Origin of the sequence: Streptococcus sp. A11 (genome assembly GCF_043674225.1) — a bacterium.
In the GTDB taxonomy this organism is placed as follows: Bacteria; Bacillota; Bacilli; order Lactobacillales; family Streptococcaceae; genus Streptococcus; species Streptococcus suis_V.
Genome location: NZ_JBIMJS010000002.1, coordinates 1 through 57671, shown reverse-complemented (window position 1 = coordinate 57671; position 57671 = coordinate 1). Strand labels below are relative to the sequence as shown.

The window sequence follows — 57671 nt, the reverse complement described above, 5'->3', positions numbered from 1 at the left end:
CAATATGCAGAAACAGAAGTTATGAATCTGTTAACACGACTTCCAATTTCTACATATTGGACAACTAATTATGATAAGGTAATTGAAAATGGCTTAAAAAATAATAATCGCAGAGGAGATATAAAAAGGAAGACAGATGATTTAGCAATCAGTATTCGAGATAGCGATGCGATTGTTTATAAGATGCACGGTGATGTAGATTCACCTAATGATGCAGTTATTTCAAAGGATGATTATGAAAGATATAGCGAGAAAAACTCCCTATTTGTAACAGCTTTACGAGGTGACTTAGTTTCCAAAACATTTTTGTTTGTGGGGTTTGGTTTTGAAGATCCTAATTTAGAATCCATCTTGGGAAAGATAAAAAATTTACTTGGGGAGCGTACTAGAGATCATTATTGTATTCAAAAGAAGGTATTAGAGCAAGATTATAAAAATCGAGAGGAGTATAGCTATGCTAAAATCAAACAAGAATTAAAAATAGAAGATTTGAAAAGGTACGGTATAGATACAGTTCTAGTTGATGATTATTCTGAAATACCTAAGTTGATATTAAAAATAGAGGAAGAGTATTTTAAAAATACAATTTTTATTTCAGGTAGTATCTCCGATTACAATGAAAATTGGAGTCAAGAAAAGGTAAATCAATTCTGTTATAATTTATCGCGTTCACTTGTTTCAAAAAATTATAAAATTATATCAGGGTTTGGACTTGGAGTAGGTAGTAGTGTTATTAATGGAGCTCTTGATGAAATTTATAAAACTAAGTATAGGCATGTCAGTGAGCATCTTGGATTATTTCCTTTTCCTCAACATGATGATGGGGAAAAGTCTCTAGCTAAACGTTGGAGTGAAAATCGTGAACAAATGATCAGTGAGTCTGGGATCTGTATTTTTATATTTGGTAATAAATTAGTTAATGGTGAGGTAGTACTTGCATCTGGAATGATGGAGGAATTTCGGATTGCTAAAGAAAGAGGAAAAGTAATAATTCCAATTGGTTCTACGGGGTTTGCTGCAAAAGAAATTTTTGATGAAATGAAAGAGTCAGGGGACTATTCATATATAAACGATTATTGGAATGATTTAGAGGACGAAGAAGATGTTATAAAAGTTTTTAATACAATAAATGAAATTATTGAAGGAGTTAGATAATGGCAACAAAAGTATTTATTTCATTTCGTTTTAGTGATGGAAAAGAGATTAAAGATGAACTGGTTGATTTATTTGATGAATCTACTGAGGTAATTAATAGATCAGAAGATGTTGATAGAAGTCAAATGAGTGAGGACACTATTCAGGAATATCTATATGAGAAGTTAAAAGATACATCGGTTACAATTGTATTATTAACTCCAGAGGCCGTTTCTTATAGAAAGAATTGGATTGGAAATTACGATGATTGGCTTTATGATGAACTTAGATACTCCTTGGAAGATAGAAATAACAACAGAACAAATGGCGTAGTAGCAGTATATACAGATGATGCTAAAGATATGATACTAGAAAGTAGTTCACACTATTGTGCACATTGTCAAGAAACTAAATCATGTAGAACTTTGAAATCTTTTGACAATTTAGCACGAAAGAATATGTTGAATATAAAGCAAAGCTATAAGAAAAATCCATGTAATGATCTTTATGATGATAGTCATGACTCTTATATTTCTTTAGTAAGTTTGGAGGAGTTTAAACAGGATTATACTAAATATATTGATAATGCAAAAGATAAAAGAGATAGGCTACATGAATTTAATATATATAAAAGAATGTGAAGAGCATTGATTTAGCATAAATTGTCTTTAGAATAAATTATTATGTTAATTTTTAGAGAGTATTAAGCTCTCTTTTTTCTTACCTCCATTTCTACGATGTGATACCTTTTCCAAATCATTTCTATTATCCTAATACCATTCCTAAGAAAATCAAATGTTGATTTTCTACTGGGGGTTTGGGGGCGGAGCCACCAAGTTATTTTATCGTTGGCTGTCAAAACTGGAAGGTTTCCGTCAGCTGGCGATATGATTTTTGGGATATTGTGTCCACAATATCTGAGCTCGCAAAGACCGAACAAGAAGAGAGTGATGTCTTTAGGAAGCGTGCTGACAATGTGAGGCAGTCTCACACTGTCAGACAAGAATAATATTGAAAGGATAGTAGGATGGGACAAGAAATTAAGTTGATTCGTAAGCAATTTAGAATTACGAGACAAGAAGAAAAACAGATAAAAGAAATGATGAGGGAACAAAAACTGGATAGTTTCTCAGAATTTCTTCGTCAAAATTTGTTGAAAAAGAATTATCACGATAGAATTTTTGAAAGTTGGTTCTCCCTTTGGCAGTCTCAAAAGTTTGAGCAGATTAGTCAAGATGTGCATGAAGTTCTAGTTGTGGCAAGAGAAAATCACCAAGTGACTCAAGAGCATGTATCCATCTTATTGACCTGCATTCAAGAACTGATTGCAGAAGTAAATCAAGCACAGCCGCTCAGTCGTGGGTTTCGTGAAAAATACATGAGATAGGAGGCTACTATGGTTTATCGTTATCGTACCAATCTCAAAAAAGTATTTTTAACAGATTCAGAGTTACATCAATTGAATAAACGGATTGCTAAGAGTCACTGTCAAAATTTCTCAGTATATGCTAGAAAAGTTCTGCTTAATCCCAATATGTCCTTTGTCATGATTAACACTGATACCTATGAGCAGTTAGTGTTTGAATTGAGACGGATTGGAAATAACATTAATCAAATTGCGCGTGCGATTAATCAAAGCCATCTGATTTCTCAGGATCAGTTACAAGAATTGAGTAAAGGAGTCGGAGAGTTAATTAAGGAAGTGGATAGAGAATTTCAAGTGGAAGTGAAAAGACTGAAGGAGTTTCATGGTAGTCACTAAGCATTTTGCAACTCATGGTAAAAAATATCGTAGGCGACTGATTAAGTATATCCTCAATCCTGATAAAACGAACAATTTGAAATTGGTATCTGATTTTGGCATGAGCAATTACTTAGACTTTCCTAGCTATGAAGAAATGGTAGAAATGTACAATGTCAACTTTACCAATAACGACAAGTTGTACGAATCTAGAAATGACCGACAAGAAAAACATCAACAGAATATTCATGCCCATCACCTCATCCAATCATTTTCTCCCGAGGATAATCTGACACCTGAAGAAATTAACTGCATTGGTTATGAGACCATGATGGAATTAACAGGAGGCTGTTTTCGATTTATCGTGGCAACTCATACAGACAAAAATCATGTTCATAATCACATCCTAATCAACGCCATTGATCGTAATTCAGATAAAAAGTTGATATGGAATTATGCCTTGGAACGAAACCTTCGTATGATTTCAGACCGTATTTCTAAAGTGGCTGGGGCGAAGATTATTGAGAAGCGTTTTTCTTACCGTGACTATCAAAAATATAGACAGTCTAGTCATAAATTTGAATTGAAGCAACGTCTTTATTTTTTGATGCAGCAGTCAAAGTCCTTTGAGGATTTTTGGGAAAAAGCAGAGCAGTTACATGTTCATATTGATTTTAGTCAGAAGTATAGCCGATTCATGATGACAGATAGATCCATGACAAAGCCAATTCGAGGACGCCAACTCAGCAAACGAGATTTATATGATGAAGAATTTTTTCGCACACATTTTGCTAAGCAAGAGATTGAAAGTCGTTTAGAATTTTTGTTGAACCGTGTCAATTCTTTAGAAGAGTTACTAACAAAAGCAAAAGAATTGAATCTAACCATTGACTTAAAACAAAAAAATGTAATCTTTATACTTGAAGAAAATGGAAAGCAATTCAGTTTGAGTCATAAAAAAATAAGTGATAAGAAATTATATGATGTCAATTTTTTTCAAGATTATTTTAAAAATAAGGAAGTTGGTGATTCAGAAGGATTAGAGAATTTGCAGGAGCAGTACCATGCTTTTCGAGAAGAACGAGATAGGGACAAGGTATCCACTGAAGAGATTGAGGAAGCCTTTGAGACATTTAAGAAAAATCGAGATGCCATTCATGAATTTGAAGTGGAACTTGCAGACCACCAAATTGAGAATTTAGTTGATGAGGGCGTTTATATCAAGGTGTCTTTTGGTGTAAAGCAGAGTGGTCTTATTTTCATTCCCAACTATCAATTAGATATTCTTGAAGAAAAGAATCAGAAAAAATATAAAGTCTATATTCGTGAGACAACCTCATACTTTGTCTATAACAAAGAATATTCGGACAAAAATCGGTACATCAAAGGTAGAACTCTGATTAGACAGCTAACTAATGATAGTAAGATGATGCCTTACAGAAGACCAACTGTTGAAAGACTTCAGGAAAAAATCTCTGAAATTAACCTTTTGATTAAGTTAACCGAAACAGGTAAGAAATATCAGGACATCAAAGACAATCTGGTTGAAGAAATAGCAGAGCTAGATATAAAAATGATTCAAACCAATGAAAAAATCACCACCATAAACAAGATGGCGGAAGTACTTATCAACCTAAAGAGTGAAGAACTGAGTAGTAGAAGACTAGCTAGGTATGAATTTTCAAAACTGAACTTAACAGAATCAAGCACATTAGAACAACTGACTGAAGAAAAATATATGTTACAACAGGAACTTGAGGATTGTCTTGATAAGTATGAGGGTTTAGTTAGAAAGTTGGAGAGATTTGTAAAAGTATTGAATACTAATAAAGGAATCCATCAAACATATTCAGGTATTTTATTAGAGTAATAATATATAAGTATGATTCAAAGGTGCATTGGAGAAGAAAAATATGGTCGATTGAAGTGTGCGTACTGAAACAGATACAAATTATTGTTATAGTGTCAAATTAGGTTAAAGGGGCATTAATGGGCTGTTTTAAAAATATGAAATAATAATCATAAATAACTTGTAAAAATATAAATTTTATGGTAGAATAAATGCATTAAAGTTAAAGGAGACAAAACTATGTCTGGACAAATTCGTGTATCCCCAGAAACGCTACAATCTCGTGCTCGTGAATACGGAAAAGCGTCAAATGATATTAATACTATTTTGAACAATCTTCAACGTCTTCAAGACACACTTCGTACTGAGTGGGAAGGTGCAGCATTCCAAGGTTTTGACAACCAGTTTAATGAATTAAAACCTAAAGTTCAAAACTTTGCAGAATTGATGCAACAAATCAATACACAGCTCGACAAAACAGCTCAAGCAATGCAACAAAATGACCAAGATTTGTCTCGTAATTTCGGTCTTCAATAATAAAACATCTGGTAAGGTTGGGGTGGAGTCCTCAACCTTTTTATTTTGGAATTAAGGAGATAATATGAATCGTAAAACATTGATGGCAAGTGGAATTGTCTTATTAGTAATGGCGGCACTAATAACATTCTTTGCGGTTATTAAGCCAAATTCATTAAGTACAACCTCGTCGGATAATGTTGTTCAAAATACTACGCTTAAAATTGCAGCAGTAAATGAGGATACAGGTACAACCTATAATGGACAAGTGCTCAATATGGGGACTATCCTTCTACACTCCTTTGATTTAAATACAAACTACGAAGTAGAAGTTGTATCAAGAGCGATTGCTGAAAGAGGATTAGAAAATGATGCATATCAATTGATGATTGTTCTACCAAGCAAATTCTCAGAAGAGGCTCTCGCCTTGGAACAGTCTGCTCCAAAGCAAGCAAATTTTCAATATCAAATAACATCAGATGAACAGCTAACTGTAAAGCAAGCCGAGCAAGCTGTAGTAGATTTCAAAAGTTTATTCAATAAAGATTTAATAAATATCTATTTTGCAAGCATCATTGGAAATTTACAAACAGCTCAAGCTCAGGTTAATGAAGTTGTTTCAAATGAAGGGAAAGCTTTAAACTCATACAATACGCTATTGGTTGATCCGCTGGTTCGTTATTCTAAACAGTTTACGGGCTTGGCGACTTCTCCTACAGATTTATTATCAACCTTCTCTGCATTTAACAAGGATTTATCAAACTCAAATGATGCATTTACTTCTATCATCAATGTAGACAAATCATATGAGACTGAATTAGAACAGATTAAATCGTTCCAAGAAGCTTGGCAAACGTCCATTCTTACAAGAGAGGAAAATCTTCATGCTTTTGAAGAGCAAATCTCAAAGTTAAATGTTGATGAAAATTTAACAAGTCTCAATCAAATTAATGATCATATTGCGACAAACCTTAATGAACCAGCTGTATGGAAAGAAACCTCTGATAGAGTAAATGCCTATAATGAGGATATTACAACACTTTTGACTCAATTGAAAGAGTTAAATACTACAATTGATACTACCTTATCAAACTACGATTCCAAAATATCTGAAGCTGTTGAGAGTTCTCTAGCTGACAACAGTTCTGCTTTATCTAGTGCCAATCAAACATTAGGGAGCTACATTACAGCTCTGAATAAAAGTATGTCTGAACAGATCATTGCCAAGTGGCCGAGCAGAATGTATAGTGATGAGTCACTCGATGGATTGTCCTTATCGAATTCAGATAAACAGCACTTGAAGAATGTTAATTCTTTTATGGTTTGGTATGCGAACAAAGAAAAGTTACCATTACCAGAAAGTGTCTCAGCGACATATGAATCTGAGGCGTTGAATCATATAAGAAATCAGATTGTATCACAGGTTGAACAACGTCGTGATCTGGCTTTGCCAACTCTAGAAGGAACGCTAAAGACTGTTGATATTCACGTTCCAAGTGGTTTTCAATTATTTGTAGAAGGGTTCAATCCCGTAAAAGTTAGTGATACCCACTATCAATTATCTTTTTCAAGTACGAACGATACACCAGCGAAGTTTTTCTATTCTCTAGCTGTCACAGATCAAAGTAAACTTTCAATACTAACACCTGCCATTGTTTCCTTCTCGTTCACAACAGAAGAGGAAGTAGAGGTTGTCAAACCAGGAGAACCAAAAGAAATTAGTAGAGAAACACAGGTAGAATCTACACCAGTACCAGCAACAGAAACGACATCTGCAACTACAACTAGTGAGACAGAGGCGACGGAAACAGAGGTGACTGAAACAGAGACGACAGAAACCACCGCTCCAACAACTGCTTCAAATACAACAAAAACTGTCACTATCACGTTGGTGAATGAGACTGAAAAGAAAATGGTACAGCGACGTTATGAAGTGACAGACTCGATATCAAATTGGAGTTATGACCCGACTTCAATGTCGAGCGAAATTTACAAAGACATTCAAGAGTATCTGCAACTTTCAGGGGTCGTAACAGCTTATTATGGAATAAATTTAACCCAAGGTAGTTATTTATCAACAACATTTACACCACTAGAAGGGTCCCTGGCTTCTTTGGCTAACAGTGATGATTTGAAGTCTATCGTTACTAATCTCATAAAAACCACAACTGTTGAGGCATTTAGGGATGATTTAAAAATTTCTGACGAAGAATTGAATGAGATTGAAAGTCGCTTAGCGGAGGTTGACTCCTTATTGGCATCAATTGAAGGGCTTCGAACATCAACTACGGATTTAATATCACAAACGGGTAGTTTGATTGAAGAAACGTCAATTATCCAGAAAACACTTCAAGATAAGCCGGCATTTACTGATACAGAAAAACGAGAGAATACGGATATCGTCACTGTAAGTATGGATATGAATTCTGACCTGACGGAATTGATGGCTGCAAGCCAAAGTCTCATGGAAAAAACAAAGTCCAATCAGGTAGTTGCCGAGACAATTGAAAGCAGCATGCAACAACTCTCAACGGACGTGACAACACTAGAGACTGATGGTGAATCATTGAACACTCGTGTTAATGAATTACAAGAAATTATGGCAGGTCAGTATGGGACCAATGAAGAGTTTCTCCAACAATTTTCAACTGTATTAAGCAATACAAAGACAGGCAATCAGAAAAATCAAGCTGTTTATGACTACCTCTCAAATCCTGTAGATGCCTCCAAAATTGAAAATGTATTGACGGTTGCATCTAGTTCAACAAGCGGGGAAACACGTCAGGATGATCGAACCAGCTTAATGCTCATTCTGATTGGGTATCTGATTAGTCTAGCCATTGCATATCTTTTACAACATTCGGATATCCAAGGATTGCAGGAACGATTTAAGTTGACTCAACGTCTGTCTTGGAAAAATGCGACAGGTCCCGTTCTATTCCTCTCAATATCATCTTTCTTGTCAGGTGCTATTCTTGCTCTGGTTACAGGCTATAAATTAGATTTTTCAATCGGTCAGACAAGCCTCTTTATCTTTTTAATGACTCTTATTGTCATAAATATGACTTATGGTGTCAATTTGTTATTAGCGAAATTGAAAAGTTTTGGCTTCTTAATCGGCGTCGCACTGATAATGCTTTACCTGAGTACAGCAACTCAACTATTTGATACATATTATGTATATTCAACAAAGTTACTTGCGTCATTCTCCCCATTAAATTACCTGGAATTAATGATACGTAATTATATTAATCAACAAGGGGAACTTTCTATATCTGTTAGTCTTTTGGTTGCTTTAGCATTAGGCTTAACCGGGGTGACAGTTTTGCTTTATCGAACAGTTTCAAAGGAGTCTTAAGATGATAAAAAGGCTAGTTTGTGGGTTGGTTTACCTGTCATTTCTTGGAGGGCAGCTGGTTTATGCAAATGATGGTTCATTGCAAATAGATGCTAATTTAACGACTACTGGTGAAAAATCTGAAATTAGTTATATCGAACAGGAGAGCGACTTGGCAAAATTGTTTCAATCAGAAACAGAAAAATCTATTTCTGAAGTGCAAGAGGAAGCTGAGCAGTCTTATCGATCAGATAAGGAGGGTCTCTTTTTACATGATATCCAGACAGATAGTGTCATTGAGACCTACCAGCCCCTATTGTTTACTTCTAAGACGATGGTACATCGCAATGATAGCTATGGAGTGTCACTGACCGAGAAAAAAACTGGATTATCTTTGCAAACGCTTCTAATAATTGTCTTGGGAATGACTGTGACTATGTACTCATTGTTTCGTAACAAGTTGAAAGGAAAGCAGTAATATGAAAAAGTATCGATTATTTATAGGTATTTTAGCAACAATTACGATTTTAATTTTAGGAGGGTGTGGCATGACTTCGCAGAAAGAAACATTGACCAGAGAGCAACAGGATAATGTGGTTAGATGGATTGCTAGGGGGTATGAGATAGAATCGGTGGAATTTACAAACTTTGGGAAAAACGAAGCAACTGGAACATATATGTTAAGCATAAAAATTAATAATAATGACAATTTGGGTACTGTATATTCTACATCTAGTTTAATAAAATTTGATAAAAATACTGGTTCTATTGGATTAGATCCTATTGATGAATTTGCTTCTTTGGAGAAAAAAAATCCTATTAATGATAATGATGAAGTAAATATAAGTTCAATAAAAATTAAATATTTGGGAGAATAGTTATGTCATTGGAAGATATAAAATATCGATATTTGTCAGATCAATCTTATTGGTTAGATAAAAGCAGAACAGATGTTGATTACCGCCCAAAAGAAGATGAAAAATATTATTTTGATAAAGAGGATAAGTCCTTAGGTCAATTCAAAGTCCTCAAAGTTGAAGACAACCCCAAAAACGGCATGCAGGCTATGGCTGTAGCGCCAGTGGTAGATGGCAAAGTAGATACCACACAGATCACCATCGCCTATGCGGGGACGAATTTTGGAGATGGAAAAGACCTCCAAACAGATCTTAATAGTGTCATAGGTGGTCAGAACTATTTCGAGACAGCTCCTCAACTTCCTTCCGATAGTCAGGTTGATAGCGCGCTTGCCTTTGCTGCTGAGATTCGTCGAAGATACCCTCAAGCAACGATAGACACCACAGGGCATTCACTAGGTGGTTATCTAGGTCAGATGGTTGCCATTAAAAATCAATGGGCTGCGACAACCTTTAATGCCCCAAACCCTTCGAATATGCTAACTAAGGATGAAATAGCCTGGGCTAAAGCAAATACTGACATATTGGTTAGCTATCGCAACGAAAAAGATTGGATAGGAAACTATGGTGGTGATCCACTTGGAATTGCACGAGCTATTGCCGCTTACAAGGAAAATGATATTGAGGGCCTTGATTCTTTGCATCATCATGGGCTCTCTACTTGGCAGTTTGATAAGCATGGTAACTTGGTGGACAAGTACGGTCTAGTAGTGGATAAGAAAAATTATTATGCAGAGGTGGATATTAATTCTGATGGGGTAGAAGATATTACTTTGTCAGCGACTAATACGACGGCTCGTAATCTCTTTCTATCAAGTGGCAGTATTGGCTTAGCTGGAAGTCAAAAGATTGAGATTAGTCCTGACACACTAAGGATGTTATCAAGCAATCTCAATCTGTTAGCTCTGACAGAAATTCCAGCTATGATTAAAGCTTGCCAACTTTGCCAAGAGAAAAACGAAAAAATAAAAGGTGACTTTGAAACTCGTAAGCAAAAAGTGGAGGAAAGCATTGTCCAACGCTTCAAAGAGACCCGGTTAACAGAGGTGTTTTATAGGATGCATGAGTCGGTGGGTCAACTGGTTTCAAAACGCTCGATTTTTGAACAGCTAGCCTCTCCAAAAATGTTGCGCAATACTATTCCATACCCGGCATATTTTAGTTCAGGGGCTTATTTGGAGTTATCCCCTTATAATAGTACTTTGAGTCACCTTAGCTCTTATAGTCAGACATTGTCCCAACAAGCTTCTTCGGAACAGTCTAGTGGTTTTATCTTGATTAACCCAACACCAAGTGTTTTGAAATCATCAGATATTCTAGAAGAAACGGCTAAGAACCTCAAAAAGAAAAGTGAAATAATCTTTGAAGGAACAGGTCTTCGTGAAGGGAAAAAAGATGGGATTAGTGAATCCTTAACGGAGGTTTTGAACATCGAACAAGCCAATCTGGCCCAGTTAAGCTTGGCTGTAGAGAACGTTGCCCAAATGACGTTGGGGCTTGCTGACCATTTCCAAACTATGGATGACTGGCTAGGTAGTCAGATACAATCAGGGGGCAGTCTTGAAGGGTTAACCATTCAAAATGTTCCAAGGTCCTATCAAGCATATCTTGAAGAAACTGGTATTTTTGATGATGTCAAGGATGTCTTACAAGCATTTGATGAACAAGTCGAACGAAAAAGTGCTACATATGCAAAGGATGTGTCAACTGGATTTTCAACAGCTTTTCAATCCGTTCAGTCCTCGCTTGAAAGATGGTCAAATCAGTTAGAGAACTTTAATCAGTCGGTTTCGTCAATAAAAAGTTCATTTGAAGTAGATATTTATATTGATAGGAAGACCAAGGTAGACAAAGGGTTCAAGATGAAGAGGGAGTACTGGGGAAATCTCTCTAGGTTATATGATTCCAATTTAAAGACATCGATTAGGACGGCAAACAAAGAAATCAAACCGTTAACTGAAAAATTGGTATCGGCATTGGAGATAACCAAAACAGCTCAGAGCGATCTAGAAAACATGAAGCCTCAGTTGAAAGCAATCATCGAAGAAGGGGTCTACGTTGCCTTTGATTTGGATGAAATTGTAGCCAGTCAAAAAGTCATCCAGCAACAAACTGCTAGAATTGGACAAGAATTGTCTTATGTCATTGATACCTTAACTTCTCAAATGTCCGGTGAAGCCATCTCAACACTTTCACTTCAATTAAGTCAAGTTCGAACATTAACTGGTTATTTCAATCAATTAGTTGGAGAATGTTTTGGAAATCAAGATAGCACCCTTCCAAGTATGCCTAGTGGCGTCATTAGTCCACAGGCAAGAAACTTTTCTTTAAATCCTTCATGATAGGGAGAAACGAAAATAGTTTCTCCTATTATTTTTTCTACTGAAGGTATATTTTTGATAAGTTCATGATATAATAAATAGTGAAATTAATTTAGGAGGAGTGGCTTTTTATGAATGAGTTTATCATGATTAGCTTAAATTGTAATCCTTTTGTGTCACAAGAACTGGACTTACGTGTACCAACTCATTTGACATTGAAAGAACTCTTACAGATTGTATCAGAAGCTTATAATTTAGGATTTGAATTAATCAATCCCAGTGCTAGAGATCATCAGTCTGGTCAAATACTAACAAGTACGAGTCGATTAGAACTACTAAAAGACGGAGTATTACTACAATTGGAAACTTTATAATATGGAGACAGGTATGGAAACACAAAAACGTGAATTAGTTGTTGAGGATGTGAAAGGAAATCGTGAGGTTGCATATGCCTTATTGACTGCTCATCATCCTCTTTTTGTTACTCAAAAAGTAGCTGAAGAAGAAAGTCGGTTGATTATTGAAAGTGAATTGACAGAGGAGTTGTATGATTGGTCTTTGCTGGAAGGCATGAATGCACAAGAAAAATTGCGTCATTTACTGAATATTGGGGAGCTTTACAGTGACTTAGAAGATTCCATTTACACTTACGAATTATCACCAGACAGTCTTGTATTTTCACGCAATGCGGAGCCTCGTTTCATCTTTAGAGGGATAAAAGAACAGCTCCCTCCCTATGAAGCTGTTACTGATACTGCCTTTCTAACTTCCTTTAAAGCTATGATTGTCTCTTTGATGGACAAAAAAGCGACTTATGATCAATTAATGGCAGGCAAACTCCCATTTTATAAGGGAAATCTTTTCTGTGAATCGATTGTTCAGGCAGAATCTCTTCAGGAAGTTCAGGAATTATTACTAGAAAAATACAACATTGAAAAGCAAGACATCACGGAAAACTTTTCACTTATTAGAAATAAGTATATTTCTCGATTAAAATCCATAACTGCTTTAGTTTCTATTGCTACGGTAGTATCCCTTTCAGGAATCCTCTATTTCTTACTGTTTGCGATGCCACGTCAAGAAATGATATCCTCTCTCAGATTGGCGTTTATCAATAAGGACTATTCTGGAGTTGTGACGGTGATAAAGGATGCTGACTCTAAATCTCTTAGTCAAGATGATAAGTTTATTAGTGCCTATTCTGTTATCATGACAGAGCCCCTGACGGAAGAGCAAAAATCTGAATTGAGTAAGATTTCCACTCAATCGAATGAAGATTATTTACGGTATTGGATTTTGATTGGTCAAGCAAAAATTGATGAAGCAATGGATATTGCAAGTTATTTGGATGACCCTCAGTTAATGATGTATGGCTTGACGAAGAAAATTGATGAGGTGCAACGTGATTCAGAACTATCTGCTGAGAAACGGACAGAACAATTAAATAGCTATAAGAGTAAGTTAGAAGAATTGAAGAAAACCTATTTGACTCCTGAAACGGATACTCAAGCATTAACAGAATCGGAATAAAAGGAGAAGAAGATGCACTATTTAATCTATGAACAATCTGTTTATACCCTTTATCCGGAGAGGAGTTATCAACTTGGTATAGATGCTGAAATTGTTATCCCTACTAAGAATGAAATCGTTTTAACTGTTGACCACGAGGGGGTTCGTTTACTAGGACAATACTATACAAGTGGACGGTATGATATTTCCGTAACAGACGAGCTTCAAATAACGCTCCTATCGTTTGAAGAAACCAAATACTATCTGCTAGATGACAAGACCTTTCATTTATCAGGGAAACTGGATGCCCTTCTTTCTCTTGACGGATTTAATGGAGAAATCGTTGTAACAACAGAGGAGAATAAGCGGTATCTCCAAAGTACAATTCCTTTTTACCTAAATGGTCAATTTGTAACTGGTAAACATCATATTCAGGATTATGATGAATTACTTTTTGAGCAAGGACTGGTACTTCGTTTTCAAAAGCAAGTATTACTAGTGCAGACGCTATTTACAATAAAAACCAAACTGGTTGAATTAGCGGAAGTGACAGTAGAGGATCGAACGAGTGATTTTCACCGTTCACCAAGGATCATTTTACGTGAGCCAGAAGGAAAAGTTACGATTGCTTCGGCACCAACAGAAGATGAAGGAAAAAAACAATCTCTCATTAAATTGTTGTTAACTCCTTTGGCGATGATTCTATTTACTGGTCTGACCTATCTATTTTCATCGGGTGGAGGAATGGTCATTATGATGATGGGGATGTCTTTGGTTACTATAGGGACATCCATTCATTCCTATTTTTCAGATAGAAAATCCCATAAAGAAACTCAGAATAAAAAGATAAAAGAGTATATGGAGTATTTGGATACCAAATATGAAGATTTGGCTCAATACCGCAGTGAACAAAAAGAAGCTCTTTTTTATCACAATCCAGATACATCAACGATACTTCAGATGGCTGAGAAAACTGACCGTCGAATTTATGAGAAAACACCTTTCCATTTCGACTTTTTGAGTTATCGTATTGGACTTGGTGATGTGCCTGCTAGTTTTCAAGTTGACTATGCAGACTCAGAGTTAACAAAATATAACGAAGAGGCTGGTCAGAAAGTTCGAGAATTACTTAGCTACTATCGCTTAACAGAAGACGTTCCTATTACAACGACAATTTCGAGTCCAATTGGTTATATTGGTACCCGTCGTGTCGTGATTGAGCAAGTTCAGCAATTAATGATGCAAATTGCAACTTTCCAAAGTTATCATGATGTTCAGTTTATTCCGATTTTTCGAGAGGAGGAGTTGTCATTATGGAATTGGAGTCGTTGGTTGCCTCATACAAAGATAAAAGCGCTGAATAGTAGAGGATTTGTCTATAGCCAGCGGACTCGAGACCAGTTATTGACCTCACTATACCAAATCATAAAGGAACGAAAACTAGATAGTGAGCAGGATAAGGGGAAAGAAAAAGTATATACACCTAGATATATCTTATTGATTACAGACTTGAGCCTCATGCTCGACCATAATATTATGGAATATATCAACGAAGATCTTTCAGATCTAGGTATTCACTATATCTTTGTAGAAGAAGTGATTGAAAGTTTGCCTGAACACGTTAAAACGGTTGTTGACTTCAGAGGTGACAAAAAAGGTACTTTGTTGCTTCAAGATGGTGTCTATGTCAATAAAATCTTCACACCCCTTCCTGCAGTTGCTTTGTCAGAAAAGGATAACTTTGCTCGTCATATGGCAGCAATAAATCATGTCCAAACCTTGCGTAATTCGATTCCAAATAGTATCACTTTCCTGGAAATGTATGGAGTGAGTCGCGTAGAAGAATTGAATCTATTGAAACGCTGGGAGGAAAATGAAACCTACCAAACGATGGCAGTTCCACTAGGTGTTAGAGGCCGAGATGATATTCTCTACCTCAACCTTCATGAAAAGGCACATGGACCTCATGGTCTCATTGCTGGTACAACAGGTTCAGGGAAATCAGAACTTGTACAATCTTATATCTTATCTTTGGCTGTAAACTATCACCCTTATGAAGTAGCCTTTCTGTTAATTGACTACAAGGGTGGAGGAATGGCTAATCTCTTTGCGGACTTGCCACACGTCGTTGGTACCATTACAAACTTAGATGGTAACCAAGCCAATCGAGCACTTGTTTCGATTAAGGCAGAACTTAAGAAACGTCAACGAATTTTTCTTGAAAATGACGTCAATCACATTAATCAGTATACCAAGCTCTTTAAAGAAGGTAAGGTTAAAGAACCACTCCCACATCTATTGATCATTAGTGATGAGTTTGCGGAATTGAAGGCGAATCAGCCAGAATTTATGGATGAGTTGGTTTCTACAGCCCGCATTGGTCGTTCTCTAGGGGTAAAACTGATTCTTGCGACACAAAAACCAAGTGGGGTTGTAAATGATCAAATTTGGTCCAACTCCAAGTTTAAAATTGCTCTTAAGGTACAAGATGTAGCGGACTCACGAGAAGTTATTAAGACCCCAGATGCGGCAGAGATTACTCAAACTGGTCGGGCTTACTTGCAAGTGGGGAACAATGAAATTTATGAACTGTTCCAAAGTGCTTGGTCTGGAGCTGACTATAATCCAGAAGGTAGAAATAGTGTCCAACGTGATATGACAGTCTACGAAATCACAGATAGCGGCCAGTACAATGCCATCAATAAAGACTTGAGTGGACTAAACAAACAAAAAGAGACCAAGGCTGTTCCGACAGAATTGGATGCCATTGTGGAAGAAGCGCATGAACTGTTTGAGGGTCTCCATATTCCGAAAGTAGCTAGTCCGTGGTTACCACCATTAGCGGAAAAAGTTTATGCCAAAGATTTGGCTTCTGTAAACTTCAAGGACTACTGGGGAACTTCAGACAATCTTCAATCCATCTTAGTGGGCTATCAAGATATCCCAGAGCGTCAAGAACAATCTCCGCTCTACTTTGATATGGAGCAACGAGGACACATTCTATTAGTCTCTAGCCCAGGCTTCGGGAAATCAACCTTCCTACAAAACTTTGCGGTAGATGTCATGCGAAAACAAACGCCAGCACAGGTCCACTTCTATCTCTATGATTTTGGGACTAGTGGCTTGATTTCGCTATCAGATTTCCCACATGTGGCAGACTATTTTGCTTTGGATGAGACAGAGAAAATCATGAAATCTCTTCGCTTCTTGATGAAAGAAGTGAAAGCTCGTAAGCGCGCCTTGTCTAAAGCCAAGGCAACGAACTTGAGTCAGTATAATCAGCTTTCAGAAGATAGTTTTCCTACTATCTTTATCGAGATTGATGGCTTTGATAGTGTCATGGATGCACCGTTCTCAGATGCCTTCTATGATGTCTTAAATGTTATTGCTCGTGATGGTGCGTCACTTGGTATCTATCTAATTGTGACCCTATCTCGCCTCAATGCCATGCGTTTGCAGCTACAATCAAACTTCAAGACCAAACTTTCTCTTTTCTTATTTGATTCGAGTGATTTGTCTGGTGTTGTTGGTCGCTCCAATATTCCACTGGACGAAATCAAGGGACGAGCTATTGCCAAGTTTGATGAGATTGTCCAATTCCAAATGGTACTACCTTATAGTAGTGAACACTATACAGATTACATTAAGGAAGTTAAGACGGAAGTTGAGGCAATGAGCGCAGCCTATAGTGGACCATTTCCAGCTGGTATACCAATGTTGCCAGAAAAGGTTACCAAGGAGGTTATGGCAGATAGCTTAGCGATGAGCCAAGACTTTGTTTTGGGACTTGAGAGGGAGGCTGTTGAGCCAGCTATTTTGAGTTTTGAACGTCCAATCCTTATGGCTTCAGATAGCCCTGCTTTTGTGAACAATTACTACAAATTGCTGGAATATCATTTGAACCGCTTGTCTGGCGTTTACAATACGGTAATTCTGGATTCTAGTCAGCGGTTATCAACAAACTTCTTTGAAGGAGTCCAACGCTTTGATAGCTCTTTGGAAGTTGAAAATGTGATGAGAGCTATTATTGATGACTTCAAGAAACGCCTATCTAATCCAAGTCCAGATTATCCGAAGTGGTTGATTTTGATTCCAGATGTGGCAGCGACAGCTATGGCATCTGGCTTGAGCGAAACAAACTTCAAACAGTTACTGGTCGAAGGTAGCCAGCATGGTGTGACCTTATTGTTGATTGGTACTTATCAAGACTTGGTATCAAATACCTACGATACTTTTGTCAAATTGGCTAATCAAATGGTGGAACAAGTATTCCTTGGCATGCGAATCAGCGATCAGAACCATACACGCTATCCATATATTAACAATGAACCAGCTCTGAGACCAAATCAAGGCTATCTCCTTTACCCAGAGGGATATGAGTTGGTGCAATTGATGGAGATTTAGAAAGGACACTTATGGTTTTATTACAAAATGATGTGACTACCGCTAGTGAGAGGGCGACCGCCTTAGCTAACGGTGTATCGTCTCTCTCAAGCAGCGGGACAGTTAGTAAAGATGAGCAAACCAAGCTGGGTGGTAATGACAAGGCTAAGAGTGTCATTGATGCTTCTTATGATGTTTCTAAGGCAGTTGCCCGAGCCATTGGACAGATGTCTCAGAATATCCGTAGTGTCTCTAGTGAATTTCAGGTCATGGATAAGCAGATTGGTGGCCAGTTACAAGAACTGAATCAAGTCAATCGAACGGGGTTTACGATTAATGGACCGAAATGAATTAATAGAAGCAGAACAGCAAGTGGCAGAACAACTCACTAAGACAGAGCGAGTATTAAAGGAACATCAAGAGAGTCAAGAAGAGTTCGCCCAACTCTCTAAAGAAGGTCAAAGGTTTTTTCAAGTTATCTTAGACCTTCTTCATGGGTCATCAGAACGTCACATTTTTCAAGGTCTCTATGATGAGCAAGTCTCGCTTGATAAGAAGGTCAAGTCAGATTTTGAACGTGAATATAATGATTTACAACATGACCACCGTCACTTGATAGCTCAGTCAGAGAGACTAGCAACAGAGAGACAGAAGTTAGATAAGGAGGAAATGAATGGGTGTTGAAATGTATTTGAGCCAATCGAACCAGCAGGCAAGTGCGGCATCGACTGTCTTATCCAATCGGATTAGTGCCTACGAGGATATCATATCAAGTCTTCGCTCCTTTATTAGCACATCGAACTTGCAGGGGCATACCTATCGTTCTGCCAAGGAGTATAGTAGTCAAATCTTGATTCCTTTATTAAAAGGTTGTATCCTTTTAGACGAGGCCATCAAAGAAGCTTGTACCAAGTTACCGATTGAGTACAGGAACCAGGTTGAATCGATTGACCTGCGTGAGGACGAATTAAGAGATAAAATTCAACGGGCTGGTCTTACAGCTAGCCGTTACGAATATTTAGCTTCCCTAGAGCGTCAAAAAGAGAAACCCAATTGGTCTCGTGCGGCTAATCTGTCATTGACAGCCAGTCGATATATGGAAATTGAGAGGCGGCTACAGGAGAAGTTAGAAAAGCTATTGGCTTTTAATAACTCATCGGTTCATCTTTTTTCTCCTATCCAACCCTTGTTGGATAGTGTTCAGCAAGGGTTGAAACAAGCGACCAGCTCGTGGAATCCAGCCACCAAGTCGTTTGAAGTTTCACGACCAGCTTTAGGTTGGGCCACTAAGCTTAACAATCAGTGGTATGATAAAGCGACTGCACGAGCCAAATCTCTTATTGCTAAGGTCAAGTCTGGTCAAGACTTGACAAGTGATGAGCTCAATGAATTGGGTGGATACTTAATGGGGAATCCTAAGTCTAAGATTTATGATAAGGGGATGAGGGCGTTTTATAGTTCAGTATCACCAAATTTTGATTGGGAAAATGAACACAAATTTTTCAAAAAAATTGGAAAAAATATTAATCCTCTAGCTGTGTCGATCAATGGTACTGAGTCAGGAATGGATTCTCAGGATATCTATAAGTTAAACAAGGAATTACAATCAATACATAGGAAATTTAAAAGTAACCCAACTAGTTTTTTTAGAGGAACAATTTTTTCAAAAGGTGGAGCACAAATCTCTGATTTAAAAATATTTGGAAAAAGCTTGTTTTCTAATGACACTGCTGTTGGCAAACTTTACAGTAAACTTCCGTCTTATAGCCATGGAACTATTGCAAGAGATTTAGGCATGATGAAAGAAAATAGAACTACATTTTCATCAATGACTAAAGTAGGTAAGTTTTTCAAAGTTGCTGGTTGGGTTGGAACAGCGGTTAATGTTTTCGCAGATTTCACTGAGTTGAAATCAAATGGTTACTCGAATGAGCAATCAACAGTTATTACTGCTAGAAAAACAGTAGTAAATTTGGCGTCTTCAGCTGCGGGGAGTTCTGTCGGAAAAATTGGTGGTGCAATGATTGGACAAGCTTTAATTCCCATACCAGGTGTAGGTGCTGCTATAGGTGCTGCAGTAGGTAGTATTGCAGGTGGTTTTATAGGTGGTTTTATAGGAAGTGCTATTAATAATCATCTTGATTCTGGAGTTAAGCCTCAAAAGAGAGGATGGAGTTTGCCGTGGTAAGATATATTCCTTGTACAAAATTAATTTTTCATGTTGACAATGGTTTGGGGAGCTCTTTAAAGGGTACAGGGCTAGCTGCTGAGTATGATGTCCTTAATAAAAAAGTTATTTGGAGAAAAATATCGAAAGATAAAATAAGGAATCAAGAATATCTTAGTAATTGGCTAATTTTGTTAAGTTCACTCATTCCACCTACATTTTTTGTTTTTATAATATTTTTTATCAGGATATTATCAAGGGATGTAAAGGGAGCGGATGTTTTAGGAGGATTTAAATATATTATCCCCATGATTCTTGGTTTCCTCATGTTCCTGTCTTTTGAATATCTAATGATACGCATCAGAAGTAAGTATGAAATATGTAGACCACCTAGTAGTAATGAACAACTTTTGTATTTTGAGGGAGTTGAGCAGATTGCTTTGAAGTTTAATGATGTATGGTCATCAAACAGGATACCGTACCTAGCGAATATTATTGTAAGTGTATTCGTGCTTGGTTTAGTGTTACCGATTATGTTTTGGCTATATTTTATACCCAGCTCTATGGGAGAATTTGGAATGAAGTTGATTATTTTGGGATTGATAATCTCTTTAATTCCAAATATTGGATGGAATTTAGTTTTAAAATCAATTGTACTATCAAAAATAAAACAAGATATTAAGGAGAAAATAGATGCAAGATAGAATTTTACCAATTGGCTCAGTTGTGACAATTAAAGATGGTAATTTACCACTATTGATAATTAGTAGAGCAGCCCTATTTGAAAATAATGGGGAATTAGGTTACTTTGATTACTCAGCTGTTATTTATCCTGAAGGGATGACTGAGGGAGATAAACTTGTTTTCTTTAATAAAGAGGATATAGAGTCGATTGTATATTTTGGATATGTAAATTCTGATGAACAAGTTTTTGCTGAAAATTATGATAGATTGGTTTTGGAGTCAGGATATAAAAAAATACGAAATTGACGGCAAATATGATTTTGCACATATTTGGAAACGGATATTGCTTTGATTTCACAAACAGGTCAGGAACTGGTTCACACAGATAATGTTCTTGGACATGCTTTGTTTTCAGGATTAAATTAGGAGTGGATGATGGGCTATAAAATCAAATTCGACGATATCACCTCTCTCCAGATAAGCACCCAGACAACCATTGGTTCATGGGGTGAGTCTGTTTCTAGTCTGAACACAGCTATGTCAGGTTTCATCAACGACCCCAACCTCCAAGGTCAAGCAGTTACGAGTATTCGGACTTATCTGAGCGAAGTTCACGGCACGTTCTTGCAGACATTAATCAATCTGATGAATGATTACTCCGCTAGTCTCTTGCTTTATAAGGATGGTTATTATAACATAGACAGCAATAACCATGCAGAGTTGCCAGAGAATACCTTTACGACGTTACAGTCTGACTTGAAGACGTCACGAGATCATCTGAAAAGTCAGATTGAATTATTAAATACCGCCAGGTCCAAAATATCTGATTTGGTATCTTACTCTGGAAGCAGTCACACCAAAACCATCCAGCATTATAACTTTATTATTAATGATATTAAGACCTTAGATGAGTCAATCAAGCAATATGAGAGTAACCATGCTAGTCATGATTTGTCAGCTTTTAAAGAGCTGCTTGCCTCAACCAAAGCGCTGTTGACGGAGTATAGTAATCGCCCAAGGGTAGTAGCAACCTATCAATCCGGAGATATTGGTCGTTTAACTAACATTGAGCGTTTTGCGATAGCTTATGAGGCTGTGGCAAATCACCTTACCAATAACGCGGAGCGCTTACAAGCTGCCCAAGAACGAGATCAAGCACGATTTGAAGCCTTGGTAGCGGAAGAGCGAACCAAACAGGGCTGGATAGACTTGGCTTTAGGTGCAGTTACTATTGCAGTAGGTCTTGCGGCTATTGTAGCAACAGCAGGCGCTGCGACCCCTTTGGTTGTAGGTGCAGGCGTTGTAGCAGGAACAGGCACTGTCGCCTATGGTGCTTCCAATGTGGCAGAAGCAGGACAAGATATTTACCTAGGCTACAAAGGTGATGGTAAAACCTTAGCCATCAACCCCATCCGAGACACCCTCTTCATGGGAAATGACAAACTATACCATCAAGTAGGAGGGCTCTTTACAACCACCAGTGCCGTGATGATCCCCATCGGACAAACACAGAGTGTGACTAAAGGCCTCGCTGAGTTTGCGATAGGTGAAGTAGGCGGTTTTGTCGGAGGTCAGGCAGGCTATCACGGAACAAAACTGCTTGGAGGTAGTGAAGCTGATGCACAGCGTGCAACTTAGTCGGAAGTATCTTAGGAGGCTATGCGGCATCGTCTGCGGCAAGTAAGTTTAGTTTGAATGATGTGGGTAAAACTAAGGTCACTTCATTTATGGATGAGATGAGTCCTGAAGATGCACGAAGGTATGAGCAGTGGAACAAGTATGTTGAGGCAGGGATTAGTCCTGAGAATCGGGTTCGTGTATTGGAGATTTCGGAAAAGGCACCGAAAGTGGAGTATCAGGCTGGAATTTCTCCTGATGATATCTTAGCTATGCCGAAGATAGGCCGACCAAGTCCAGAAGAAGTGTATAAGCCAAGCTATATTGATGCTCACAGGCAACAATTTGATAATGGAGCAATTAAATTTCAGAAATTTACGCCTGAAGAAGGTGGTTTCAACAATGGTGCTATCGGAAATCCTGATGACCATGTCGCCTTTGTCATGCCTAAAGAAGCAGGACAAACCCTGCTGGAAGTGAGTAAGGGAGACCCAAGGGTTCTTGAAGATTTATTGGGGTTACACCCAGGTGATTTAGGTAATTCCCCAGTAGTGATTGAAATTCCACCAGAATCTTTACATAATGTTCGGATTCCAAGTGGAGTTGAGGAATCTGCATTTGATGGATATTGGAAACCAGGTGGACGTACGTATCCTGGCGACATGCCAGAAGCAGTTGTGGATGAAATACCTTGGGGTTATTATACATACAGACAGTTAGGAGGAAATTAATATGGGAATTACGGACATCACATGGGAAGAGTATGAGAGTTTTACAGAGGTTGAGACAGCAGATAAACTTTATATTCGAGAACATAATGGTCATTTTTACACTTTTTTTGAACTTGGTATTGCTTCAGTCCGTCGGATTTTTGAAATTGAACGTGCGGATTTTGAAGTGTATCTAGCTGGAAAATGTTCAGGAAAAGCTCTTAGATATAAAGTACAAAACGATAGTTGGCCACCTACAGAAGAAGAAAAAAAATTAGCTAAAAAAGAATTTTTAAGGAAGCATCCTTCTTCTTTAATTATTATCCCTAAAAATCGAGAGCTTTTCACTCAAAAAGAACTTGAAGAGCTCATTCCAATTGCTGAAAAGCTATGGATTGATGATGTGGGTCGGCTACCAGAAGGCTATGTTTCTCCCTTTAAAAAGTAATAATATCACTCATAGTCTGAAGGCTATGAAGAAGCAGTCACATCAAAACCATCCAGCATTATAACTTTATTATTAATGATATTAAGACCTTAGATGAGTCAATCAAGCAATGTGAGAGTAACCATGCTAGTCATGATTTGTCAGCGTTTAAAGAGCTGCTTGCCTCAACCAAAGCGCTCTTGACGGAGTATAGTAATCGCCCAAGGGTAGTATCAACCTATCAATCAGGAGATATTGGTCGTTTAACTAACATTGAGCGTTTTGCGACAGCTTATGAGGCTGTGGGAAATCATCTTACCAATAACGCGGAGCGCTTACAAGCTGCCCAAGAACGAGATCAAGCACGATTTGAAGCTCTGTCAGCGGAAGAGAGAAGTAAGCAGGGTTGGATAGACTTGGCTTTAGGTGCAGTCACTATTGCAGTAGGTCTTGCGGCTATTGTAGCAACAGCAGGTGCTGCGACCCCTTTGGTTGTAGGTGCAGGCATTGTGGCAGGAACAGGCACTGTCGCCTATGGTGCTTCCAATGTGGCAGAAGCAGGACAAGATATTTACCTAGGCTATAAAGGGGATGGTAAAACCTTAGCCATCAACCCCATCCGAGATACCCTCTTCATGGGAAATGACAAACTATACCATCAAGTAGGAGGGCTCTTTACAACCACCAGTGCCGTGATGATCCCCATCGGACAAACACAGAGTGTCACAAAAGGACTAGCTGAGTTTGCGATAGGTGAGGTAGGCGGTTTTGTCGGAGGGCAAGCAGGCAATCACGGAACAAAACTACTTGGAGGAAGCGAAGCTGATGCCGAGCGTGCAACTTTTGTAGGCAGTATTTTAGGTGGCTTTGCGGCATCGTCTGCGGCGAGCAAGTTTAGTTTGAATAGGCCAAGTAAGGAAGTACCTAAAGTGGTTTCTCGCTCCGATAATAATTTTTATTCTCAAAGTAATCATAAAGGGGCACCTAAATCTTATATTGACGCAGATGGTAATCTTGTGCCAGCTAATCCAAATGGTTCTGGTAGTGCTGTAAGTCACGTTAGAGGTGGAAATTCATCTAAATCTCCGTATATTTCTACTACAGACTTAACTGTTTCTAACAGTCCTAAACATTATGGTAATCAAGCTATATCTATAAAAACACGTAAATTACAAATAGATATTGATGCAGAACGTATAAGAGATGTTGAAATTATTACACACGATGAATTAGTGAGTCAATTTACTAACAAGGTTCAGCAAGTCCAGATAAGGTATACGAATAATCCAACTCCTAAAAATTTGAGGGCTCTAAATAGGGCGAATTCAGATTTACAGAATATTATTCGGGATGGTGAAGTATTGATTAAAGGGATAGTTCCTAAAAAATACATAAATTATAAGTAAAAGGATAAATATGAACAAAGAATATATTGATAAATTATTATATGATATACCGGAAGGGGCAGATTATGCTATAGATGCTTCTGAACTAGAACAAGAGGATATCTCATCTACTAGAGTAAGACAATTGGAGGAGTTATTGCAACAAGGAGAGTATGTCTTTGAAATCTCTATGTTATTAACTGCTTGGGGATACGATAGTGGTTTCAATTGCTTAACAGAACTTTTTGATAAAGGTTTACTCAGAGGTTTTATAGTCAATAGATTATATGGATATGATGAAACCTATAAACATATCTTGGATAACTTGATATTATTTTGGATAAATAAGGGCGCAGGAGAGGATAAAGAGATAGAAGTCAAAGTTAATCTATATATAAAAAAAATTATTCAGGATTCATTCCTAGAGATGTATGATTTAGATCCTTTGATTACATTTTTACAACTTTCTAGTACACGTCAAGAGCTTATAGAATTGATAAAACAAAATCTCGAAAAAATAACTTTGGAGCAAGAGAATTTCTTATGGAGAATAAAAAGTGATTTGAAGATAATAAACATTTATGATAAAGATTTTGTAGACAATTTTATAAATAAATATTCTTTAGACCGAGATGATGTCTTATAATTTGTTAAAATAAGTATGGAAAATATTAAATTTTATAAAATCAATGAACCTTTTGGTGAATTTTCAAATTTTTCTCCCTATGGATTTTTTGATGACTCTGGTCTATATTGGCCGACAAGTGAGCATTATTTTCAAGCTCAAAAATTTGAGTCTAAAGAGCTTAGTGAAAAAATTAGATTACTTTCCAATCCAATGGATGCAGCTATTGAGGGACGAAATAGAATGAATCCACTTAAGGAAGATTGGGAGCAGATTAAGCAAGATGTAATGTTTTATGCTGTTGAACAAAAGTTTAATCAAAACACTATATTGAAAGAATTATTACTGTCAACAGATCATCTTGAAATTATTGAACATACTATAAATGATGGCTATTGGGGAGACGGTGGTGATGGTTCAGGAAAAAACATGTTAGGCAAAATTTTAATGGAAGTTCGAGATAAACTTCGTATGGATTAGACTAGTATTTTTTAAAATTAACTCCTTTGAAATTGGTTAGCTATAAAGTGATGACTTTGATTCAGTAGTTGAAGCTATAACGCGGAACTTTTCAGAATTTTTGAATATATTTAGGTACATCAATAATTACCTAAGAGGCATAAGCGATGATTTAGGCCCCGTTTCAGATGCAACAATCGATCAAAGTGGAACAGATGCTACACCATTTAAGAAAATATTGACTAAGCAAATGGATGGAAGTATTGACTGGCAATCTTTAAAGGGACAAATTTACTCAGATCAGGCATTTATAAGCACCTCGATTGAAAAATCGGCTTCTTTTGCTTCACACGGTGGTAATAATGTACTTTGGGAGATTACGGCACCAAAAGGAGCCAAAGGGGTGATGTTAAATCAAATAAGTCAATATCCGAGTGAGCTTGAATTACTACTAAATTCAAATTCTAAATTTGTGATTAGCGAACTGCTAGAGAAGTTGATTTTAAGGCTGAAAATGATCGCTGGCCACCAACGGAAGAACAAAAAAAGCTAGTGAAAAAAATTCGTGGAAAAAGGACTGCCCCCTTTGATAGCTAATCCAAAGAGTAGAGAGTTATTTTCTCAAGAGGAACTTGAAAAGCTTATCCCGCTTGCAGAACAAAAATGGATTGATTGGAAAGGCAAGCTGCCAGATAATTATGTTTCTCCCTTTAAAAAGTAATAATATCACTCATAGTCTGAGGGCTATGAAGAAGCAGTCACACCAAAACCATCCAGCATTATAACTTTATTGGGTCCAGGAAATTTAGAGAAGTGTGGGTTTAATATTATGAAGCGGATTACTTTGTCTTGGATGAGACGGAGAAAATTCTCAAGTCCATGCGTCACCTCAAGCAAATGGTTAAGGAGCATAAGACGGCCTTGCCTTAGCTTAAGGCCACCAATATTCGCCAGTAAAACCAGTAGTCTGAAGCCAGTTGCCCAACCCTCTTTGTCATGATTGATGGGTTTGATAGTGTTATGGATGCCCCATTTGCGGATGCCTTCTACGATGTGCTCAACGTTATCGCTCGTGACGGGGCGTCACTTGGCATTTATCTGGTGACGGCCTTATCTCGCCTCCATGCCATGCGACTTCAGCTCCAGTCCAACTTTAAGACTAAGATTTCCCTCTTCTTATTTGATAATAGTGACCTGTCAGGTGTTGTCGGGCGGTCCAACATTCCTTTGGATGAAATCAAAGGCCGAGCTATTACTAAACTTGATGAGATTATCCAGTTCCAGGTGACCTTGCCTTACACCAGCGAAGCCTATGCGGATTACATCATCGAAGTGGGTAATGAGGTTGAAGCCATGAGGACAGCCTAAACAGGAGAGTTACCAAGTGGTATCCCGATGTTGCCTGAGAAGGTCAAGCCTGAAAGCATTGACCTGTCAGCCAAGGATTTTATCTTTGGTTTGGATAGGGAGTGGGTTCAGCCAGCAGGATTTAGCTTTGAGAAGTCAGTCTTGATGGCCGCAGAAGGCCCATCCTTCATCAACACTTATTACAAGATTCTTGATTTCCAACTGAAGCGGTTGTCTAACCGTTACAACACGGTTATTTTGGATAACAATGGAAAGGTTCCTAATCAGTTGTTTGAGGGGTTCAATCGCTTTAGTAGCACGACAGAAGTCAGCGATGTTTTACAGACCATTGTTACTGACTTGAAGGAAAGGGTTGCTAAGCCACAGGAGAGCTATCAAAACTGGTTAGTTCTTATCCTAGATATCGCTTCAACAGGGATGAGTACAGGATTGAGCGAGGCTGACCTGAAACTGCTCTTGGTTGAGGGACCTAAGTACGGTGTTACGCCATTGTTTGTGGGTGGCTACCAAGATTTGATTAACAATAGTTATGACAGTTTCGTCAAACTCATGCTTCAGCTGGTTGACCAAGTTTTTTTGGGGATTCGCATCAGCGACCAGAACCACACTCGCTACCCTTACATTAACAATGAGCCAGCACTCAAGCCGAATCAGGGTTACATGCTTTACCCAGAGGGGTATGAGTTTGTGCAGTTGATGGAACTTTAGAAAGGACTATTATGGTTGTATTACAAAATGATGTGACCACAGCTAATGAGCGGGCGACCGCCTTAGCAAATGGGATATCGTCCCTATCAAGTAGCGGGACGGTTAGTAAAGATGAGCAAACCAAACTAGGTGGTAATGACAAGGCTAGGAGTGTCCTTGATGCCTCTTACGATGTTTCTAAGGCAATTATCCAGACGATCCAGCAGATGTTCCAGAATATTCGTAGTGTTTCTAGTGAATTTGAGGATATGGATAAGCAGATTGGTAGCCAATTACGAGAGTTAAAGCAAGTTAATAGTACGGGATTTACGATCAATGGACCGAAATGATTTAATAGCCACAGAAAAACGATTGGCTGAGCGACTGACACAGGTTCAGGAATACCTGAAAGCTATTCAGGAGAGGCAAGAAACCTTGTCTCAACTGTCCAAGGAAGGTCAGCGGTTCTTTCAGGACACCTTAAGCCTTCTTCGCGGTTCATCAGATTACTCTATTTTTCAAGGGCTCTATGATGAGCAAGTATCACTTGATAAAAAGGTCAAGTCAGGTTATGAACGTGAATTCGATGATTTACAGCAGGAGCACCGTCGCTTATCGGCTCAGTCAGAAGAACTAGCAACAGAGAGGCGAAAATTAGAACAGGAGGAAACGAATGGGCGTTGAAATGTATTTAGGTCAATCAGACTACCAAGCAGGTACAGCATCAAGCGTCTTATCTAATCGGATAAGTGCCTACAAGTCTATTCAAACCAGTTTACAGTCCTTAATTAATACAGGGAATCTTCAGGGCTTGACCTATCAGTCCGCTAAAAATTATAGCAGTCAAATACTTATCCCTTTAATTCAGGGCTGTATTCTACTGGATGAGGCGGTTAAGGAAGCTTGTGCTAAGCTTCCTAGAGAATATCGAAGTCAAGTTGACTCGATAGATCTTAGAGAAGATGAATTGCGTGAGAAAATCCGCCAAGCAGGGATGATGGCTAGTCGTTACGAGTATTTATCATCTTTAGAACGTCAAAAAGATAAACCAAATTGGTCTCGGGAGTCGGATTTGTCTTTGACTGCTAGGCGTTATATGGAGGTTGAACGACGCTTGCAAGAGAAGTTGCAAAAGCTGTTAGCTTTTAATAGCCAATCAGCACAATATTTTGCTTCTGCTGAACCTCTATTAGCCTCGGTTCAACAAGGGCTTAATCAATGTAGGACCTCGTGGGATGCTAGAACTCAGAGTTTTATAATACCAGACAAGAAAGCACTTTCTTGGGTTAAAGATATAAATAATAAGTGGAAGAAACGAGTAGATATTGTCGACATTGGAATTGACTACTTAATAAAACCTGATTTTATTTCCAAAGGTGCAGGTGCAATTCATCCATATGCTAAGACAACCTACCTTATGGGAAAAAGCTTTATGTCGGCTATTTCCAAGGATTATAAAAAATCTGGCTTTATGAAATACGGTAAGTTGGGGAAAAAAGCCAACGAGAATTTACAGACTGCATGGCGTAGTGTGAAAAAGCTTGCAAACGAGAAAAATTGGAAGTGGTATGCTAAACTAGGTTCGAAGTGGAAAAAGGGAAGCTTCAATCAGTTTTTGAGTACATTCCATCATTCCATCACTTCAAAGGCTGCAAACTTTAAAGTATTTGGTAAATATCCTGTAAAAAATATTAATTCCGTGCTTGGAAAAATGACAGATCCAATAAAAACCTATGGAAAAAAATTAATCGAGACAGTAAGTAAGTCTAAAATAGGAAGTAAACTTAAATTCGTAGGTAAGGCTGCAAAAGTACTGGGTTGGGTTGCTGTTGGGGTTGATGTCACTGTCACTAGTGTCAGAGAATTTAATAATAAGGACAGTCGAGCCTACGGTAGCGTAGGAAAGTCTTTAATTCATGCAGGTGTTGCACAACTGAAGAGCGCAGGACCGATTGAAGGGGCTCTGATAGGTGCTAAAGCTGGACCCTGGGGCGCTCTTGCCGGTTTTGCGGCAGGCACTATAAATACTGTTTGGGGTATTGTGTCACCAGATACAAAAAATGCGTTTTACTCTGGAGTACAGAATGTACTAGACGATGGATACGATTTCATTGCGGATGGTGTCGGGAAAGCGGTTAAAGGTACATGGAATTCTGTGACTAGTTGGTTTGGTGGAGGAGCTAAATATGCGTAAAGAGAGGTTACTATCGGCAACCTTTGAGCAATCAAAAAAGGTTGTTAGTAAGAAGATACTAACAGAAGAAGGTGCACAGGTTGGCGTATTATCTTCTATGAAGCTATCTCAAAGGTTTTCTGGGCTAGTCATTTTATTACTTTTTATTATGTCATATGGAGTAGGAGTATATCTACCAGACAGTCTCTTAACCTCAACAGAGAAAATTAGATACATATCAACCTCTACTGCCCAATCAATTGTCACTATTGGAACAATCTTTAGAATCCCGCTATTGGCACTGATGTATTGCTCAATAGTAATGGTTATCATAAATGTTTTTCCCAAAAAAAATTATGCACATCAATTGCTTTATGGAACCATTACTCTTCTTGTTTTTTTTATCACAGTATTTTTGATGCTGTTTCCCTTTACAATCGGTCTCACAGTAGGTGCCTTTGGATGGATTGGTTTTTTACTTCAACTGTTAGTATGTGTATATCTGTGGAAGACTCTAGTAATCTCAAATGTAGAACAGCTTAAAAAACAACTTTATAAGGGGGAACCAGCTAATAAAGACTGGGGAGAGAGCCTAATGGCATTTATCAAGAAGTATGGAGGTGTTCTATTACTTCTAGCTATTGTCAATCGTTGGACCTTCAATTTTGGGGAAGCGATCAAAACGCAACCAGACATTTTCAGTTTCTTGTATGGTTGGGCTTTCTTATTAGTTGCGGCTCTCATGATTTTTACTACGGGCATGACCCTGAAAAATTTTGTAGCTGCATTTTACTTTTTCAAGTACCAAAAAGAATATCGCCAGTTCTTTAAAGTCTCAAACGAGCAATGGTATGGTAAATGGCGTGCAAAAAAGATGAATAAAAATAAATAATAGGAGTAAAATAATGACTAAAGAATTATTACCATTAGGAAGTGTGATTTACTTAGAGGAAGCAACAACAAAGTTGATGATTGTAGGAAGAGGTCCTATTTTTGAATCAGATGGGGAGAATGTGTATAGTGATTATGTAGGAGTAATTTATCCAGAAGGGATCAATCCAGAAGATGCCATTTTCTTCAACCACGAAAATATTGAAAAGGTTGTATTTGAAGGCTATAAAGATGATGAAGAAAAACGCTTTATGGAAGTGTATGAAAGTTGGGAATCTGAGTTAGAAGTTAAGAAAGTAATAATGTAGGCAAAAGTACTAAAGTTAAATATTCTTATGATCAATCTTAATTCTGACAAATTGACACCATAATCTATCTTTCTTCAGTGGTATGAAGAGGTTAAGGCGAAAGTAGAAGGGAGCAAATAATTTTTAGCCTGACATTTTTAGAGAGATGGATACTCACAGCTTTGTTGAGTAAAAATTAATTTTCTATACTGAAAAGCACTTGAAGAAACTAATACTTCAAGTGCTTTTATTATTCAATAGGCATAAAGTTTTCAACTATCTTACCAACAATCCTTGGCTCATCTTTCGCTGGGGCGAATTTGTCTGGGTACTATCTATTGATGGAGACGAGGCGGAAGCCATTATTCTCAAGATAAACTTTCTTTATGTAGAGTTGTTCATTCCATGCTACCGCATAAACTGCCCCGTCATAGTCGAATCCTCCTTCACGGATTAAGGCAACTTCTCCATCTTGGTAGACAGGTTCCATTGAATGACTTGTGATCCAAGTCGCCACATCGTAGAGGTAGTCCTTGTCGGTAAAAACTTCCCAGGACTCATACTCATCGTAGAAGCTGGAACCGTGTCCTGCTGAGAGGACGATATTATCAAGACCTTGTACACTGAAGAGTGGCACAACTTTATGTTGACTTTGTTGAGCTGTTTGTAGAAGGTCAGGTGTGGCAATGTAACAACGGCTATCGCATTAAGGGGGTGGAAGGGTGTAACAGTAGACATTTGGATGAGGCGACACTTGAGCAGATTTTCATAACGGCGTTAGAGCTATTAAGCAAGAACATTGATTTGCTTGATGGCAAGTGGGAGAAAATCTTGGCAGAGAATCGACTGCTTGATAAACAATACAGTATGGCATTGAGTGACCTGCTTAAGCAGGAGCAGATAGACTTCAATTACTCTGACATGTGCCGAGTGCTAGACCCTATCAGTATAGGGCTTGCAGGAGATATAACCGTTCGCTTCCTGGAAGGCACTGAGGTAGATTTATAACATAGTAGAAAGGCTGTAACGATAATGGGAAACCATTGTGGTTACAGCTTTTTTTGCGTTTTTGTGGTATAATTTAGTTCGTGAAAGAATATCGTTTGTTGCATAAAAAATAGCAATAATTTATAAGGAAGTAATAAGGTATGAAAAATAATAAATTATTAATTTTTATAACGGATATTGAAGTTATAGAGAGAATTAGTAGTATTATCATGGAATTTCTTCTCTTCTTAATCAATATAAAATCAGAAAATAATTCTAAGTGGACGAATTTTTTCAGTATTCTTCTGATTTTGATGATTTGCTTTACAATCTTTAAACTTTGGAAGCTATGGATTGAAAAAATAAATAATGTGTTTACAAGTTCGGATGAAGTCAAGGAGTACATGAGGAAGTGGATTAATAAGCCTGGCCAAACAGTTATTGTAACTCGAGATATGTCCTGGATAGCAACAGGTGATGAAATATATAATATTTTGTTGGATAAGGCTGAGAAAAAAGAGCTAACTATAGTGTTGGAAGAAACAAGAGAATCTATAAATAACCTTAAAAATTCAGGAGCTAAGGTCTTGGAATATAAAAAATTAGGTTTTACACCAAAAACACGATTCACATTTATTCATTATGGTACAAGTAATCCTAAAGTTGCAATTGGTTATCCAGATGGAGATACGCATAGAATTAAAGAATTTGAAAAAAGTGGAACTATAGAATATTCCTTAGCTGAAGATTTATTGAAATTGCTGGAGAATGTGAGTGTAAAATGAAAATAACTAACCCCAAAAATAATCAGGATATTGCAAAAGAGTGGGATAACATTGCAATAATAAGAAAAAATCAGATTGAGAGCAAAAAAGATGCCAGTTTTCATAAAATATTACTTCCGAACTTTTTAAAGGAGTTAAATAAGATTGATAATTTATCTGAAAAAAAATTGATTGATTTAGGGTGTGGATCAGGGTATTTAACAAATTATCTTTCGTTATCTGTAAAAGATACCGTCGGTATAGATATTAGTGTAAAAAATATTGAATTAGCAAAAGAAAAATATTCGAAAAATAATCTAAGGTTTTATAATTTTGCAATAGAGGATTTTCAAATCGATCGCTATGATATTGGTGTTGCAAATATGGTTTTAATGGATACTATGAATCTTGAAACCTGTATTAGCTCTATTAGTAATCTACTAAATAACAATGGTAATTTTATTTTTTCGATAACTCACCCCTCTTTTTGGCCAAAATATTGGAAGTATGAGGAAGAAAGTTGGTATAAGTACTCTAAAGAGTTAATTATTGAGGCAGAGTTTAGAATAGCAAATGAGGTCACTAACTATAGAACTACCCATATACATAGGCCTTTAGAGACATATATAAATTTATTGAGTAAATACAATTTTAAAATTGAGAGTATTTCTGAACTTCCGAATAATGATAAAGATAGTTATCCGAGATTTTTGATAGTGAATTGTAAAAAAGAAAGAGGATAAAATTTTCCGTTCCGCAGTATCATTCTAATATCACATTTCTCCCTTTCGTCCATTATTATAGAAGAAAGCTCTCAGCACACATTAAGTGTGTTGCTCTGCTCGCAAAAGCCTAGAATCCTTGGAACGAAAGGGATAATGAAAAGCCTTGATTGCAAGGCTTTTTGCTTTATGTTGGAAAATCTAAAAGGAAGTAGGTTTACGAAAAAATCCAATTTCTGATTACTTTATTGAGAGTTTGACTGAAATTCACCATGATGGTTTGCCCTCAGAAAAAGGTAAGGATAGCGGTCATTTTATAGCTCAGTCATTCAAAGAATTCCTATTGACGCCGGATGAATTTAGTAGTTTTAAAAATGAAGTAAATAGATAATACTCCAGATGCTATATTTCATAATTTTAACAAATTCAATGAGGTAGCTATGAGTGTCCCTGACTGAGAAAAAAACGGGATTATCTTTACAAATGCTTCTAATAATTGTCTTGGGAATTACTGTGACTTTGTACTCATTGTTTCGTAATAAACCGAAAGGAAAGCAATAAGATGAAAAAGTATCGATTAATTATTAGTATTTTAGCAACACTAATGATTTTAATTTTAGAAGGGTGTGGCATGACTTCGCAGAAAGAAACATTGACGAAGGAGCAACAGGATAATGTGGTTAGATGGATTGCAAGGGGGTATGAAGTGCTGGAAGTTGAATTTTTACAATTATCACAAATTACAAGTACACGCATTTATTTACTATTCGTTCGTATTAATGGAGATGAGTCTCTAGAAACAACAATTCCGGCAGATAGACTTGATGAGTTTAGTAATTTGCATGGAGTAGTTGGGTTGAATCCTAGAAATCACTTTCAAGAGCTGGAGAGATTGAAATGGCTTACTGAAGAAAGTGACGTTGATATATCGGACATTAAAGTGGTGTATTTGGAGAATTAATTATGAGTACTGATATTCAAACTAAGTGGTTAGCTGAACAAGCATATTGGGTTGAAAGAAATAGAGAAGATGTAGAATATCACCCTAGTGAAGGAAACAGATATGATTTCGAACCTAAAAAACCTACTCTTGGGTAATTTCAAGTTTTAAAAGCTGTATCTTGCATCAACATTTACTGAATTTTTATCATTATTCACTCCTTAGATTGTTCGGAGTAATTGGAGAAAGTGTGGGTTTAATATTATGAATGAGATTAAATTACTGGATAAAAAGGAACTTTCTGCTTTTAAAATAATCCAACTTGAAAAGAAGTTTAATCTAGAACTTCCCAACGATTATAAAGACTGGTTGTTAAAAAATGGCGTTGGTTATCCAAAGCTAGATGTTTTCACTATAGGTGAGAAATCTGAAGTTTTAAATAATTTACTAGACTTTGATAAAGAAGAATATGGTAATGTATATGAGGTGTTAGAAGATTTAAAAGATAGGCTACCTAGTACATTATTTCCTTTGGTAATTTACTTTGCTTTGATTATTCAGACAATCAATCAGTTGTTTTTTGGAATCACGAAATGTTAGATAATAACGGTCAAAATACAGATTTTGTGGCTCAATCATTTACAGATTTCATCAACTCATTATATTTTGATAATGAATAAAATATAATCCTCTGAAGTAACTCTTGACTTCAGAGGTTTTTATTTTGTGGCTTTCAGTCCGTTTCGCTCCGCAAGTGCGAAACAAATAAACCACCCGCTATGCGGGTGCGCATCGCTGGTTATACCAAAAAAAAATCCAAACGCGATACAATAATGGTGTTCAAGCCTGATGTAAAGAGAAAGGAGCAAAATATGGCACAAAAGGCACATAGTTTATCTCACACAAAATGGATGTGTAAATACCACATTGTGTTTACCCCTAAGTATAGACGAAAAGTAATCTATAATCAATATCGAAGTAGTCTAGGTGAAATATTTCGACGATTATGTAGTTACAAAGGAGTCGAAATAATGGAAGGACATTTAATGCCAGACCACGTTCACATGTTAGTTAGTATCCCACCACGAATTCGTGTTTCAAGTTTCATGGGCTACTTATAAGGTAAGAGTGCCCTGATGATGTTTGATAAACACGCCAATCTCAAATGCAAGTTTGGGAATCGATATTTTGGGGTAGAGGGCTATTATGTGAGCACAGTTGGACTGAACGAAGCCATTATCAAAAAATATATCCAAGAATAAAGAAATTATCCAGTGGATGATTTCTTCACGAGCTTAAAATCTAGAAAGCGAGTTAAACTTGATATAGCACTTAATTCTTGAGCGTAAAAGAATACGAAGATCCCTTTAGGGATGATGGCAAGTAATACCAATGCCTCTTTAAGAGGCAAGTGACGAGTCAAAAACAGTTAGGATTGAACAAAGTGAAAGCCAGAGTCTTTAGGCTCTGGCTGGTGATGTGGGCTTATAGCCCCTGTTCAAACCACCCGTTTGACGGGAGGTCATGATTACTGATAACACATATACTTTTATGTACACGCTGTTATCTTCTTTGGAATTTCACTGTCAGAGTATTTGGAATAGGGAATCTATAACTTCAGATAAGAATAAATGATCGTTGGGACTTGGAATTCTCCAGTCCTAACTGTTAACTTGCAATTAGCATCATCACTCCGACTGTTTTTTGTCCTTAAAAAATAGATCATTATGCCAAACAATGTGGCAATCTAACCAAGAGTAAGGTCGCCTCTACAGCTGATAACCTTGCTAGACAGCTCCGCCATAAATGGTTTTGAAACCAGAGCTAAAGATTTTTCTAAGGCTGGTAAATCTGGTCCAGTGAATACATGGCATCATCATCATGATGGAAAAACTTTATAATTGGTTGATAGAAAAATTCATAGACGCTTTACACATCGCGGAGGTATTTCTATCAAGAGAAATGGAGGAAAATAATGAGTTTACAAATTGAAAAATTTTGACATGCTAAAATTGAGGATATTCATGAGTTAGAAAAGGGATTTAATATTGTTTTACCAAAAGGCTATAAGCAATTTTTATTAGATTTTAATGGAGGTGAAACAATAGATTATGAATTAAACAAGATTACAATATAAGAAAATGGGCAGATAACTGTCAGATTTTTAGAGGGAACAGAGGTAGATTTGTAAGAAACTGTGACTGAAAGGTTGCAGTTTTTTGTGTGTACGACGGGCATGTCGTACATCTGAGGTGAAAGTCCTCTGCGGGCACCCGCTACCGGTGAACCCTATAGCGACTCCCAAGCCTGACTATCGTGAGGTAGCGGGGAGAGGAAGGGATAGCGAAATCGTGGCGCTACGAACAGAAACGTGATACAAAGGCGTATATAGCGGATAAGGTGGCTACAAGCACCAAAGTCCAAAAAGGTAGTCGTAACCTATATGCGTAAATCACGAGTGTAAACGAGGAAAGATGTACGACTTATCCCGTGAGGTCTCATGGGCGTCGATAAGACGTAGTAACAACGAACCATGAGAAGTACCCTCGCCTATTGTTGTCATCAACTCATTCTTCGTTGGACAACAATGGCTGGGGCAGACTCTCAGCCGAGGTCATAGTAGCGACGAAGTTTCTGTAATGGAAACGGAGCGAAGGGCTGAATATTTCAACAGTCAGGGGAGTGACTGTTGAAAGTTTGACATTGAAAATAAAGGCTGTCAAACCGAAGTATACCTACTTCGATTGTGTCTGTAAAGAATGGTCTGATAGAACTGGAGGCAGTCACGTAATGACTAGAAGAATGTTCGCTAATATAAGACATCCTACAGACACCGAAACAAGAAAGGAATACGCACATGTCACAGTTACTAGATAATATCCTATCTCGGTCCAATATGCTTGAAGCCTACAATCAAGTTAGAGCCAATAAAGGTTCAGCAGGAATTGACGGCGTAACTATTGACGAAATAGATGACTATCTCCGCAAACACTGGCGTTCAACTAAAGAACTCATAAAGCAGAGGTAGTACAAACCTCAGCCAGTTTTACGAGTTGAAATTCCCAAACCTAACGGCGGAGTCCGTCAGTTAGGTATCCCAACGGTCATGGATAGAATGATACAACAAGCTATTGTCCAAGTCATTAGTCCCATTTGTGAACCCTATTTCTCTGAGAGGAGTTACGGATTCAGACTCAATCGGTCATGCGAACAAGCTATTATCCAGTTATTAGAATACCTTAATGACGGTTATGAGTGGATAGTAGACATAGACCTGGAGAAGTTCTTTGATACCGTTCCTCAAGATAGACTGATGTCGCTTGTTCATAACATTATCCAAGATGGAGATACAGAATCTTTAATTCGTAAGTACCTTCATTCAGGTGTAGTCATCAACGGACAACGGTATAAAACACTAGTTGGAACTCCACAGGGAGGAAACCTATCACCGCTCCTGTCCAATATCATGCTTAATGAGCTAGATAAAGAGTTGGAAAATCGTGGACTTCGCTTCGTTCGCTACGCAGATGACTGTGTCATCATAGTTGGTAGTGAGGCGGCGGCTAAACGTGTGATGCATTCAATTAGTCGTTATATTGAAAAACGATTAGGTTTGAAAGTCAACATGACCAAGACCAAGATTGTGAGACCGAGCAAATTGAAGTATCTAGGATTTGGGTTCTGGAAATCATCGGGGGGTTGGAAAAGTCGTCCGCACCAGGATAGCGTACAGAGTTTCAAGAGAAAACTCAAGAAACTAACGTCCCGTAAGTGGAGTATTGACTTAGACAGCCGAATTGAGCGACTAAACTGGGTCATCCGAGGTTGGATAAACTACTTTTCTATGACGAACATGAAATCAGCCATGGAAAGCATTGATGAACGACTAAGAACTCGAATAAGAGTTATTATCTGGAAACAATGGAAGAAGAAATCTAGGCGATTATGGGGACTTCTCAAATTAGGAGTACCGAAGTGGATAGCGGATAAAGTATCTGGCTGGGGAGACCATTATCAATTAGTGGCTCAGAGGTCTGTACTGAAACGTGCCATATCAAAACCAGTCCTCGCTAAACGTGGACTGGTTTCTTGCCTAGATTATTATCTAAAACGACATGCGTTAAAAGTTAGTTGAACCGCCGTGTGCCGAACGGCACGCACGGTGGTGTGAGAGGGACTAGAAATTAGTCCCTACTCGATTATAATTAGAAAAACAGATTTTAATACGGTGTCAAGTTATGGAATATATTTTGAGTAATATGTATGATGAATTCATTTTAGATGATATTAGTAATAAAATTGGAATTTTTCCTATTGCAAATTCTGATGATTTAGCTGAACATCTCATTCGTTATGTAAGGAGACATTACAATGTATATAATAGTTATGTTAATCCGAAGATTTCTAATTTTTACAGAAAGCATAAGAAGTTTACACGCTTTATCTTAATTTCTATATCAGTATTCTGTTCTCCTAAGAATATTAATGAAATGTTGAGTGATTATGCTTTCAATGAACGATTAAAAAGGGAACTTGAACACATAATTCCTCAAAATCAATACTATAATAAATTTAATTCTGAAAATACCAAACTAAAAAATCGAATTGGGAATATTGCTCTACTGACAAAAGAGACCAACGGTCAAATAAAAAATGAATCATTTTCAAAGAAATGTGAGGCAATTAAAGTGTGTGAAAAAGAATTGCTAGTTAATGTAGCTTTTAATCAACCGAAGATAAATTTTTCAAAATCCGATATCTGCAAAAGAGAGAAAGAATTAAATACACACATATTCGAAATATTTTTTAAAGATGAAGGTAAACTTTTAAAAACGAAATTGAAAGAACACTGCAACGGAATTCCGCAAATGAAATGGATTTGTTTCGTTTCATAGTATTATTACAAAGTAAACTTCATCGTCATTTGATGGAGGTAACACCTATGAGAGTTTTACAGAGGTTGAGACAGCAGACAAACTTTATATTCGAGAACATAATGGTCATTTTTACACTTTTTTTGAACTTGGTATTGCTTCAGTCCGTCGGATTTTTGAAATTGAACGTGCGGATTTTGAAGTGTATCTAGCTGGAAAATGTTCAGGAAAAGCTCTTAGTTATAAAGTACAAAACGATAGTTGGCCACCTACAGAAGAAGAAAAAAAATTAGCAAAAAAAGAATTTTTAAGGAAGCATCCTTCTTCTTTAATTATTATCCCTAAAAATCGAGAGCTTTTCACTCAAAAAGAACTTGAAGAGCTCATTCCAATTGCTGAAAAGCTATGGATTGATGATGTGGGTCGGCTACCAGAAGGCTATGTTTCTCCCTTTAAAAAGTAATAATATCACTCATAGTCTGAAGGCTATGAAGAAGCAGTCACACCAAAACCATCCAGCATTATAACTTTATTATTAATGATATTAAGACCTTAGATGAGTCAATCAAGCAATATGAGAGTAACCATGCTAGTCATGATTTGTCAGCTTTTAAAGAGTTGCTCGCCTCAACAAAGGAGCTCTTGGCGGAGTATAGTAATCGCCCTGAGACAGTGGCAACCTATCAATCCGGAGATATTGGTCGTTTTACTAACATTGAGCATTTTGCGACAGCTTTTCAAGCAGTGGGAAATCATCTTACCAATAACGCGGAGCGCTTACAAGCTGCCCAAGAACGAGATCAAGCACGATTTGAAGCTCTGTCAGCGGAAGAGAGAAGTAAGCAGGATTGTATAAACAACAGATAGCAGAATTACTCATAAAATATTGGGATTTCCGACCAAGTGAAGCTAAAAAATTGATTGAAACGAATTCAGCTCGTATTGATGACCAGTAGTAATAAATAATGTATTTACAGTTTTGGACGAAAGCTGCTCGCAAGAGTGGCTTTTAAATTTACTATTTCATGTTTATTAGAGGAATATAGCGGTCACTCTTTGTAGTTTATGGTAGAAGATTCACTGAGACTTTCAATGAATCTTGGACAGACCAATCTATATCTAAGTTTTAGAAACCCTACATATCCTTTACAAGGATTAAGCTACTTTGTTATAATTATTGGTGTTAGGAGGGATACATGAAGTTTCTAAAAAATAGCTTAGTGACACTGTTTCTGATAGGGATATTATTCCTATGTTTTCAGGCCTTATCTCGTCTGGAAAAAACCAGTATTGAACAATCTCCGCAAGATGTTCTCAAGCAAAAATTTCATCAAAATCCAGATGTCTATGCTTGGGTGAGCGTTGATGGGACAAAGATTGACTATCCTATCGCCCAACACCCGACAGATGATAGCTATTATCTATCTCATGATTTAGATGGTGCGGAGACTTACTATGGGGCTATCTTTACGGAGCTGGTCAATACGAAAACCTTTGAGGATTCCGTCACGATTCTTTATGGGCACGCTATGGTTGATGACTCCATGTTTGGCTCCTTGGATTATTTTGCGGACCGACAGTTTTTCGAAGACCATACCGTGATAAGGATTGATACTTTAGATCATCACTATGAGTATGACATCGTAGCCGCACACCCTTATACAGATGACCATCTTTTTCACAACTTCCAGTTAGGAACGAAAAGTGGATTAAACCAATATCTTGATACCCTAAAGGAACGAGTAGAGACCTATGGTGGTGCCTATCGTCAACTAAGCATAGACAGCGAGCAGGATAGGGTGTTAATTTTATCAACGTGTGATGCCGCAAGTGATAGCTATCGCTATGTGCTTACTGCTAAGTTAAGAACTGTTTCAGAAAGGACAGATACATGATACAGAAGATAAAGCTCTCCAAATTTTGGAGGCTGTCTCTAGGCTTACTATTTTTTGGTATAGGTCAAAGACTGTTTTATACTGGAGTTGTTTCTCCTTGGGCTAAGGACAGAAGCTTACCAGTCCTCTTGATTGTCCTAAGTTTAGTTGCTCTCGTTTTAGGATTGGCACTTATCCTCCCTCTGATTGGTTGGTTTTACAAATGCCATTGGTCTGATAAGCGGCTACCAAAACTGATTTTATTCTATCTATTGGGCGCAATATTTTCAGGTCTTATCATTGGTGGAATGGGGCAACTCCTTTATGACCATACCAGTTTTGCTTACTATACGGTGCGGATAGGTGTTTGGACAACGAGTACTATCATTCAAAGCATTCTGAAGGTCGTCTTGTGCTTTGGTTTAGTCAGTATTCATAAAAACTTACCCATTAGAAAACGAAGCAACTACCTTTGGTTGCCTCTAGTAGTAGTGATTCTGGTATCTATTTGTACCGCTCTGCTCAGCTACTTTCTACCAACTGTTGGTTCAATACTAGTGTCATTGATTGATGCGATTGTACTGATTTCTACCCTGTATTATTTTATTTACCTTGTAAAGGAGACACCTTATGAAACGACTTCATAAGTTGACGAACTGGTTATTGCTGGTGGTCTTACTGATTTCTAATAGTCCCATTATGTATGCGGAAGAAATTTCTCAAGTCATTGAACAAAGTCAAGCTGATCAGGCATACCAGCAGGCGGTGACAGAAGCCACTACTCAGACAGTGGGAACGGAAAATGCCAATACAGAAAAACCAGCTTCTGAACAGGCGGGGTCTTCGACAAAAAAAGAGGACGGAGATGCCATTCAACAACCTAAAGTGACGGACGGGGCCAACCCTGAAGAAGCAGCTTTAAAAGCACAATATGGAGAGCCAGTTGCTGTTAGCGGGCAGGAACAGCTTTTTCGTGTTGATGATACTAACTTTGTAACTTACATCGGCAGTGATGTGAAGACCTACATTGATCAAGATGGAGTAGAAGTTCCAGTTGACTTATCACTTTATTCTTATCATGCTAATGGGCAACACTATTATCTCCCTAAAGAATCTCCAGTGGGTGTAGTACTTCCTAGTGAAGTTAAAGAAGAAACTCCGATTGATATTATCCATAAGGATGAGAAAATTTCCCTCTACCCACTTGATAAGACATACGATCAAGCGACGGTTGAAAAAAATGCCATTCTGTATAACAACGTTGAGGGCAAAACTGACGTCCAATACACTGTTCAGTCTAACGGGGTTAAGGAAGAAATTGTCTTGGCTGAATGGGGTGGAAAAAATAGCTTTACCTATGGGCTAGATGCATCGGCTTATGATGTGTCTTTAGAAGATAATCAAATCCTTGTCAGAGAAAAAGGGAAATCAACAATTCTCTTTGTTTTAACAGCTCCTATGATGGTAGACAATGCTGGAGAATCCAGCACGGCACTGACATTGGATTTAAAACAAACTGAAAAAGGGTATGAAGTTATCGTGACGGCTAATGAAGAATGGTTATCTTCTAAAGAACGTCAATATCCTGTTCGAATTGACCCGACCATCACTGTCCCTCGTGAGAAAATATTAGATGTCGTTACCTCAACTGTGCATGGTCAATACCAAGGTTATGCTTATGGTTATGTTGGCTACATGACCAACTTGATGATAGGAGTGCCAGAAGCTAAAGATATCGGACGCTCTCGGATGTATTTCAAAATCAACTATGATTTCAAGAAAAACATCCCTTCTGAAGCACGGATTGACAGTGCGACCTTTAACCTCTATCAGTATACTGCTCCAGGCTCTATGGGGACTCAATTTGGTGCCTATAGACTAAAACAAGATTTTGATATTAATAATTTAACTTGGAATACTTCTGTCGGTCTAGAGATGGAAATCGCAGGAGCCAATGCCATCAGTGCCAAGAAAATCGGTATGCACAACTTTGATATCCGTGAAACGGTTAATTCTTGGGTTCAAGGTTTAGAACCAAATTACGGTTTAGTTATTGCGGCTACCGATGAGGGCGCAGATGGTGGGGCATTCTATACGACAGAAGCTACGGCAGATAATGCGGGTCAAATCGGCTTTACACCAGATAAGGCACCGTCTCTAACCATCAATTGGTCTGTGCCAGATCCTGTAGATGTTAACTATCCAATCGGGAATACCACCATTAATCTTCGGACGATGGTCAAAACTGATAAAAAGGGGCAACTTCAGTTCCAAGGAGTTTTTGCGGATGGTTTAACAACACCGGGTGCACAGGTGGATTATAACTTGAGTGACGCCTCAAAAAATTATCAGGGACAAAATTCCGCAAGTTTCTCCTACAAGTATCCAGATAGTAGTCCATTTGATTCAGCTTTTGAAAAAGGAACAACCAAATATAAGGACAAGCTTTCCAACTGGCAAACCCAAGTGCCATTTACGGAACCTGAGTTAAATAAGGTGTATACCATTGATGCCGAAAGTAAAAAGGATGGGCAAACCAGTGGTAAAAAATCGAGTGACACCTTCCTAATTTATAAGGTTACACAATATGACACGCTACCTAAAATAGCCAGTTATTATGGTGTACCATTGAAGCAAATTGCTTTTGATAACCGCATTCAGGATATGTTGGTTGTTGAAAATAATACCCTCTTTATCCGTAATCCCAAAAAGAATGCCAATAAACCTTATAATCCACCTGCTTTAACAGATGATGTCAAAAAAGATGTCGACATGCTTTTGATGGGACGTGGCTTACATTGTGAGTTTGGTTTTGAACCCATTAATATTAACACGGGTAATTTTTATCTGGATCGGACCGATGTAACGATTCGTGATGTGAATGATGAATTCGAAATTACTCGCTTCTATAATTCTAAAGCTGCTGGTATCAACAGTCTCTTTGGTCGTGGTTGGTCCTTTGCCTTTAATGAACAGCTGTCTAGTGATGAGGATCAAAACATTTACTATACCCGTACGGATGGTTCTATCCTTAAGTTCACCAAAGATGGCGATAAGTATGCAGCTCCTGTGGGTTATGACTTGAGTCTTGAGGTTAAGACTGTTGAAACCAAAGAAGGAGATTTCGGCGGTGAAGAGAAGGAAACATACGATGTCAAAGAGTATCGTATTACCGATACGGAACAACAAGAAAAAGTCTTTAATTTCCACGGTCTTCTGACTAGTCAGACAGACGAAAAAGGCAATAAAACAACTTTTGATTATAATGAGAACTTCCAGCTAACCAAGATTACATCCCCTACAGGTTTAGTCTTTGGACTTACTTATAACGAAGACGGCTACATCGGCTCTATTCAGGTGCCAAATGGTTCTACTCTTTCTTATGAGTATGACGATAACGGGCACCTCATTACTTATACAGATGCAACAGGAGTTCCAACCCGTTATGAATATGATGATAAGGGACTCATGACAGCTTGGTATGATGGTAATGGAACAAAAGTCATCCAAAACGAGTATGATGATGAAGGTCGTGTTACCAAGCAGACAGATGGTACAGGTGCTGTTTCGACCCTTGCGTATAGTGATGGTCAGACGATTACAACGGATGCTAATGGCAATCAAACAACCTATACTTATGACGACCAGTATCGGACGACAGGCATTGCCTATCCAGATGGTACCAGCATTTCTAAGACCTATGATGCGAATAACCGTTTAGCGAGCGAGACCAATGAGCTGGGTCAAACGACTAGCTACACTTATGATTCTAACGGAAATATCTTAAGTGAGACCCGTTTTGATGGTGCAGTGAAGTCATCTACTTATGATGAACAGAATCATCTGTTATCTGTAACAGATTTTGGTGGTGAAGTAACCAAGCATCGTTATGATGATAAAGGGAATCTTCTTCAAACGACCTTACCAGATGGTTCGAGCATCTCTTACGAGGTGGATGGACAAGGACGTATTGTATCCACAACTGATGCGGCAGGTAACACGACTAGTTTTGCTTATGAAGGAGCTAATCTTGTTAAGATTACCAACCCACTGGGTGGAGTATCAACTCTTACTTACAATGCCCATAATCAAGTAACTGGCGTCACCAATCCTCGTGGAGGAACTACCACCATTACCTACGATGCAGAAGGTCGTAAGCTCAGTGAAAAGGATGCGGATGGTGTTGGAACGACTCATACCTTTGACCAGGCAGGCCAAGTAATTGGTGTAACCGAAGGCAATGGCAATACCACCACTTTTGCTTATGACGGTTTCGGACGAAAGATTAGTGCATCAAATGGTGAGGGTGGAACCTATACCTATACTTATGACGGTGTGGGGAATCAACTATCCCTGACTGATGCGGAAGGTCATACAACGACTTACAGCTATGACAGTCGTGGCCGTCTACTAACCGAAACAGATGCACTTGGACAAACCATTACCTACCAACGTGATGGCATCGGCCGTGTCGTTACACGAACAAATGAAGCCGGAAATAGCAGTAGCTTCACCTATGATGATCGAAATCAAGCTATTAAGACGATTACGGATGCTCTTGGTCAAGTAACAGAGAATACCTATGATGCTTCTGGGAATTTAACGGATGTCAACTATCCAATTGGTACGAAGACACAGACTACCTATGATGTTATGGGTCGAGTCTTATCTTACATAGATGAAGCAGGTCAAACCGTTTCTTATACCTACGATTCTGTAGGGAATAAGCTAACAGAGACCAAGGAAGATAAGACGACTAGCTATAGCTATGATGTAGCAGGGAATGTGACTAGCATCACGTATCCAGACGGCACGAAAGTTACTTACAAACTAGATGCTATGGGGAATGTCTTGTCTATGACAGATGCTCTCGGACAAGAGACGACCTATGAATATAGTCCAGCAGGACGGCTGGTTGCGACAGTCAATGCCCTTGGTCATCGAACAAGCTACACCTATGATGCTAACGGGAATCAAAATAGTGTGACGGATGCAGCAGGATATACAGCCTCTAGCACCTTTACAGGACAAAACCAAGTCGCGAGTGTCACAGATGGGTTGGGCAATAAAACAACTTTTGCCTACAACCAAATGGAGCAGTTGCTAGAAGAAGTAGACGCTCTTGGTGGGAAGACGAGCTATGCCTATGATGCTTTGGGACATCCTATCGCTGTTGTAGATGCTAATGGTCATACCACTAAGATGAGCTACACGCCAACTGCTCAACTAAAAGAAGTTATTCTCCCTGATGGGTCCAGTGTCACTCAAGAGTTCGATGCCCTAGACCGTCTCGTTAAACAAACTCATTCGAGTGGTCTCATCACAGAGTATACCTATGATGCGGCTGACCGTCTTCTCACGAAAAAAGACAACCAAGACCTAAATGAATCGTATACTTACGATAACGCAGGCAACCGTCTCACACTGACAAACAACCTTGGGGAAGTAACCAAGTATAGTTATGACAGTGACAATCAACTCACTAAGGTAGAGTATGCGGATGGGACTAGTGAAACCTTTACCTATGATGTCCTGGGTAATGTCGCAACCTCGACAGACCAAGAAGATAAGACGAAGACCTACCATTATGATGCCAATGGCAACTTGACAAAGACTGTCGATCACCTCAAGCGTGAGACATCTTATAGCTATGATGCGCTGGACAGAGTTGTAACAGAAAAAGACCCCGACGGCAATACCATGACCTATGAGTACGACGTACTCGGCAATCTTTCTAAGGTGACAGATGCCAATGGTCATGAAAGCCAATTCGGCTATGATGCCAATCAGCAACTGGTTCTCTACACGGATCCAAAGGGTCAGGCAACAGCCTTCAAATATGACCCACTGGGACGTGTGGTAGAGACCCTTGCTCCAACAGGGACCAAACAAACCTTCACCTATGATGCGCTAGGCAATCGCCTAACGGAAACTACAGGAGAAGGCAATACGACTACCTTTACCTACGATAGTTTGAGTCGTCTGGCAAGCATGAAACGCCCTACAGGTGGCGAGACGACATATACCTATGATGCGACAGGTAGTCTGGCTAAGGAGACGGATGCCAACGGACATAGCACAAATTATGTCAACGACCTCTATGGTCGTGTGACCAAGCGGACACTTCCAAACCAAGCAGAGTATACCTACAGCTACGATGCCTTAGGACGCTTGTCGAAGCAAACTGGACCACAAGGTTTGGCTAAGAGCTATACCTACGATGTTGCTGGTAACCTGACCAAGGAAACTGACCAGTCAGAACGAAGCAATAGCTACACCTATGATAAGGTGGGGCGCCTCTTGACAGCTAAGAATGCCCTTGACCTTGAAACTACTTATAGTTATGATGAGGCAGGAAACCTTGCCAAGTTGACTCGCCCGTCAGGCGCAACCACTAGCTTTGATTACACGACCCTTGACCAACTCAAGACGGTTAAATCGCCAACAGGTCGTGAAATCACCTCAACCTATGATCCAGTTGGTCAGGCCACTAAACAAGTCGTCAATGGAAAACGTGAGACAACCTACACTTATGATCCGAACGGTAATATCCTAGAAGAAACCAATCCTTTAGGCCAAGTCACCAAGCGGACCTACGATGCCCTTAACCGCTTAACCAGCGAGAGCGACACTGCAGGCCAATTGACCATGTATACCTATGACCACGATAACCGTGTGACTAAGGTAATGGATGATGTGGGGGCAACATCTTCCTTGGCTTATGATGCCAATGGTAATGTGACAAGTGTATTTTCAGGTAGTCAACGAGTGACAAGCTACACCTATGACCTTGAAGACCAGTTACTGACAGCTACACAAGGCACAGGAGATAAAGCCTCAACGTCAAGCTATACCTATGACAGTGTGGGGAATGTCACCTCCGTTACAAATGGCAATGGGAAGGTCACAACCTACAAATATGACCAGTTGTCCAATGTCGTTGAACGGATGACCGCTATGGGGGATAAGGAGACTTATACCTATAATATCGATAACCAACTTGAAGAAGTTACCAAGGCAGATGGGCAGACCATCACTTACGACTACAACAAGCTCGGTCAACTCCTCAAAGTAGACTACTCCAAGAAGGAAGATGGTCAAGTCCTCTATACCTATGATGCGGACGGGCGCCGTGTGTCCATGAATGACCTAACAGGTACGACCCGCTATGAAACAAACGAAGAAGGCGAAATCACAGGTGTCCGTCAAGGGGATGGTAGTCTCATCCAATATGACTATGATGATTATGGCAATATCTCTAAGATGACCTACCCAGATGGTCGTACCGTTTCATACACCTATGATGAGCTGGATCGTTTAACTTCTGTGACAGATGTTAAAGGGAAGAAAACGACCTATACCTATAATGACGCAGGCGATATGACAGAAGTCAAGCGTGCAGATGGCACGAAGAGCTTCTTGACCTACGACAAGGCCCATCGTGTGACGGAGCTTCGCCATGTCGATAAGAAGGATAAGTTGATTTCTAGCTATGTCTATGAGTATGACGATGGCAACTACATCACCAAGGAGAGCATTAACCAAGATGGTAAAACCGTAGTTCACGCTTATACCTACGATACACTAGGTCAAGTGGAGACGATGACGGTATCAGACAAAGCAGGAAAAGAACTGTCTAAACTCTCTTACACTTATGATTTAGCGGGGAATAAACTTACCAGCACGGAAAGTATAGATGGTAAGGAAGAAAAAACGACCTTCAGCTATGATGACAACAATCGCCTGACCAAATTGGAGAATAAGGACGGCATTACCACTTATACTTACGACAAAAACGGCAACCGTACTGCGTCTAAGAAAAATGATGAGAAGCTAGATTATATCTACGACACGGAGAACCGTCTCCTTGCGGTCAAGGACAAGGAAGGTCTTCTGATGGCAGCCCTTTATGACGGCGATGATAATCGTGTGTTTACCGCCAGTCGTAAAGAAGGAAAGAATACTTACCAGCTCTTCCAGCGAAAACCAAAAGATACTTCTCGTTCAGGAGGTAAAAAATCTCCTTATACTGCACCAGCGGGTGAGGAAAATAGTATCTTCTGGTATGGCTTTAGTCAGAATGTCCTCCAGTCGCTCTCTACCTTGCCACAGACTGTAGGAACCATCTGGCATGAGATCTTCGATGATGTCTCAACAGCCTATCATCAAAAAGTGGCTAAGGATAGAGCCACTAAGGAAGGCCTTGTGGTTAATCCACCAGATTTGGACAATCTCCCAGGCGAGGGAGAAGTGACTTATGCCAGTCAAGTGCAGGATGTTCTCATTCCATACACTACACGAGAAGACACTTATCATTACTATGAAGAGCGTAATTATGTCAATGACATCAATCGGGAATACACCGAAGTTCTTCAAACCTATGACCATGATCTGAAAGCTCGTGAAACCTATACCTATGGCAATGGCAGAGCTAGCTATCTTGATAATCAAGAAGATACGAACTACAACTACCTTACCAACCAGTCAGGTTCGGTGACAGGCTTGACTCAAGATGGAGAAATTGTTGCTTCAAGCACTTATCATCTCTACGGCTCAACGAAAGAAACGACTGATACGACAGGCAACCCTTATGCCTATAACGGGGAGGCGAGAGATGTCACAGGTCTTGATTATCTAAGAGCGCGTTACTATGACAGTCAAGCAGGAACCTTCTTAACAGAAGATAGTTATCCAGGTGAGCTAACCACACCATTGACACAGAATGGCTATGCTTACGTTTCCAACAACCCAGTCAACTACACCGACCCAAGTGGGCACTTCTTTAAGAAATTGCTTAAGGGAGCAGGTAAGTTATTGACGAAGGCCAAAAATGCAGTTGTAAATTTTGCGAAAAATACTGCAAGGGCTGTCGTTAATGTTGCTAAGAAGGCATACAATATCGGTCGAAATATTGTTAATACAGTTGTTAACACAGCTAAAGGAGTTGTTAACTGGGCGGGTACTCAAATCAATAACGCTAAGAACTGGGCAGTTCAGCAATGGAACAACTACCAGTCAAGAACAAGTTATCATGCATCACCAGTAGGAGGTTATGGAGGCAGTTATGGTGGATATGGAGGGGGTCATAGTTCAAACTCTTCCAGCTATGCCTATGTTCAGCAACAACAGGCTCAAGCTAGAGCCCAAGCCGAGCAACGCCGCCAGCAGCATATTCGAGACGAGTATAGCCAGTCAACAGGAATCAAGACGACACCTAAGACACGAGAAGCTAAGAGCATGTTCCGTAACTGGGGTAAAGCCCTTAAGGAAATGTACACGCATGTGTGTAAAACAGCTAAACGTGTTAAGAAACAAGTTGCTAATTATGTTAAGAAGATTGACTGGAAGAAGGTAGCGGTCACTGCAGGTGCCATTGGTGTTGGTATCGCACTTACCGTAGCTACCGGTGGTCTAGGTGCTCCAGTCGCAATGGCGATTGGTGGTGCGGCTTCTGGTGCCATTATGTCTGGCTATGATGCCTATAGCTCAGGGCAACGTGGTTGGGGCTTGGCTGGTTCAACTCTAAAAGGAGCAGGACTAGGAGCTATTACAGGTTTTGTTGGTGGTCAATTTATTGGAGCTGGTGCCAATGTGGCCGCTAATGTGACACAAAATATTGCCAACCAGACCGTTCGTCATGTTGCGAAGGCGGGTGTTGAAGCTGGTGTTGAGACCGTTATAGATACGGGTATCTCTCTTGCGACAGGGAATCCAATTTCTCTTAAGAATGTCGTGACAGACTATGGTCTCAATCTCATTACCAATGGCTCAGGCAGTGTTTCAAGTAAGAAATCTGCCAAAGCGGATGTACCGAAGAACAAGCCGAAGTCTGGGGATGTTGCAGTTACGAAGTCTCGTCAGTCATCCACTCATGTTCAACAGCTAGCATTGCCTGCTCCTAAACAGCAACTAGCTCTGCCCGCACCCGAGCCTATTCTTGCCTTACCGGCACCTAAATCCACCTCTCAAACGCCTCATACTACTCCACTTGTAAATGGACCGTATATAAAAAATGGTAAACCAAATGGACGGCCTGTTCCAACAGGACGAGCTAAAATGGAATTTGAACAAGCAGTATATGACTCACAAGTTGACCCGGATGGAATCCTTCGTGATCCAAATACTCAAGAAGAAATAGATTGGAAACCTGGACAACCAAGAAAAGGTGTTGTAGACTTTGGGCATGTGAAAGGTAAAAGTTATAAAACTATTTTTGAAGATTATAAAAATGGGTTGATAACATTAGATGATTTGAAAGCATTTCAGTCAGATCCTAATAATTTCCGGCTTGAAACACCTGGTGCAAATAGAAGTCATAAGTATGAATAAAGGGGGGAGTATGATGGAAGGTAGTATCTTTAAGATTGCTCAGGAAGGAACATTTGAAGAATTTTATTCAGTTTTTAATGGAGATATTAATCAAATGTCGAATGATAATATGAATCTACTGAATGTGGTTTTGACTAGTAATTCGTTACTGGAAGAAAAGGTTAAAATTGTTCAATTTCTTGTTAATGAAGGAATAGATGTAAACTATCTAGATTCGGATAAGAGAAATGTTCTACATAATTTTTTTCAGTATAAAGCTAATTGGAGAGTAAACGTTAAATATGCACTAACAATCTTGACAATTTTATTGGAATCTGGAATAGATATTAATCAAGTTGATAAATATGGTTCAATTCCTCTAATCTATGCAATAACTGTCCTAAAACTACCTACAGAAGAAGCCATGCCAATATATAATCTGTTGATAGATAGTGGATCTGATATAAATCTGAAAAATTTTCAGGGAAAATCTGCTGTCGATTATGCAAGAGAATTCAGTTGGAGACATGGTCTATTGTCTGAGAATGGGGGACCATTGTATGATAAAGAATAGTGATTTTGGAGGATTTTTAGTTTCAAACAACGTAATAAATGGTCTTCGTATACAGTACACTTATCGTGAAGAATCATCAATTAGTCAGTTGAATGGGTGGACTATTATTTCTGAAGCTGATGATGCCTCTTATGTTTCAAATCCAGATAATTTTACTATTTTAGGTGCAACAAGTATTGCTCAAATATCTCCTGTAATTTTGGAAATTTTTTCAGCAAAATATGGAACAGATTTATTCTGGATTTATGAAAATAATGTTCATATAGGCTTCTATGATTTAATATCAGATCGTGAGGTAACGATTCAAGAAATATTGGAAATTTAGTCTTCCTGATTTGAAGAATTTGCCATTGTTAATGAAGAATAGTGGAATGAAATTTGATGTTAAAATAGTGGCTAATCATATTCTTAACAGTGTTGGTGGAACACCTAAAGTTCAGAGGTTTTACAATTCAAATAAGAATCAATTTATTGATATTTTTCAAAGTCATAATAATCCGATGAATACTGTCAATACTTTTTCAACAATAGGTTTATCAATGTACAGCATTGATAGAAAATTTGCCGATGATTCGGAGTTGAGAGTAGAGTTCATAGCTGCGTCGCCTGCAGAAAACACTCTATTTGCAAATGTGTTGGCAAGTTGCTCCTTTAATATTATTTCTGGAACACATACTTGCTCTCATGGTACTGTTTTTACTAATATTTTGGATCAGTATTTTGAGGGTATCAATATGAAGCATATTATGTTCGTCTCTCCGTTCTTGTGGAATATTGTTGATCTTCTATTTGATGATAGGACTATTACATGGCTCATGGCGTTACCAATATCAGAAAAGGAGTTAGAATACTTGGGTAATAATGGCAGTGATCAGTTAGAACAATTGTTTGAAGAGCAGCAAATTGATTTCTATGATTTGAATAGACCAGATGTTGTTTTTAGATAAGGCAATATATTGACGAGTACTCAAAAATCCCTTGAAGAATTAATTTCTTCAAGGGATTTTACTGTTCAATAGGCATAAAATTTCCCACTATTTTCCCGACAATCCTCGGATCGTCCTCTGCAGGCACAAATTTATCTGGATAGGAATCATTAATGGAAACGAGGCGATAGCCGTCTTTTTCAAGATAAACCGTCTTAATGTATAATTTTTCATTCCAGGAAATGGCATAAACTGCCCATCGTAATCAAAGCCCCCTTCACGGATTAAGGTTATCTCTCCGTTATGGTAGACAGGTTCCATGGAATGCCCATCAATTCATGTTGCTACATCGTAGAGGTATTCTTTGTCTGTAAAGACTTCCTTAGTCTCGTATTCATCCAAAAACCATTACCATGCCCAGCTGATAAAGCCACATTGTCAAGGACAGGAACTGAAAATAGTGGGACAACCTTTTGTTCCAAAAGAAGGTCATGGGTTAACTCATCGACCTTCTATTTATTATGTGACTTTTAGTCCGTCACGCTCCGTAAGGTGCGTGACAAATAAACCACCCGCTATGCGGGTGCGCGACGAAGGTTATACCAAAAAACTCCAAACGCGATACAATAAAGGTGTTCAAGCCAATTGTAAAGCGAGAGGAGAAAAGTATGGCACAAAAGGCACATAGTTTATCATATACAAAGTGGTTGTGTAAATACCATATTGTCTTCACCCCTAAGTATAGACGAAAAATCATCTATAATCAATATCGAAGTAGTTTGGGAGAAATATTCCGACGTTTGTGTAGTTATAAAGGCGTAGAAATTATCAAAGGACATCTAATGCCAGATCATGTTCATATGTTAGTCAGTATTCCTCCGAGATTAAGTGTATCAAGCTTTATGGGTTATTTAAAAGGTAAGAGTGCTCTTATGATGTTTGATAAACACGCCAATCTCAAATATAAATTTGGCAATCGCCATTTCTGGGCAGAGGGCTATTATGTAAGTACAGTTGGACTTAATGAAGCCACAATTAAGAAATATATACAAGAGCAGGAAAAGTATGATATAGCACTTGATAAATTGAGTGTAAAAGAGTATGAAGATCCCTTTAGGGATAATGGCAAGTAGTACGAATGCCTCTTTAAGAGGCTAGTGACGAGTCAAAAGCAGTGAGGCTTGAACAAAGTGAAAGCCAGCGTCTTTAGGCTCTGGCTGGTGATGTGGGCATATAGCCCCTGTTTAACCACCCGTTAGACGGGGGGCATGATTGCTGACAATACATATATTTTTTATGTGTACGCTGTTATCTTCTTTGGAATTTCACTGTCAGAGTATTTGGAATAGGGAATCTATAACTTCAGATAAACTAAACACAACACATAAATTATGGTTTATTGGATGCTTTTCTTTAAAGAGTGATATGAATGCGACAAGTTAATAATACTACAAATATGGACATTTAGATTGCTAAATATTGCTTTAAATCTTACATAAAGTATAAGTAAATGATTTGATAATCTGCTGAAAAAATTATTGTCATAGTATGACAATTTCCATGATTTCTCCGAAAAGTAAAATATACTTTTTATAGGAGAAAAATATATGTACCAACGAATAAGGGATTTGAGGGAAGATCATGATCTCACTCAAAAGTTTGTTGCAAATTTACTTTCCTTTTCTCATGCGAACTACGCAAAAATTGAGAGAGGTGAAGTTGTTTTAACGGCAGATGTTCTTGTGAAGCTTTCTAAACTTTATGATGTTAGTACAGATTACCTATTAGGGTTAACAGATTGTCCAGATAGGATAAAACGTAAAATAAAATAGTCTCTCCTTGATTTGTACATTGACAATTAAATAAACCAATGTGGGACTTTCTTATTTGTCGAGCAATTTAGTGATATACGCGATGATAGGAGCGAAAATTATTAGCTATAAAATAGAGTGGTTCTCTATCTGCCATGACCACAAATAAGGACAATGATACTTCTGAACGTTCAGGCTGCCAACGTAAAAGGACAGCGGGTGAAATTCCCATGATTGATTTAACCAGTCATACCCACAGAGAATAACTAAGAGTAACATGTTATCAGGAGGGTAAGTTTTGGAACAATCAGTAGTAAAATATAGTATGCAACTTTCAATGCTTAACTTTTTATATTCCAGAAATATGTTGACTAAAAAGGAATATGAAAAAATTAAAAATAGACTGCGTATTAAGTACACAAATTAGCTGACCTTTTGATTTGAACGCGGTAATATAGAATCAAAAGGAGGAATTTCAGTATGAAAAAAAATAATGTTGAAATAATAAAAGCTGATTCTTTAGCTCGTCGAAGAGGCAACAATTTCGAAAGAGACTCAAAAAGGGTTGCTGCTTATTGCCGAGTTAGTTCTGATAGCGAAGATCAGAAGAACAGCTATGAATCTCAGGTGAGACATTATAAAGATTATATCTCTCAGCGGTCGGATTGGGAACTGGCAGGTATCTATGCAGATGAGGGGATTTCAGGAACACAAGTAGGAAAGAGACAAGATTTTCAACGATTAATAAATGATTGTGTAAATGGAGAAATAGATTACATTGTCACAAAGGCAATTGCTAGATTTGCCAGGAATACCCTAGATACTTTGAAATATGTCAGAATGTTAAAAGATATGCAAATTGGAGTATATTTTGAGGAAGAAAATATAGATACCCTAACAATGGATGGAGAATTGCTTTTGACTATTCTAAGCTCCGTTGCACAGCAAGAAGTAGAAAATACATCTGCTCATGTGAAAAAAGGATTAAAAATGAAGATGCAACGTGGTGAATTGATAGGGTTTCAAGGATGCTTGGGGTATGACTATGATGTAGAAACCAAGCAACTTTCAATCAATAAAAAAGAAGCCAAAATAGTTCGCTATATCTTTGAAAGGTACTTAGAAGGTATTGGAGGAAAAGTAATTGCAAGGGAACTTGATGAACTAGGTTACAAATCGCCGAGAGGATTAGATCATTGGAATGATACAACAGTCTTAGGAATCATAAAGAATGAAAAATATAAAGGCGATATTCTAATGGGCAAAACTTTTACAGTGGATCCAATAAGCAAGAGACGTTTAAGTAATTTTGGTGAAGAAGATAAGTACTACATCAAAGATAATCATGAACCTATAATATCTAAAGAAGACTTTGAGAAAGCTCAGGAGATAAGACTTCGTCGAGCAGGAAATAAGAAGACTGCTGCAAATGTAAATGGCAAGCGTGAACGCTATTCAAAAATGTATGCTTTTAGTAGCATGTTAGAATGTGGTTTTTGTGGTTCAATATTATCTAGAAGAAGTTGGCACTGCCGTTCAGATTATCGCAAGGTTGTGTGGCACTGTGTTACATCGATAAAGAAAGGAAAGAAATTTTGTAAGCATAGTAAAGGATTAGAAGAGCTCGCTATTGAGGGGGCTTTCATGGAAGCTTACAGAAAACTTTATCATTCAAATGAAAACTTAATGACAGACTTACTTGAAACGATTGAATCTGAATTGAATGACAATAGCCTTAACAAGGAACTAAAAAGGATTACAAACAAACTTCGAACATTACTAAAAAAAGAGGAAAATCTTGTAAATCTAAGGCTCGAAGGGAAAATTAGCGATACCATATACAATGAAAAGTACAATGAAATTTCCTCAGAAAAAGAGTTTCTAGCAGAAGAGAAGGTAAATATTGAAACAACCTTAAAATCAGAAATCGATGTAAAGAAAAGACTAACTGAGTTTAAGCACTTGCTATCTTCACAGAAAATTCTTACGGAGTTTGATCGTACAGTTTTTGAAAGTATTGTTGAGAAAATTATTGTAGGTGGAGTTAATAGCGACGGAGAAATTGATCCTGCAATGTTAACCATAATATTCAAAACAGGTGAAACTCAAAACAAGGATGGTAAACAATTTAAAAGTAAGCGTAAAAATGCTAAACTAGAAACAGATAAATTGTGTCCTCAAAACAGTGACGAGCATAAAAAAATGTATTCTCAAGGACCAGACAACACACGTGGAGTGTGTTACTCTGCTCGTAAAAGCTTAGAAACCTTTGAACGAAAGGGATAATGAAAGCCTTGATTGCAAGGCTTTTTGCTTTATGGTGGGTAAGTATCAGAGTGAGAAAATTTTTGGAATGAGTAGAAGTGATAGCTAGAAATTATCAGTTTCTATTTCCATTTACCCTGTGGGTACGTGTTTGTTTCCATTGACAAGGAGTTTGTGGAAATAGAAATGTACCCACCTTGTTTGAATCAAGTGAAGTGTAGTTGAAGGAAATCTGTTGAAAGCAATACTTCATTTTACCGAATAAGTAATAATTTAGGCAACTTCAAATCGATTAAAAAAAACGGTTCTGTTGCAAAGTTTTAAATAAAGAATAAAATCCCTTACGGTATCTATGATTTAATCTGGGATTCCCAATAATACCTTGATTTCAGTACAGACCGAAAACCCGAAGAGAGTGCCTTCTTTTCGGGTTTTCTTA

General features: G+C 38.2%; 51 protein-coding genes and 7 pseudogenes (1 of these 58 running past the window's edge). 55 read left to right on the top strand and 3 right to left on the bottom strand.

The features are described 5' to 3' along the window. The 33 genes and pseudogenes from ACHBIF_RS01630 to ACHBIF_RS01470 all read left to right on the top strand — a co-directional run. Positions 1-1155: the 3' portion of an SIR2 family protein gene (locus ACHBIF_RS01630; protein WP_394718215.1), read on the top strand. Its footprint begins 252 nt before the window's first position; the window shows 1155 of its 1407 coding nt (coding positions 253-1407); the start codon falls outside the window, past its left edge; the stop codon is at positions 1153-1155. Then, entirely contained in the window at positions 1155-1775 is a 621-nt protein-coding gene (locus ACHBIF_RS01625; RefSeq protein WP_134973519.1) for a TIR domain-containing protein, read from the top strand. The genes ACHBIF_RS01630 and ACHBIF_RS01625 overlap by 1 nt, the downstream gene beginning before the upstream one ends. Positions 1776-2161: 386 nt before the next feature. Beyond that, on the top strand, positions 2162-2521 hold the full coding sequence (locus tag ACHBIF_RS01620) for an SAG1252 family conjugative relaxosome accessory protein (protein ID WP_394718213.1): 360 nt from the start codon (positions 2162-2164) through the stop codon (positions 2519-2521). 9 nt (positions 2522-2530) lie between these two features. Continuing rightward, entirely contained in the window at positions 2531-2896 is a 366-nt protein-coding gene (locus tag ACHBIF_RS01615) for a MobC family plasmid mobilization relaxosome protein (RefSeq protein WP_394718211.1), read from the top strand. Next, positions 2883-4745, top strand: coding sequence for an SAG1250 family conjugative relaxase (locus tag ACHBIF_RS01610; protein ID WP_394718209.1), 1863 nt, complete (start codon positions 2883-2885; stop codon positions 4743-4745). The genes ACHBIF_RS01615 and ACHBIF_RS01610 overlap by 14 nt, the downstream gene beginning before the upstream one ends. 219 nt (positions 4746-4964) lie before the next feature. Further along, complete coding sequence (locus ACHBIF_RS01605) at positions 4965-5261, top strand: WXG100 family type VII secretion target (RefSeq protein ID WP_044693326.1); 297 nt, start codon at positions 4965-4967, stop codon at positions 5259-5261. A gap of 64 nt (positions 5262-5325) precedes the next feature. After that, positions 5326-8598 (top strand): type VII secretion protein EsaA, encoded by a 3273-nt coding sequence (esaA, locus tag ACHBIF_RS01600; RefSeq protein WP_394718207.1) that lies wholly within the window; start codon positions 5326-5328, stop codon positions 8596-8598. 1 nt (position 8599) lies between these two features. Further along, positions 8600-9055 (top strand): type VII secretion protein EssA, encoded by a 456-nt coding sequence (locus tag ACHBIF_RS01595; RefSeq protein ID WP_394718205.1) that lies wholly within the window; start codon positions 8600-8602, stop codon positions 9053-9055. A 1-nt stretch (position 9056) separates the two neighbouring features. Continuing rightward, entirely contained in the window at positions 9057-9455 is a 399-nt protein-coding gene (locus ACHBIF_RS01590) for a hypothetical protein (RefSeq protein ID WP_394718203.1), read from the top strand. Between the two features lie 2 nt (positions 9456-9457). Beyond that, positions 9458-11836: an SA1320 family protein gene (locus tag ACHBIF_RS01585; protein ID WP_394718201.1), complete on the top strand. Its 2379-nt coding sequence runs from the start codon at positions 9458-9460 to the stop codon at positions 11834-11836. 110 nt (positions 11837-11946) lie between these two features. Beyond that, complete coding sequence (locus ACHBIF_RS01580) at positions 11947-12189, top strand: MoaD/ThiS family protein (RefSeq protein ID WP_044693335.1); 243 nt, start codon at positions 11947-11949, stop codon at positions 12187-12189. A 13-nt stretch (positions 12190-12202) separates the two neighbouring features. Next, the gene (essB, locus tag ACHBIF_RS01575; protein WP_394718199.1) at positions 12203-13345 is read left to right on the top strand and encodes a type VII secretion protein EssB; all 1143 of its coding nucleotides are present in this window, start codon (positions 12203-12205) and stop codon (positions 13343-13345) included. 12 nt (positions 13346-13357) lie between these two features. Beyond that, the gene (gene essC, locus ACHBIF_RS01570; RefSeq protein WP_394718197.1) at positions 13358-17728 is read left to right on the top strand and encodes a type VII secretion protein EssC; all 4371 of its coding nucleotides are present in this window, start codon (positions 13358-13360) and stop codon (positions 17726-17728) included. A gap of 11 nt (positions 17729-17739) precedes the next feature. Next, positions 17740-18057: a TIGR04197 family type VII secretion effector gene (locus tag ACHBIF_RS01565; protein ID WP_394718195.1), complete on the top strand. Its 318-nt coding sequence runs from the start codon at positions 17740-17742 to the stop codon at positions 18055-18057. Next, positions 18044-18391 carry a DUF3958 family protein gene (locus ACHBIF_RS01560; RefSeq protein ID WP_394718193.1) on the top strand — a complete coding sequence of 116 codons (348 nt, stop codon included), beginning with the start codon at positions 18044-18046 and terminating at the stop codon, positions 18389-18391. The genes ACHBIF_RS01565 and ACHBIF_RS01560 overlap by 14 nt, the downstream gene beginning before the upstream one ends. Beyond that, the gene (locus tag ACHBIF_RS01555; RefSeq protein WP_394718191.1) at positions 18381-19895 is read left to right on the top strand and encodes a hypothetical protein; all 1515 of its coding nucleotides are present in this window, start codon (positions 18381-18383) and stop codon (positions 19893-19895) included. Before ACHBIF_RS01560 ends, ACHBIF_RS01555 begins: the two co-directional genes overlap by 11 nt. After that, positions 19889-20578, top strand: a complete 690-nt coding sequence (locus ACHBIF_RS01550; RefSeq protein WP_394718189.1) for a hypothetical protein — start codon at positions 19889-19891, stop codon at positions 20576-20578. The genes ACHBIF_RS01555 and ACHBIF_RS01550 overlap by 7 nt, the downstream gene beginning before the upstream one ends. Further along, the gene (locus ACHBIF_RS01545; RefSeq protein WP_394718187.1) at positions 20568-20864 is read left to right on the top strand and encodes a DUF4176 domain-containing protein; all 297 of its coding nucleotides are present in this window, start codon (positions 20568-20570) and stop codon (positions 20862-20864) included. Before ACHBIF_RS01550 ends, ACHBIF_RS01545 begins: the two co-directional genes overlap by 11 nt. Positions 20865-20993: 129 nt before the next feature. After that, on the top strand, positions 20994-22196 hold the full coding sequence (locus ACHBIF_RS01540; protein WP_394718185.1) for a T7SS effector LXG polymorphic toxin: 1203 nt from the start codon (positions 20994-20996) through the stop codon (positions 22194-22196). Positions 22197-22258: 62 nt separating this feature from the next. Further along, positions 22259-22906, top strand: a complete 648-nt coding sequence (locus ACHBIF_RS01535) for a hypothetical protein (RefSeq protein WP_394718183.1) — start codon at positions 22259-22261, stop codon at positions 22904-22906. 1 nt (position 22907) lies between these two features. Beyond that, positions 22908-23333, top strand: coding sequence for a hypothetical protein (locus ACHBIF_RS01530; RefSeq protein WP_172006839.1), 426 nt, complete (start codon positions 22908-22910; stop codon positions 23331-23333). 389 nt (positions 23334-23722) lie between these two features. Then, entirely contained in the window at positions 23723-24718 is a 996-nt protein-coding gene (locus ACHBIF_RS01525; protein ID WP_394718409.1) for a hypothetical protein, read from the top strand. Positions 24719-24728: 10 nt separating this feature from the next. Next, entirely contained in the window at positions 24729-25343 is a 615-nt protein-coding gene (locus ACHBIF_RS01520; protein ID WP_394718180.1) for a hypothetical protein, read from the top strand. 15 nt (positions 25344-25358) lie between these two features. Then, the gene (locus ACHBIF_RS01515; protein WP_208563162.1) at positions 25359-25802 is read left to right on the top strand and encodes an NADAR family protein; all 444 of its coding nucleotides are present in this window, start codon (positions 25359-25361) and stop codon (positions 25800-25802) included. A gap of 229 nt (positions 25803-26031) precedes the next feature. Beyond that, positions 26032-26334 (top strand): ADP-ribosyltransferase, encoded by a 303-nt coding sequence (locus tag ACHBIF_RS01510; RefSeq protein WP_394718407.1) that lies wholly within the window; start codon positions 26032-26034, stop codon positions 26332-26334. Next, positions 26262-26502 (top strand): annotated as a pseudogene (locus tag ACHBIF_RS01505) (hypothetical protein); the annotation flags it as partial. The gene ACHBIF_RS01510 and the pseudogene ACHBIF_RS01505, both read left to right, overlap by 73 nt. 299 nt (positions 26503-26801) lie before the next feature. Further along, complete coding sequence (locus tag ACHBIF_RS01500) at positions 26802-27149, top strand: hypothetical protein (RefSeq protein WP_394718178.1); 348 nt, start codon at positions 26802-26804, stop codon at positions 27147-27149. A gap of 27 nt (positions 27150-27176) precedes the next feature. Continuing rightward, positions 27177-27857 carry a hypothetical protein gene (locus tag ACHBIF_RS01495; protein ID WP_394718176.1) on the top strand — a complete coding sequence of 227 codons (681 nt, stop codon included), beginning with the start codon at positions 27177-27179 and terminating at the stop codon, positions 27855-27857. Positions 27858-27868: 11 nt separating this feature from the next. Then, complete coding sequence (locus tag ACHBIF_RS01490; RefSeq protein WP_394718174.1) at positions 27869-28186, top strand: TIGR04197 family type VII secretion effector; 318 nt, start codon at positions 27869-27871, stop codon at positions 28184-28186. Continuing rightward, complete coding sequence (locus tag ACHBIF_RS01485) at positions 28173-28520, top strand: DUF3958 family protein (RefSeq protein WP_394718172.1); 348 nt, start codon at positions 28173-28175, stop codon at positions 28518-28520. Before ACHBIF_RS01490 ends, ACHBIF_RS01485 begins: the two co-directional genes overlap by 14 nt. Further along, the gene (locus ACHBIF_RS01480) at positions 28510-30030 is read left to right on the top strand and encodes a hypothetical protein (protein ID WP_394718170.1); all 1521 of its coding nucleotides are present in this window, start codon (positions 28510-28512) and stop codon (positions 30028-30030) included. Before ACHBIF_RS01485 ends, ACHBIF_RS01480 begins: the two co-directional genes overlap by 11 nt. Beyond that, the gene (locus ACHBIF_RS01475; RefSeq protein WP_394718168.1) at positions 30023-30901 is read left to right on the top strand and encodes a hypothetical protein; all 879 of its coding nucleotides are present in this window, start codon (positions 30023-30025) and stop codon (positions 30899-30901) included. Before ACHBIF_RS01480 ends, ACHBIF_RS01475 begins: the two co-directional genes overlap by 8 nt. 13 nt (positions 30902-30914) lie before the next feature. Beyond that, the gene (locus tag ACHBIF_RS01470; protein WP_002943587.1) at positions 30915-31208 is read left to right on the top strand and encodes a DUF4176 domain-containing protein; all 294 of its coding nucleotides are present in this window, start codon (positions 30915-30917) and stop codon (positions 31206-31208) included. 229 nt (positions 31209-31437) lie between these two features. Here ACHBIF_RS01470 and ACHBIF_RS01465 read toward each other — a convergent pair. Then, positions 31438-31785 (bottom strand): annotated as a pseudogene (locus tag ACHBIF_RS01465) (S24 family peptidase); the annotation flags it as partial. Positions 31786-31865: 80 nt separating this feature from the next. Here ACHBIF_RS01465 and ACHBIF_RS01460 point away from each other — a divergent pair. The 18 genes and pseudogenes from ACHBIF_RS01460 to ACHBIF_RS01375 all read left to right on the top strand — a co-directional run bounded on the left by ACHBIF_RS01460 (position 31866) and on the right by ACHBIF_RS01375 (position 53177). Then, positions 31866-32195, top strand: a complete 330-nt coding sequence (locus ACHBIF_RS01460) for a hypothetical protein (protein ID WP_394718166.1) — start codon at positions 31866-31868, stop codon at positions 32193-32195. A 140-nt stretch (positions 32196-32335) separates the two neighbouring features. Further along, on the top strand, positions 32336-32959 hold the full coding sequence (locus ACHBIF_RS01455) for a hypothetical protein (protein WP_033875646.1): 624 nt from the start codon (positions 32336-32338) through the stop codon (positions 32957-32959). Next, positions 32956-33681, top strand: a complete 726-nt coding sequence (locus ACHBIF_RS01450) for a bifunctional 2-polyprenyl-6-hydroxyphenol methylase/3-demethylubiquinol 3-O-methyltransferase UbiG (protein ID WP_002943592.1) — start codon at positions 32956-32958, stop codon at positions 33679-33681. Before ACHBIF_RS01455 ends, ACHBIF_RS01450 begins: the two co-directional genes overlap by 4 nt. 541 nt (positions 33682-34222) lie before the next feature. Continuing rightward, positions 34223-34621 carry a hypothetical protein gene (locus ACHBIF_RS01445; protein WP_394718153.1) on the top strand — a complete coding sequence of 133 codons (399 nt, stop codon included), beginning with the start codon at positions 34223-34225 and terminating at the stop codon, positions 34619-34621. Between the two features lie 2 nt (positions 34622-34623). Further along, positions 34624-34758: a hypothetical protein gene (locus ACHBIF_RS01440; RefSeq protein WP_394718151.1), complete on the top strand. Its 135-nt coding sequence runs from the start codon at positions 34624-34626 to the stop codon at positions 34756-34758. A gap of 106 nt (positions 34759-34864) precedes the next feature. Beyond that, positions 34865-35280, top strand: a pseudogene (locus ACHBIF_RS01435) (SMI1/KNR4 family protein). A 192-nt stretch (positions 35281-35472) separates the two neighbouring features. Beyond that, a pseudogene (gene tnpA / locus ACHBIF_RS01430) lies at positions 35473-35987 on the top strand (IS200/IS605 family transposase). A 624-nt stretch (positions 35988-36611) separates the two neighbouring features. Beyond that, on the top strand, positions 36612-36737 hold the full coding sequence (locus ACHBIF_RS01425) for an SMI1/KNR4 family protein (protein ID WP_170243439.1): 126 nt from the start codon (positions 36612-36614) through the stop codon (positions 36735-36737). A 720-nt stretch (positions 36738-37457) separates the two neighbouring features. Then, positions 37458-38735, top strand: a pseudogene (ltrA, locus tag ACHBIF_RS01420) (group II intron reverse transcriptase/maturase). A 103-nt stretch (positions 38736-38838) separates the two neighbouring features. Beyond that, positions 38839-39495, top strand: coding sequence for a DUF1524 domain-containing protein (locus ACHBIF_RS01415; RefSeq protein WP_394718150.1), 657 nt, complete (start codon positions 38839-38841; stop codon positions 39493-39495). Between the two features lie 181 nt (positions 39496-39676). Further along, positions 39677-39937: a hypothetical protein gene (locus tag ACHBIF_RS01410; RefSeq protein ID WP_394718148.1), complete on the top strand. Its 261-nt coding sequence runs from the start codon at positions 39677-39679 to the stop codon at positions 39935-39937. 137 nt (positions 39938-40074) lie between these two features. Next, positions 40075-40341: a hypothetical protein gene (locus ACHBIF_RS01405; protein ID WP_394718146.1), complete on the top strand. Its 267-nt coding sequence runs from the start codon at positions 40075-40077 to the stop codon at positions 40339-40341. A 329-nt stretch (positions 40342-40670) separates the two neighbouring features. Beyond that, the gene (locus ACHBIF_RS01400) at positions 40671-41369 is read left to right on the top strand and encodes a class B sortase (RefSeq protein WP_394718144.1); all 699 of its coding nucleotides are present in this window, start codon (positions 40671-40673) and stop codon (positions 41367-41369) included. Beyond that, positions 41366-41995, top strand: coding sequence for a hypothetical protein (locus ACHBIF_RS01395; protein WP_394718142.1), 630 nt, complete (start codon positions 41366-41368; stop codon positions 41993-41995). The genes ACHBIF_RS01400 and ACHBIF_RS01395 overlap by 4 nt, the downstream gene beginning before the upstream one ends. Then, positions 41979-51677, top strand: coding sequence for a DNRLRE domain-containing protein (locus ACHBIF_RS01390; protein WP_394718140.1), 9699 nt, complete (start codon positions 41979-41981; stop codon positions 51675-51677). The genes ACHBIF_RS01395 and ACHBIF_RS01390 overlap by 17 nt, the downstream gene beginning before the upstream one ends. A 10-nt stretch (positions 51678-51687) precedes the next feature. Next, entirely contained in the window at positions 51688-52230 is a 543-nt protein-coding gene (locus ACHBIF_RS01385; protein WP_105111831.1) for an ankyrin repeat domain-containing protein, read from the top strand. Beyond that, the gene (locus tag ACHBIF_RS01380; RefSeq protein ID WP_024392764.1) at positions 52217-52555 is read left to right on the top strand and encodes a DUF2185 domain-containing protein; all 339 of its coding nucleotides are present in this window, start codon (positions 52217-52219) and stop codon (positions 52553-52555) included. Before ACHBIF_RS01385 ends, ACHBIF_RS01380 begins: the two co-directional genes overlap by 14 nt. Positions 52556-52601: 46 nt before the next feature. Continuing rightward, positions 52602-53177, top strand: coding sequence for a suppressor of fused domain protein (locus ACHBIF_RS01375; RefSeq protein WP_394718137.1), 576 nt, complete (start codon positions 52602-52604; stop codon positions 53175-53177). 58 nt (positions 53178-53235) lie between these two features. Here ACHBIF_RS01375 and ACHBIF_RS01370 read toward each other — a convergent pair. Beyond that, a pseudogene (locus tag ACHBIF_RS01370) lies at positions 53236-53549 on the bottom strand (S24 family peptidase); the annotation flags it as partial. A 275-nt stretch (positions 53550-53824) separates the two neighbouring features. Between ACHBIF_RS01370 and tnpA (ACHBIF_RS01365) the strand changes: the two are divergent. The 4 genes from tnpA (ACHBIF_RS01365) (at position 53825) to ACHBIF_RS01350 (ending at position 57253) form a co-directional block, all read left to right on the top strand. Continuing rightward, complete coding sequence (tnpA, locus tag ACHBIF_RS01365; protein ID WP_394718135.1) at positions 53825-54289, top strand: IS200/IS605 family transposase; 465 nt, start codon at positions 53825-53827, stop codon at positions 54287-54289. A gap of 474 nt (positions 54290-54763) precedes the next feature. After that, a complete protein-coding gene (locus tag ACHBIF_RS01360) occupies positions 54764-54988 on the top strand; it encodes a helix-turn-helix domain-containing protein (RefSeq protein ID WP_172006845.1) in 225 nt (74 codons plus the stop codon). Positions 54989-55265: 277 nt separating this feature from the next. Beyond that, complete coding sequence (locus tag ACHBIF_RS01355) at positions 55266-55394, top strand: SHOCT domain-containing protein (protein WP_000438255.1); 129 nt, start codon at positions 55266-55268, stop codon at positions 55392-55394. A gap of 53 nt (positions 55395-55447) precedes the next feature. Continuing rightward, on the top strand, positions 55448-57253 hold the full coding sequence (locus tag ACHBIF_RS01350; RefSeq protein ID WP_394718132.1) for a recombinase family protein: 1806 nt from the start codon (positions 55448-55450) through the stop codon (positions 57251-57253). A 336-nt stretch (positions 57254-57589) separates the two neighbouring features. Here ACHBIF_RS01350 and ACHBIF_RS01345 read toward each other — a convergent pair. Then, positions 57590-57671: pseudogene (locus ACHBIF_RS01345) on the bottom strand (IS6 family transposase); the annotation flags it as partial.

Coding starts and splice junctions, on each gene's coding strand:
- ACHBIF_RS01625 (WP_134973519.1), top strand. CDS start 1,155: ATGGCAACAAAAGTATTTATTTCATTTCGTTTTAGTGATGGAAAAGAG.
- ACHBIF_RS01620 (WP_394718213.1), top strand. CDS start 2,162: ATGGGACAAGAAATTAAGTTGATTCGTAAGCAATTTAGAATTACGAGA.
- ACHBIF_RS01615 (WP_394718211.1), top strand. CDS start 2,531: ATGGTTTATCGTTATCGTACCAATCTCAAAAAAGTATTTTTAACAGAT.
- ACHBIF_RS01610 (WP_394718209.1), top strand. CDS start 2,883: ATGGTAGTCACTAAGCATTTTGCAACTCATGGTAAAAAATATCGTAGG.
- ACHBIF_RS01605 (WP_044693326.1), top strand. CDS start 4,965: ATGTCTGGACAAATTCGTGTATCCCCAGAAACGCTACAATCTCGTGCT.
- esaA (WP_394718207.1), top strand. CDS start 5,326: ATGAATCGTAAAACATTGATGGCAAGTGGAATTGTCTTATTAGTAATG.
- ACHBIF_RS01595 (WP_394718205.1), top strand. CDS start 8,600: ATGATAAAAAGGCTAGTTTGTGGGTTGGTTTACCTGTCATTTCTTGGA.
- ACHBIF_RS01590 (WP_394718203.1), top strand. CDS start 9,057: ATGAAAAAGTATCGATTATTTATAGGTATTTTAGCAACAATTACGATT.
- ACHBIF_RS01585 (WP_394718201.1), top strand. CDS start 9,458: ATGTCATTGGAAGATATAAAATATCGATATTTGTCAGATCAATCTTAT.
- ACHBIF_RS01580 (WP_044693335.1), top strand. CDS start 11,947: ATGAATGAGTTTATCATGATTAGCTTAAATTGTAATCCTTTTGTGTCA.
- essB (WP_394718199.1), top strand. CDS start 12,203: ATGGAAACACAAAAACGTGAATTAGTTGTTGAGGATGTGAAAGGAAAT.
- essC (WP_394718197.1), top strand. CDS start 13,358: ATGCACTATTTAATCTATGAACAATCTGTTTATACCCTTTATCCGGAG.
- ACHBIF_RS01565 (WP_394718195.1), top strand. CDS start 17,740: ATGGTTTTATTACAAAATGATGTGACTACCGCTAGTGAGAGGGCGACC.
- ACHBIF_RS01560 (WP_394718193.1), top strand. CDS start 18,044: ATGGACCGAAATGAATTAATAGAAGCAGAACAGCAAGTGGCAGAACAA.
- ACHBIF_RS01555 (WP_394718191.1), top strand. CDS start 18,381: ATGGGTGTTGAAATGTATTTGAGCCAATCGAACCAGCAGGCAAGTGCG.
- ACHBIF_RS01545 (WP_394718187.1), top strand. CDS start 20,568: ATGCAAGATAGAATTTTACCAATTGGCTCAGTTGTGACAATTAAAGAT.
- ACHBIF_RS01540 (WP_394718185.1), top strand. CDS start 20,994: ATGGGCTATAAAATCAAATTCGACGATATCACCTCTCTCCAGATAAGC.
- ACHBIF_RS01530 (WP_172006839.1), top strand. CDS start 22,908: ATGGGAATTACGGACATCACATGGGAAGAGTATGAGAGTTTTACAGAG.
- ACHBIF_RS01520 (WP_394718180.1), top strand. CDS start 24,729: ATGAACAAAGAATATATTGATAAATTATTATATGATATACCGGAAGGG.
- ACHBIF_RS01515 (WP_208563162.1), top strand. CDS start 25,359: ATGGAAAATATTAAATTTTATAAAATCAATGAACCTTTTGGTGAATTT.
- ACHBIF_RS01510 (WP_394718407.1), top strand. CDS start 26,032: ATGGATGGAAGTATTGACTGGCAATCTTTAAAGGGACAAATTTACTCA.
- ACHBIF_RS01500 (WP_394718178.1), top strand. CDS start 26,802: ATGGATGCCCCATTTGCGGATGCCTTCTACGATGTGCTCAACGTTATC.
- ACHBIF_RS01495 (WP_394718176.1), top strand. CDS start 27,177: ATGTTGCCTGAGAAGGTCAAGCCTGAAAGCATTGACCTGTCAGCCAAG.
- ACHBIF_RS01490 (WP_394718174.1), top strand. CDS start 27,869: ATGGTTGTATTACAAAATGATGTGACCACAGCTAATGAGCGGGCGACC.
- ACHBIF_RS01485 (WP_394718172.1), top strand. CDS start 28,173: ATGGACCGAAATGATTTAATAGCCACAGAAAAACGATTGGCTGAGCGA.
- ACHBIF_RS01480 (WP_394718170.1), top strand. CDS start 28,510: ATGGGCGTTGAAATGTATTTAGGTCAATCAGACTACCAAGCAGGTACA.
- ACHBIF_RS01475 (WP_394718168.1), top strand. CDS start 30,023: ATGCGTAAAGAGAGGTTACTATCGGCAACCTTTGAGCAATCAAAAAAG.
- ACHBIF_RS01470 (WP_002943587.1), top strand. CDS start 30,915: ATGACTAAAGAATTATTACCATTAGGAAGTGTGATTTACTTAGAGGAA.
- ACHBIF_RS01455 (WP_033875646.1), top strand. CDS start 32,336: ATGAAAAATAATAAATTATTAATTTTTATAACGGATATTGAAGTTATA.
- ACHBIF_RS01450 (WP_002943592.1), top strand. CDS start 32,956: ATGAAAATAACTAACCCCAAAAATAATCAGGATATTGCAAAAGAGTGG.
- ACHBIF_RS01445 (WP_394718153.1), top strand. CDS start 34,223: ATGAAAAAGTATCGATTAATTATTAGTATTTTAGCAACACTAATGATT.
- ACHBIF_RS01440 (WP_394718151.1), top strand. CDS start 34,624: ATGAGTACTGATATTCAAACTAAGTGGTTAGCTGAACAAGCATATTGG.
- ACHBIF_RS01415 (WP_394718150.1), top strand. CDS start 38,839: ATGGAATATATTTTGAGTAATATGTATGATGAATTCATTTTAGATGAT.
- ACHBIF_RS01400 (WP_394718144.1), top strand. CDS start 40,671: ATGAAGTTTCTAAAAAATAGCTTAGTGACACTGTTTCTGATAGGGATA.
- ACHBIF_RS01395 (WP_394718142.1), top strand. CDS start 41,366: ATGATACAGAAGATAAAGCTCTCCAAATTTTGGAGGCTGTCTCTAGGC.
- ACHBIF_RS01390 (WP_394718140.1), top strand. CDS start 41,979: ATGAAACGACTTCATAAGTTGACGAACTGGTTATTGCTGGTGGTCTTA.
- ACHBIF_RS01385 (WP_105111831.1), top strand. CDS start 51,688: ATGATGGAAGGTAGTATCTTTAAGATTGCTCAGGAAGGAACATTTGAA.
- ACHBIF_RS01380 (WP_024392764.1), top strand. CDS start 52,217: ATGATAAAGAATAGTGATTTTGGAGGATTTTTAGTTTCAAACAACGTA.
- ACHBIF_RS01375 (WP_394718137.1), top strand. CDS start 52,602: ATGAAATTTGATGTTAAAATAGTGGCTAATCATATTCTTAACAGTGTT.
- tnpA (WP_394718135.1), top strand. CDS start 53,825: ATGGCACAAAAGGCACATAGTTTATCATATACAAAGTGGTTGTGTAAA.
- ACHBIF_RS01360 (WP_172006845.1), top strand. CDS start 54,764: ATGTACCAACGAATAAGGGATTTGAGGGAAGATCATGATCTCACTCAA.
- ACHBIF_RS01350 (WP_394718132.1), top strand. CDS start 55,448: ATGAAAAAAAATAATGTTGAAATAATAAAAGCTGATTCTTTAGCTCGT.